Annotated in this window: 41 protein-coding genes, 1 CRISPR repeat array and 1 riboswitch (1 of these 43 running past the window's edge); of the genes, 16 read left to right on the top strand and 25 right to left on the bottom strand. The window is 41.3% G+C overall.

What is annotated here, in order from left to right:
* Window positions 1-375 precede the first annotated feature (375 nt).
* A complete protein-coding gene (locus tag ABF638_RS08370; protein WP_435021885.1) occupies window positions 376-1,047 on the bottom strand; it encodes a Coq4 family protein in 672 nt (223 codons plus the stop codon).
* Window positions 1,048-1,202: 155 nt separating this feature from the next.
* On the opposite strand from ABF638_RS08370, the gene ABF638_RS08375 reads away from it, so the two are divergent.
* A complete protein-coding gene (locus ABF638_RS08375) occupies window positions 1,203-1,787 on the top strand; it encodes a hypothetical protein (protein ID WP_435021887.1) in 585 nt (194 codons plus the stop codon).
* Window positions 1,788-1,869: 82 nt separating this feature from the next.
* On the opposite strand, the gene ABF638_RS08380 is transcribed toward ABF638_RS08375, so the two are convergent.
* Both ABF638_RS08380 and ABF638_RS08385 read right to left on the bottom strand, forming a co-directional pair.
* Window positions 1,870-3,453: an alpha-amylase family glycosyl hydrolase gene (locus ABF638_RS08380; RefSeq protein WP_435021889.1), complete on the bottom strand. Its 1,584-nt coding sequence runs from the start codon at window positions 3,451-3,453 to the stop codon at window positions 1,870-1,872.
* A gap of 241 nt (window positions 3,454-3,694) precedes the next feature.
* Window positions 3,695-5,536, bottom strand: coding sequence for an adenylate/guanylate cyclase domain-containing protein (locus tag ABF638_RS08385; protein WP_435021891.1), 1,842 nt, complete (start codon window positions 5,534-5,536; stop codon window positions 3,695-3,697).
* 119 nt (window positions 5,537-5,655) lie between these two features.
* On the opposite strand from ABF638_RS08385, the gene ABF638_RS08390 reads away from it, so the two are divergent.
* The gene (locus ABF638_RS08390) at window positions 5,656-9,354 is read left to right on the top strand and encodes an NB-ARC domain-containing protein (protein ID WP_435021893.1); all 3,699 of its coding nucleotides are present in this window, start codon (window positions 5,656-5,658) and stop codon (window positions 9,352-9,354) included.
* A gap of 562 nt (window positions 9,355-9,916) precedes the next feature.
* A complete protein-coding gene (locus tag ABF638_RS08395; RefSeq protein WP_435021895.1) occupies window positions 9,917-13,618 on the top strand; it encodes a PAS domain S-box protein in 3,702 nt (1,233 codons plus the stop codon).
* A gap of 473 nt (window positions 13,619-14,091) precedes the next feature.
* Here the strand turns inward: ABF638_RS08395 and ABF638_RS08400 are convergent, their stop codons facing one another.
* Window positions 14,092-14,340 carry a hypothetical protein gene (locus ABF638_RS08400; protein WP_435021897.1) on the bottom strand — a complete coding sequence of 83 codons (249 nt, stop codon included), beginning with the start codon at window positions 14,338-14,340 and terminating at the stop codon, window positions 14,092-14,094.
* Between the two features lie 189 nt (window positions 14,341-14,529).
* Between ABF638_RS08400 and ABF638_RS08405 the strand changes: the two genes are divergently transcribed.
* A complete protein-coding gene (locus ABF638_RS08405; RefSeq protein ID WP_435021899.1) occupies window positions 14,530-17,508 on the top strand; it encodes a beta strand repeat-containing protein in 2,979 nt (992 codons plus the stop codon).
* A 164-nt stretch (window positions 17,509-17,672) separates the two neighbouring features.
* On the opposite strand, the gene hypB is transcribed toward ABF638_RS08405, so the two are convergent.
* From hypB to ABF638_RS08460, 11 genes are all read right to left on the bottom strand, one after another.
* Window positions 17,673-18,494, bottom strand: coding sequence for a hydrogenase nickel incorporation protein HypB (gene hypB, locus ABF638_RS08410; protein ID WP_435021901.1), 822 nt, complete (start codon window positions 18,492-18,494; stop codon window positions 17,673-17,675).
* Window positions 18,485-18,826: a hydrogenase maturation nickel metallochaperone HypA gene (locus ABF638_RS08415; protein ID WP_435021903.1), complete on the bottom strand. Its 342-nt coding sequence runs from the start codon at window positions 18,824-18,826 to the stop codon at window positions 18,485-18,487. The genes hypB and ABF638_RS08415 overlap by 10 nt, the downstream gene beginning before the upstream one ends.
* A 20-nt stretch (window positions 18,827-18,846) precedes the next feature.
* Window positions 18,847-19,950: a hydrogenase expression/formation protein HypE gene (gene hypE, locus ABF638_RS08420; RefSeq protein WP_435021905.1), complete on the bottom strand. Its 1,104-nt coding sequence runs from the start codon at window positions 19,948-19,950 to the stop codon at window positions 18,847-18,849.
* A gap of 58 nt (window positions 19,951-20,008) precedes the next feature.
* On the bottom strand, window positions 20,009-21,187 hold the full coding sequence (hypD, locus tag ABF638_RS08425; protein WP_435021907.1) for a hydrogenase formation protein HypD: 1,179 nt from the start codon (window positions 21,185-21,187) through the stop codon (window positions 20,009-20,011).
* Between the two features lie 121 nt (window positions 21,188-21,308).
* Window positions 21,309-21,569 carry a HypC/HybG/HupF family hydrogenase formation chaperone gene (locus ABF638_RS08430; RefSeq protein ID WP_335025714.1) on the bottom strand — a complete coding sequence of 87 codons (261 nt, stop codon included), beginning with the start codon at window positions 21,567-21,569 and terminating at the stop codon, window positions 21,309-21,311.
* Window positions 21,570-21,645: 76 nt separating this feature from the next.
* Window positions 21,646-24,051 (bottom strand): carbamoyltransferase HypF, encoded by a 2,406-nt coding sequence (gene hypF / locus ABF638_RS08435; protein ID WP_435021909.1) that lies wholly within the window; start codon window positions 24,049-24,051, stop codon window positions 21,646-21,648.
* A gap of 27 nt (window positions 24,052-24,078) precedes the next feature.
* Window positions 24,079-25,293 (bottom strand): hypothetical protein, encoded by a 1,215-nt coding sequence (locus tag ABF638_RS08440; protein WP_435021911.1) that lies wholly within the window; start codon window positions 25,291-25,293, stop codon window positions 24,079-24,081.
* A 456-nt stretch (window positions 25,294-25,749) separates the two neighbouring features.
* Entirely contained in the window at window positions 25,750-26,595 is an 846-nt protein-coding gene (locus ABF638_RS08445) for a NifU family protein (protein ID WP_435021913.1), read from the bottom strand.
* A 70-nt stretch (window positions 26,596-26,665) separates the two neighbouring features.
* Window positions 26,666-26,890, bottom strand: coding sequence for a hypothetical protein (locus ABF638_RS08450; protein WP_069068808.1), 225 nt, complete (start codon window positions 26,888-26,890; stop codon window positions 26,666-26,668).
* A gap of 8 nt (window positions 26,891-26,898) precedes the next feature.
* Window positions 26,899-27,165 (bottom strand): hypothetical protein, encoded by a 267-nt coding sequence (locus ABF638_RS08455; RefSeq protein WP_435021915.1) that lies wholly within the window; start codon window positions 27,163-27,165, stop codon window positions 26,899-26,901.
* A gap of 69 nt (window positions 27,166-27,234) precedes the next feature.
* Window positions 27,235-28,209, bottom strand: coding sequence for a hypothetical protein (locus tag ABF638_RS08460; protein WP_435021917.1), 975 nt, complete (start codon window positions 28,207-28,209; stop codon window positions 27,235-27,237).
* A gap of 660 nt (window positions 28,210-28,869) precedes the next feature.
* On the opposite strand from ABF638_RS08460, the gene ABF638_RS08465 reads away from it, so the two are divergent.
* From ABF638_RS08465 to ABF638_RS08480, 4 genes are all read left to right on the top strand, one after another.
* The gene (locus tag ABF638_RS08465; RefSeq protein ID WP_435021919.1) at window positions 28,870-29,673 is read left to right on the top strand and encodes an Rpn family recombination-promoting nuclease/putative transposase; all 804 of its coding nucleotides are present in this window, start codon (window positions 28,870-28,872) and stop codon (window positions 29,671-29,673) included.
* A gap of 393 nt (window positions 29,674-30,066) precedes the next feature.
* Window positions 30,067-31,437, top strand: a complete 1,371-nt coding sequence (locus ABF638_RS08470) for a protein kinase domain-containing protein (RefSeq protein ID WP_435021921.1) — start codon at window positions 30,067-30,069, stop codon at window positions 31,435-31,437.
* Window positions 31,438-31,509: 72 nt separating this feature from the next.
* Complete coding sequence (locus ABF638_RS08475; protein ID WP_435021924.1) at window positions 31,510-32,970, top strand: ABC transporter substrate-binding protein; 1,461 nt, start codon at window positions 31,510-31,512, stop codon at window positions 32,968-32,970.
* 274 nt (window positions 32,971-33,244) lie between these two features.
* Entirely contained in the window at window positions 33,245-34,297 is a 1,053-nt protein-coding gene (locus ABF638_RS08480) for a hemerythrin domain-containing protein (protein ID WP_435021926.1), read from the top strand.
* Window positions 34,298-34,377: 80 nt separating this feature from the next.
* On the opposite strand, the gene ABF638_RS08485 is transcribed toward ABF638_RS08480, so the two are convergent.
* The 6 genes from ABF638_RS08485 to ABF638_RS08510 all read right to left on the bottom strand — a co-directional run bounded on the left by ABF638_RS08485 (window position 34,378) and on the right by ABF638_RS08510 (window position 41,596).
* Entirely contained in the window at window positions 34,378-35,562 is a 1,185-nt protein-coding gene (locus tag ABF638_RS08485) for a M20 family metallopeptidase (RefSeq protein ID WP_435021966.1), read from the bottom strand.
* A 186-nt stretch (window positions 35,563-35,748) separates the two neighbouring features.
* Window positions 35,749-36,312 carry a pentapeptide repeat-containing protein gene (locus tag ABF638_RS08490; RefSeq protein ID WP_435021928.1) on the bottom strand — a complete coding sequence of 188 codons (564 nt, stop codon included), beginning with the start codon at window positions 36,310-36,312 and terminating at the stop codon, window positions 35,749-35,751.
* A gap of 371 nt (window positions 36,313-36,683) precedes the next feature.
* Complete coding sequence (locus ABF638_RS08495) at window positions 36,684-38,444, bottom strand: serine/threonine protein kinase (protein WP_435021930.1); 1,761 nt, start codon at window positions 38,442-38,444, stop codon at window positions 36,684-36,686.
* Between the two features lie 223 nt (window positions 38,445-38,667).
* Window positions 38,668-38,856 (bottom strand): 30S ribosomal protein S21, encoded by a 189-nt coding sequence (gene rpsU, locus ABF638_RS08500; protein WP_012407716.1) that lies wholly within the window; start codon window positions 38,854-38,856, stop codon window positions 38,668-38,670.
* A gap of 210 nt (window positions 38,857-39,066) precedes the next feature.
* The gene (locus tag ABF638_RS08505; protein WP_069068229.1) at window positions 39,067-39,387 is read right to left on the bottom strand and encodes an RNA recognition motif domain-containing protein; all 321 of its coding nucleotides are present in this window, start codon (window positions 39,385-39,387) and stop codon (window positions 39,067-39,069) included.
* Window positions 39,388-39,964: 577 nt separating this feature from the next.
* The gene (locus tag ABF638_RS08510) at window positions 39,965-41,596 is read right to left on the bottom strand and encodes a tetratricopeptide repeat protein (RefSeq protein ID WP_435021933.1); all 1,632 of its coding nucleotides are present in this window, start codon (window positions 41,594-41,596) and stop codon (window positions 39,965-39,967) included.
* 969 nt (window positions 41,597-42,565) lie between these two features.
* Here ABF638_RS08510 and ABF638_RS08515 point away from each other — a divergent pair.
* Window positions 42,566-42,748 (top strand): CsbD family protein, encoded by a 183-nt coding sequence (locus tag ABF638_RS08515; protein WP_435021935.1) that lies wholly within the window; start codon window positions 42,566-42,568, stop codon window positions 42,746-42,748.
* Window positions 42,749-42,898: 150 nt separating this feature from the next.
* Here ABF638_RS08515 and nifJ read toward each other — a convergent pair whose 3' ends face one another.
* Window positions 42,899-46,546 (bottom strand): pyruvate:ferredoxin (flavodoxin) oxidoreductase, encoded by a 3,648-nt coding sequence (nifJ, locus tag ABF638_RS08520; protein WP_435021937.1) that lies wholly within the window; start codon window positions 46,544-46,546, stop codon window positions 42,899-42,901.
* Between the two features lie 388 nt (window positions 46,547-46,934).
* A CRISPR array of direct repeats spans window positions 46,935-47,624; the repeat unit is 36 nt; unit sequence GTTTACATCCCCGTTAGGGGAAGTGGTTATGTAAAG.
* Window positions 47,625-48,896: 1,272 nt separating this feature from the next.
* Window positions 48,897-49,036, top strand: a riboswitch (cobalamin riboswitch).
* A gap of 26 nt (window positions 49,037-49,062) precedes the next feature.
* Here nifJ and ABF638_RS08525 point away from each other — a divergent pair.
* The 4 genes from ABF638_RS08525 to ABF638_RS08540 are packed head-to-tail and all read left to right on the top strand — an operon-like array spanning window position 49,063 to window position 51,745.
* A complete protein-coding gene (locus ABF638_RS08525; RefSeq protein WP_181930267.1) occupies window positions 49,063-49,839 on the top strand; it encodes an energy-coupling factor ABC transporter permease in 777 nt (258 codons plus the stop codon).
* Entirely contained in the window at window positions 49,826-50,128 is a 303-nt protein-coding gene (locus tag ABF638_RS08530; RefSeq protein ID WP_181930268.1) for an energy-coupling factor ABC transporter substrate-binding protein, read from the top strand. The genes ABF638_RS08525 and ABF638_RS08530 overlap by 14 nt, the downstream gene beginning before the upstream one ends.
* Entirely contained in the window at window positions 50,125-50,931 is an 807-nt protein-coding gene (cbiQ, locus tag ABF638_RS08535; protein WP_435021940.1) for a cobalt ECF transporter T component CbiQ, read from the top strand. Before ABF638_RS08530 ends, cbiQ begins: the two co-directional genes overlap by 4 nt.
* Window positions 50,912-51,745, top strand: a complete 834-nt coding sequence (locus ABF638_RS08540; RefSeq protein ID WP_435021942.1) for an energy-coupling factor ABC transporter ATP-binding protein — start codon at window positions 50,912-50,914, stop codon at window positions 51,743-51,745. Before cbiQ ends, ABF638_RS08540 begins: the two co-directional genes overlap by 20 nt.
* Before the next feature lie 111 nt (window positions 51,746-51,856).
* Here the strand turns inward: ABF638_RS08540 and ABF638_RS08545 are convergent, their stop codons facing one another.
* Complete coding sequence (locus tag ABF638_RS08545) at window positions 51,857-52,402, bottom strand: NADPH-dependent FMN reductase (protein WP_181930271.1); 546 nt, start codon at window positions 52,400-52,402, stop codon at window positions 51,857-51,859.
* A gap of 338 nt (window positions 52,403-52,740) precedes the next feature.
* Here ABF638_RS08545 and ftsH point away from each other — a divergent pair, with 338 nt between their 5' ends.
* The 3 genes from ftsH to ABF638_RS08560 all read left to right on the top strand — a co-directional run bounded on the left by ftsH (window position 52,741) and on the right by ABF638_RS08560 (window position 56,065).
* Window positions 52,741-54,651, top strand: a complete 1,911-nt coding sequence (gene ftsH, locus ABF638_RS08550) for an ATP-dependent zinc metalloprotease FtsH (protein ID WP_435021944.1) — start codon at window positions 52,741-52,743, stop codon at window positions 54,649-54,651.
* A gap of 314 nt (window positions 54,652-54,965) precedes the next feature.
* A complete protein-coding gene (locus ABF638_RS08555) occupies window positions 54,966-55,880 on the top strand; it encodes a DUF928 domain-containing protein (protein ID WP_435021947.1) in 915 nt (304 codons plus the stop codon).
* A 53-nt stretch (window positions 55,881-55,933) separates the two neighbouring features.
* Window positions 55,934-56,065, top strand: a complete 132-nt coding sequence (locus tag ABF638_RS08560; RefSeq protein WP_435021949.1) for a hypothetical protein — start codon at window positions 55,934-55,936, stop codon at window positions 56,063-56,065.
* Between the two features lie 79 nt (window positions 56,066-56,144).
* On the opposite strand, the gene ABF638_RS08565 is transcribed toward ABF638_RS08560, so the two are convergent.
* Together ABF638_RS08565 and ABF638_RS08570 are read right to left on the bottom strand one after the other, a co-directional pair.
* On the bottom strand, window positions 56,145-56,999 hold the full coding sequence (locus tag ABF638_RS08565) for a DUF4435 domain-containing protein (RefSeq protein WP_435021951.1): 855 nt from the start codon (window positions 56,997-56,999) through the stop codon (window positions 56,145-56,147).
* Window positions 56,996-57,671, bottom strand: the 3' portion of a protein-coding gene (locus ABF638_RS08570) for an AAA family ATPase (protein ID WP_435021953.1). 671 nt of this gene lie beyond the right edge of the window; 676 of the gene's 1,347 nt are visible here — the last part of the coding sequence; its start codon lies beyond the right edge, outside the window; its stop codon occupies window positions 56,996-56,998. The genes ABF638_RS08565 and ABF638_RS08570 overlap by 4 nt, the downstream gene beginning before the upstream one ends.

Consider the following 57,671-nt stretch of genomic DNA (forward strand, 5'->3'; position numbering starts at 1 on the left):
TTAGAGTTAGTGTAACTAGATATGTAAAGTTTTGTATTAGGATTCAACATTTCTGCCGTTATTTATATCTATTTTCTGTTTTGTCACACTAGCAAGGACTAGCATTTACCTACTCGTTCCTGTTAGCTTTTTTCATAGTTTGAGCATAACATCTATACTTCAACATGTAAAAGTTGTTTCTTGACAGGCTCTAAGCTGCTCTTAAATTAACATGAATTCGACGGCTCATATAGTATCTGCCTAATTAGCTGAATAAAAAGACCTCTCCCTGGTTTTACTACGCAAAACCGTCCCTCTCTGACTCGGAGAGGGACAGACTTGAACTTTAGTTCAAGGCAGGGAGAGGTTTGTCGAACCCGCGTCCAAATAGCCGTTTTACGGAGTAGAATATACTCCCAGATGCTCACGAATTTCACTCACTGGTACATCCCAAAGTTGATCCCATTTTTGCCCGATAAACTTGCCTGGAGTATGAGAACCCACCTTGTAGCCACGAGATATTTCTGTCATTAAATCCTTAAATTTAGTCGGTTGATAAAGGCTAATTATTACCATACTCAAACTTAAAAGCATGACGCTGATAGGTATTGGAGTCTGAGCTAAGAAAAAAGCTTGTAGACCAATTTCACCAACTAGATCGGTGTCAAATCCAGCAACTACATGATATATGTCATGAGTGGATCTCCAAAGCATTTTGAGATAGGAAATGTCATCAACAACAGGAACTTTTTTGTAAAAATAGGGATCGAATCCTCTGGCTTTCATTCCTCTGGCATAAACATTACCTAAAGTCCCTTCTGGGAGTTTGGCTAAATCATCTAAATTGAAAGGGGCCGGTAGCCAGCGTTCTGTAAATAATGCCTTGACTTCAGGGATTTTTTTTAGTTCATCAACAGCTAGCTGTGCCATTTGTGTTTGGTCGAGTGCGTCCTCGAAGTCAAATACTCTATCAGTATTACCATCTCCAATTTTTTGGGCACTAGATGCTAGAAATTGAATGTAAGCAAGGAGGCCTTTATCGTTGTTGTAAGTAATTATATTGTCCATAGCGATTATCTACTTGGAGATATAATTTGGCTAATTTAAATCTGAGTCTTCAATTTTGGAATATAGTTATCCCGTTTTTCATGAATCTTTAGAGGTATTTAGTGAAAGTTTTTGCTAGAAATATGTTTAAGTAAAAACACTATCTCAAAGAAGAGATGAATGATCAAAAAATGGAGCAGCACACTAAGCTAAAAATCAAGAGCTTCCTGTTAGCTGCCATTACACTATCTCTAGGTATGTGGGATCTCAGCTTTAATTTGGGTGCTTTTAAAGTTATTTTCTCTGAGAAAATCTTCTTGATTTGGGTAGCTTCATCAGCAACTCTCCTAGCGTGCCTTTTACTTCCACGCAACCGTTCACCAATTAGATGGCCAGGATTACTGCTGATGAGTATCCCTACATTGTGGTTTATCCTGCCTTTTGTGCCTTTCCATGACATTTCTACGACGGGTGCTTTGCGAAAAATAGTTAGTCTCGGCTTAGGAATTGTTGTTTATCTGATTTGCCTACCCTATACTCTCTACATGGTTTTTGCGATTATTAATGAAGATATTGTTCAGCTTTCTCAAAATCTGATTATAAAATTGATTGCGGTCACTTTAATTATTGGCTGTATCGGATATTTCGTTGGTAGTCATAACTATCTTTTTTTATCATGTTTTGACTTTAAAGTGAGTGGCAATGATTTGCCAACAAATTGTCTACAAGAAGGACATAAACCATTACGAAAATTTCGATGAAAATTAGAATGTAGATATTTTGTAATTCCAGGGGCAAAGCATTTTGGTAAAACCAAAGCTTTGCCCAAATGCTGGTGTTAGCTTACGCCAAAATCACCATTCCCGAAGGAGGTAAATCAATTCGCACAGTTGCGCGACGGTCATTATGATGCTGTACAGCTATAGTTTGGTCGCGGGGTGGGTGACGTAAATATGAATCGCTCCAATCGCTTTTGTATAAAAAGGTCATAGTCGATTCTGGAGGATGCATGTAAGTATCTACTGTCACTTCTGCACCGCGATTTTCTAAGCCGTTGGTATTCAGCACCATCAACACTTCTGTGTCAAATAAAGTCTGTGACCAAGCAACTAATTCGCCTTGTCCGGGAATTGAGAACGGGGAATTACAAAAGGATGTTTCGCGTAGGTAGTGATGTCCACGGCGCAATGCTTTGCCAATTTTATCGTGACTGTTGCGGATACGTGCGATCGCAGCTATCCGCAAATAGGTAGGATGGTCGATATCGAAAAAATGACAGTCTGCTGTTTGAAATGCGCCAAAAGCACCGCCAAACATTGCTTCTTTGATGTATCTATCTTCCGCAACCCTACCACCTTCTATGCTGGAATCGTGATAGCCTTCATTCCCATCAAAAGCCTGTTCTGTCCCATAATAAATAGCAGGAATTCCTGGCATAGTTAATTGCACACCGACAGCATGAGCAACTTGCTCATAAAGATGAGGCACATTACTGTTTGCAGCAAATCGCTGCTTGTTAGTCCGGGATGACATCTCATCGTCATCCAAAATAGAGACATGATATGTGCCAATTTGGCGGTATTCTCCAGCAAGATTGTTTTCGCTATACAAATCGAAAAATTGCTTGGGATGTACTAACCCTTTTGCAAATGCAGCCAATTCATTAGGGGTCTGTGCGATGTCTAATACAGCACTAAGGTTGCGAGCAATAATGTCTATGTACGCACCAGCCATGCTACCGGAGGTTATTTCCCCAGTTAGTAAAAAGTTGTCTTTACCGATAGATTCGGCGTACTCACGGATAGCAGTGCAGAATTTACGAGAATCTTCTGGAGAAACGTGCTTGAGGGAATCTATCCGTAAGCCATCGCAATCAGAAAGAGCAATCCAATATTGATAAACTCTGGCTAAAGCTGCAATTACCTCATCTCTGTTGAACCAGTTATCAGCACTCTGGTTGTATGTTACATCTAAGATGACATACATCCTGCGATCGTGGGCAGCATCGATTAAATCTCTTAAATCTTGACGAGTGCCAAAGTGGGGGTCAACATCTAAAAATTCTTGAATGCGATCGCTGTGGTAAGCTTCTAAATCAGAATGTTGTCGCCAAGGTGGATTAATCCACAGCGTTGTTACTCCCAATCGTTGCAAGTAGTCTAATTTACTCTTAACTCCCCTAAGAGTACCACCAACAAACTTTGTCCCTGCTGCCATCCAGCCAGCTTTATCCTTAACCTGGAATTTTAAAGGATTGGTGTGGTCAAAAAGTTTCCTTTGATTTTCATTGTCGTCACTGAATCTATCTAATAGCAATTGGTACAAAAACTGGTCGCGCCAACTGATAGGACTTGGATAAACTCTCCCTCGTGGTTTCAGGTCTGTTTCGGAGAGTTGCTGGGGTGTCAATTCTTCAACTTTAGCCATGAGGATTTACGCACAGATAGGAAAATGGAAGTATGCATTTTAAATGTTATAAAAAGTACCTACAGTTTTCATGAACCCACAGAGGTATTTTGTAACTCAATTTTTTAATGATAGGTTTTAGTTTAAACGCCAAGAAAAGCGCAAATAGATGCAAAGTTTTTCCTATAAAGCGGACTGTCTATTTGTTAAAATTAGGCAAAATTATACAAGAATTTTCTAGTTGATATTCTGTTGAATTAATTTATTGAGAAATTATCTGGTAGAGATTATTAAACTGAGTTAATAGTGTAGGAGGAACAGCCGTAAAATGAATATAAAAGCTTCCTCTACCTGCCAGTTTTTCTAAAACTTTGGCATAGATATCTTCACTCACTTGGGTTGAATTTTTAGACGTGAAAAGATTAATTTTAATGTTAGTTAATTTAGGTGGTATTACATTGGGAATATCTACCTGTAATTCGGCTCCTTTTGTTGATAGTTTGACTAAACGCCCGGAAAAGACCGGATTCCCCATTTGCTTGTCATGCAAAATAGTGTATAAAAGCGGAATTTCTTGAGGAACAGGAAAAAATAGTTCTTCTTCTTTGGGCAAATAAAGATTGTATCGTCCACCCACACCATATACTTCATAAATGGTAATTTCTTGGCTCACACCTTTCGGCTGAACTTGCTTTTGTCCAATAATTCTGACGCTTGAACCGACTTCTTTAAAAGTCTGCTCGGAAATGAGAATTTGACCACCACTAGTATAGGATTCAATTCGATAGGTGAGATTTACTTGACTGCCGACAATTCCATATTTAGTCCGCTTCTCAGAACCAATATTGCCGACTATAACTTCACCTGTGTTAATCCCAATCCCCATTTCTAATGGTGGCCAACCGAGGGTTTTCATTTTTTCATTAACGCCACCCATTGCTAACTGCATGGCACAGGCACAGGTAACTGCTCTGAGGGCATCATCTTCTTTAGCGATCGGGGCACCAAATAAGACTAAAATACCATCTCCCATAAACTCATCAATTGTGCCTTGATAATGATTAATCACATCCGCCATGTATTCTAAATAGAGGTTAAGAATGTGAATAACTTCTTCTGGAGGAAAGCGTTCTGAGAGAGATGTGAAGCCTCGTAAGTCAGAGGTGAGGATAGTGATTTTGCGTCGTTCACCACCGAGTTTTAATCTTTCAGGGCTTTCTAACAAGTTAGCGACAACTGTATCGCTCAAATATCGTCCGAAAACTTGGCGAATTAATTCGTTTCTTTTTTCTAATTCCGTGTTGGCTTCTGCTAAATCTGTGGTTCGTTCTCTGACTCGATGCTCTAAACTTCTCGTGTTTTCTCGGAGTTTCCCAACAACAAGTGTCAATCCTGAGAGTCCTAAAACTGACATACCGCCTAACATGGCGAAGGTTCCTTGGAGACTTTGGTTGGTTTTGGTTACTAAATTATCGAGAGATTGAGAAATCTCCCAGGCTCCAGCAACATCTCCTACTTCCCAGTTTTTCTTTGGACTATTGATGTCTGTGTTATGACAAGTTACGCAACTTGGTTTCATAAGACTGGCTTGTGCATAGCGCAAAGTGGTGTTTCCATTTTGCTTCTCAAGACGATAGAATTTTTGACGAGGATTCTCTCTCAAGAAGTTGAGGGCATCGCGCTCAAATTCGTCTTTTGCTCCCCCTGTCGTGCGCCAAGGATATGGATAGTTACTGTACAGTCGTACAGACATTTCGGTATTTTTTTCACTAATTTGCTCGCCAAGCTCGATCGCAAAAGTTGAGGGTAAGGGGATTGCACCCTTGGTATTGAGGTAAGCGTGGGTAACGGTAACTCCAGGCACGAGTTTAGCTCGATCTGCGGCGGCGGCGCTATAGAGGTCAAAAGCTTGAGTCAATGATTGGACATTTAAGGCAGCATTTTGAACTGCTTGGGATTCAATCAAGCTCGATGAAAGCGCAGACATATTAGAAATTGCGATCGCGATCGCAGCACATAACATCAGCGTGAGTACAAGAGTAATTCTCTGTAATAGTAAGCGTAAAAGTGATTCCCAAATTCGACTAATTAATGACTGAACCATAAGCTTTATGTAAAGAAGTTGTAAAATAGTGCATATTATTTTTGCTATTATCTGATAAATAAATTATGACATTCTACTTATAGAATTTAAAGTTAATTTAACTTTTGCCGATCGCAGCAATGGATATTGATCAAGCACTCGCATTTACAGACTCTCTCGTTTTCGCCAAGTCAAGAATTCATTTGAGCGATCTGCAACAAGCTATGTTGCGTGAGTCTTGGTCTTTGGAACGCCAAAGTTACGATCGCATTGCCGATATTTATGGCTATTCCCCAACTTACTTAAAACATGATGTTGGCCCCAAGCTATGGAAACTCCTTTCAGAGGTGTTAGCAGAAAAAGTTAATAAAACAAGTTTTAGAACAGCAATTGAGCGGCGATTTCAAATAGAGAATGCGACGGCACAATCAATTCCAGACAAAGAGAATATATTTGATAATCTTGAAGGAAAAACGCGACAAAAATTCACTGAGAATCTGCTGATTACGGAAGTGAAAGCTTCGCATCAAGATTGGGGAGATGCAATCGATGTTGATTTTTTCTACGGAAGACAAGCAGAACTAGCTCAGTTACAACAGTGGATTTTGGTTGACCAGTGTCGGCTTGTGGCTTTGTTAGGAATGGGTGGAATGGGAAAGACTTCCTTATCTATCAAGCTGGCGCAACAATTACAGAGCGATTTTAAATGGGTTATTTGGCGAAGTCTGCGAAATGCGCCACCTGTACAAGAGATATTAACCGAGTTATTGAAATTATTATCCAATCAACAAGAAATTGATTATCCAGAAACCGTTGATGGCAAAATTTCGCGGCTGTTGCATTATTTGCGATCGCAGCGTTGTTTAGTAATTTTTGATAATGTTGAAACCATCTTACAACACAACGATAAATCTAAATCATCTTACATCGAAGGCTATGAAGCTTATGGCGAAATATTTAGACAAATTGGAGAAATTCGCCATCAAAGCTGTTTACTACTAACAAGTCGAGATCAGCCCCCAGAAGTTCGCCTCCTAGAAGGAGCAAGCTTACCCGTTAGGGCTTTTCATTTGGGTGGATTGCAGAAAACAGAAGCACAAGAACTTTTGCAGTTAAAGGGGAATTTCCAAGGTTCAAAAGAAGAATGGAATCGGCTAGTTGAAGGTTATGCAGGAAATCCTTTAGCATTGAAAATTATTGCGACTACGATTCAAAACTTGTTTGATGGCAGTCTTTCTGATTTTCTTAATCAGCAAACATTTGTTTTTGGAAATATTCGCAATCTAATTGAGCAGCAATTTGAGCGGCTTTCTGAATCTGAGAAAGCAGTGATTTATTGGTTGGCTATCTATCGTGATTCTGCTTCATTTTCAGAACTGCGATCGGATATTTTTCCCCCGATATCGCCACAGAAATTAATTGACGTTCTAGAATCGTTAGAGCAGCGCTCTCTAATTGAGAAAAACAAGCTGACACTGATTGCAAAACATCCGGCACAGTTTTCACTTCAGCCGATGGTGATGGAATATGTCATCGAGAAATTAGTTACTCAAGTTTGTCAAGAAATCCTGGCAGGTTTAGAAGCAAATGCTGAACAAAAAAATCTGCTGTTCAAAACTCATGCGTTACTCAGAGCTACTGCAAAAGATTATGTGCGAGAAACGCAAGTTCGTTTCATCCTGAAGCCGATTCTGGAACGCTTATTACTCGATCGCTTATTAATAGAAGTCAGCGAACAACTCGCAATTGAAAACCTACTTACTCAATGTTTAGCCAAACTACGAGGTACATCGTCACTTAAAAGTGGATATGCAGGCGGTAATATTTTAAATTTACTTTGTCAATTACAATCAACTTTAACTAACTACAATTTTTCAAATTTAACGATTTGGCAAGCCTATTTACAAAATGTAAATTTGCATAACGTTAATTTTGAAGATTCTGATTTGAGTCAGTGTGTTTTTGTTGAAACCTTTGGTATGGTGTTTGCTGGCATTGCTTTTAGCCCAGATGGAACATTGTTAGTGACGGGTGATGCAGAAGGTGGGCTTCGGATCTGGGAAGTTGCAACTGGGCAACTGGTTGTCAATTTTGCCGGACATCTGGGTTGGGTTTGGTCAGTTGCTTTTAGTCCAGATGGGCAATTATTAGCAAGTTGCAGTAGTGACAAAACGATTCGGCTGTGGGATGTCAACACTGGTAAATGTCTGAGAACATTGTCAGGACACACAAGTTCAATTTGGTCAGTTGCCTTTAGTGCCGATGGTCAAATCCTCGCTAGTGGAGGCGATGAACCAACAATCAGATTATGGAATGTCAACACTGGAGACTGTCATAAAATTTTGTCAGGTCATACTGATCGAATTCTCTCGGTTTCCTTTAGTCCAGATGGTCAAACCCTAGCAAGTGGTAGTGCAGATTTCACAATTCGACTTTGGAAAATTAGTGGAGAATGCGATCGCATTTTAGAAGGACATAGCGATCGCATTTGGTCACTTTCCTTTACTCCAGATGGGCAAACCTTAGCCAGTGGCAGTGCCGATTTCACGATTCGACTTTGGGAAGTTAGTACTGGAAACTGCTTCAATATATTACAAGAACATAGCGATCGCGTCCGCTCAGTAGCCTTTAGCCCCAATGCCCAAATGCTGGTCAGCGCCAGCGACGATAAAACAGTCAGAATTTGGGAAACTAGTACAGGGCAATGCCTGAATATCTTACCAGGACACACCAATTCGATATTTTCAGTTGCTTTTAACGCAGATTGTCGAACCATTGCCAGTGGTAGCACAGACCAAAGTGTAAAGCTATGGGATGTCAGTACAGGTAGATGCTTTAAAACCTTAAAAGGCTATAGTAATTCGGTATTTTCAGTTGCTTTTAATGTAGATGGTAAAACTCTCGCCAGTGGCAGCACAGACCAAACCGTGAGACTATGGGATGTCACTACAGGGACTTGCCTGAAAAAATTCACCGGGCATAGTGGCTGGGTAACTTCCGTAGCGTTTCACCCAGATGGAGATTTGCTAGCCAGTAGCAGCGCCGATCGCACCGTTCGCTTATGGTCAGTTAGCACAGGGCAATGTCTGCAAATTTTGAAAGGTCATGTAAATTGGGTGCAATCAGTTGCCTTTAGTCCCGATAGACAAATTTTAGCAAGCGGCAGTGACGACCGAACTATTCGCTTATGGTCTATCAGTACAGGAAAATGCCTCAATATATTGCAAGGTCATTCCAGTTGGATTTGGTGTGTTACCTTTAGCCCCAATGGTGAAATACTTGCTAGCAGTAGTGAAGACCAAACCATTCGCCTGTGGTCTATTTCCACTGGTGAATGTCTCCAAGTCTTAGAAGGACACAGTAGTAGAGTCCAGGCGATCGCTTTTAGTCCAGATGGGAAAATCCTCAGTAGCGCTAGTGAAGATGAAACAGTTCGCCTGTGGTCGGTTGATACAGGTGAATGTCTGAATATATTTCAGGGACATAGTAATAGTGTTTGGTCAGTCGCCTTTAGTCCAGAAGGTGATATTTTGGCAAGTAGCAGCTTAGATCAAACAGTGAGAATTTGGGATAGACATACAGGGGTTTGTCTGAAAGTGCTGCCTGTCATGCCTCATGCAATGCGATCGGCGATCGCATTTGGCAAATCTACAGAACATTATGCGATCGCTAGCGGCAGCCAAAACGGAACTATTCAGATTTGGGATGTCCAAACGGGTAAATGCTTGAAAATACTGAATCCTGACAGACCTTATCAAGGAACTAATATTACAGGCGTAACAGGAATCACGATAGCTCAAAAAGATGTTCTAAAAGCGTTAGGTGCCTTCGAGATTTAATTCAGGACTTACGCAAACAATAGTCATAACGGGGGACAATTCATTAATTGCCCCGTTTTGCTTGCCTGTAATGTTGTGAGGATTTGCTTTGGGGAATAAGGTATTGATATTGAGACGATTTTTAGTATCATTACTCAAAAATTACCCAAATCAATTCATGTAGTCACGAGCAAAGGTTTTATGCTTAACTTCAGAGCTTTTATCTTTGCTTTTACCTTATATAGGCACTTTTGTAATTAACAAGTTAGGTTATATAATCAATCTAATACATTTTACAAGTAAGTTATCAACACTACAGAAAACTATTTAAGTACATTAGGAGTCGTGCAAAGATAACTTCCCTTTTGAAAAAAATTAACCTTGATTACTAAGGGTTCAGCGATTAAAAAAGTAACTTTTTCTGTGGGGTTCCTTAGCAAAAATTTAAAATCATAACTTTGATTAAACCAGAAAGCTAAATTTTGTCAAAATGGCTTAAAGATTGATAAATTTTAAGCTTATTTTGTCATTCTCTGATTTTTGAAATCAATTCTTTAATTGCTTTAACCAACAGACTAAACTAATGCGCTCACTTTCTCCTGTGGATTTACCTACTTTAGAGCAGATAGTTGAATGTTCTCCTTTAACTGTATTACCTGATACCCCACTTATTGATGTTATTGCTCTAATGAATAGGGTAAACAGCAGTATAGTAGAGTCTAAGTTTGATTTTAGTAGTTGTGTTTTAGTAGTTGAAGAAACAACCTTAATCGGTATATTAACTCTACGGGATGTAATCCGCCTGACTGGGATGGGCAAAGATTTATCCAGTGTCAAAATCTCAGAGGTGATGACACAACCAGTCATCAGCCTGGGGTTGGCTCAGGCTCAAAATGCCCTCACAGCTTTATCTTTCATGCGTCAACATTGTATTCGCCATCTACCTGTAGTAAATGATCTTGGACAATTGGTAGGCTTAATTACCCAAGACAGAATTCGTCAGGTTATCCAACCACTTCACCTGTTGAAATTGCGATGTGTGACGGAAGTAATGGTAACTGAAGTTATTCATGCTCTCCCGACTACATCTGTGCTGGAATTGTCTCAAATCATGAGCGATCGCCAGATCAGTTGTGTGGTAATTGTCGCCGAACAGAAGACGAAATTGATCCCGGTAGGGATCATCACTGAAAAAGATATTATTAAATTCCATTTACAGGGGCTAGATATAGCCCAAACCCAGGCGCAAGATGTGATGAGTGCCCCTGTATTAAGCATCACTCCCACTGAATCTTTATGGACTGTTCACCAGTTGATGCAAGAGCGAAAGGTGCGGCGATTAACCGTAGTTGGAGAACAAAGCGAATTGCAAGGACTGGTGACACAAACTAATCTCCTGCAAGTGCTTGATCCCCTAGAAATAGACAGGGTAATTCAAGTTTTGCAAGCAAAAGTTGAGGAACAAACAGTTAAACTTAGGCAATGCAACCAGCAGTTAGAACAGGAAGTTAAACAACGCCGCCAAGCTCAACAAGAATTAGAGTTACGAGTGGCAGAGCGTACAGCTGAACTACTGCAAGCAAATGTACGTTTGAAACGGGAAATTGAGGAGCGCAAACAGACTGAAATAGCACTCCAGCAGCGTGAACATCAGTGGAAAGCTCTTTTTGATCATGCTCTTGATGCGATCGCTATTGCCGATGACCAGGGGCGCTATATAGAGGTCAATCCAGCAGCCTGTAAGCTGTTTGGTGTATCCAAGGAAGAACTGTTAGGTTCCACAATCGCGGATTTTGCAGCCCCCGAATTTGATTTTACCCAAGCTTGGCAAGAGTTCTACGAACAAGGACAAATGTTGGGTGAGTTTAACTTATATTGTCCCGATGGCACAGTGCGAGAAACTGAATTTGCGGCGGTTGCCAATTTTATACCACATCGTCATCTTGCAATACTGCGGGATGTGAGCGATCGCCAAGCCGCGCTACACGATCATAAACAAGCTGAGGAAACCCTCAGAGAAAGCGAGCAACGGTTACAACTGGCGCTTAGTGTTGGTAACATTGGCACTTGGGAATGGAATCTGAAAACCAATCAGGTTATCTGGTCTGAGAGTTTGTTTACTTTATTTGGTCTAACTCCTGATACCTTTGATGTCAGCTATGAAAATTTTTTAAATCTCATTGTCCATCCTGAAGACCGCGAATTGCTGCGTCAATCAGTTTTGCGAGCAATTGACCAGCAAGTACCCCATAATCTCGAATTCCGGTTTATTTACCCAGATGGCACAGTTGGTTGGTCAGTATGCAAGGGTCAAGTATTGTGTGATGACACCACCAATGAGCCACTCCAGATGATTGGGGTGAATATAGATATCACCGAGCGCAAACAAGCGGAACTTGAAATCCGTAAATTTGTTTCTCTGACCGATAACAGCACAGAATTTATCGGTATGTGCGATATGAATTTTGTGCCATTCTATTTGAACCCGGCGGGTATGCAACTAGTCGGGCTGAATGACACTCAGCAATATAGAGAAACGCCAGTCAGGGAATTTTTCTTTCCCGAAGATCAGGACTTTATCATCAATGAATTTTTACCGCGTGTTTTGCGTGAGGGACGGGCGGAAGTAGAAATTCGTTTCCGTCATTTCCAGACGGGAGAAGCATTATGGATGGTTTACAGCGTTTCTTGCGTCAAAGACATCAACGACCAGCTAATTGGTCTGGCAGCCGTCAGCCGCAATATTAGCGATCGCAAGCTGGCCGAACAAAAAATTGCTGAACAAGCGGCCTTAATTGATATTGCTACCGATGCCATTTTTGTCCGCGATTTAGAAAACCGTATTCTGTTCTGGAGTCGAGGTGCTGAAAACTTATACGGTTGGACAGCAGAAGAAAGCATAGGGAAATTAGCCCATGAACTTTTCCAGGTAGAATCCTTATCTCAAATGGAAGTTGGTGTAAAAACCACTCTCGAACAAGGTTCTTGGCAAGGGGAGTTAGAAAAAACCACCAAAACAGGGAGAAAAATTATCGTTGCTAGTCGGTGGACACTGGTACACAATCAATTCGGACAAAGCCAATCTATCCTATCAGTCAACACCGACATCACCGAGAAAAAACAACTAGAGCAACAATTTTACCGCGCTCAACGCTTGGAGAGTGTAGGAATTCTAGCCAGTGGCATTGCTCACGACCTCAACAACGTCTTTGCTCCCATAATCATGATTGCCCAATTGCTGCCTTTGAGATGCAAAAATGTGGATGCGCGGACTCAAGAACTGTTCAAAACACTAGAAAATAGCTCGCAGCGTGGAGCGAACTTAGTTAAACAAATTCTCGCCTTTACCCGTGGTACAGAAGGGAAGCGCATCTTGTTGCAACCTGGGCATTTGCTCCAAGAATTGGTCAAAGTCATCAAACAGACATTTCCTAAATCTATTGAAATTGTTAATGACATTCCCATAAACACATTATGGATGGTGCAAGCCGATCCCACCCAACTAGAACAGGTATTTATGAACTTGGCAGTTAATGCCCGTGACGCTATGCCCAATGACGGTATGCTCACAATTAATGCCGAAAACCGGATGATTGACGAAACAAACGCCCGAATGCACCTCGACGCGAAAGCCGGAGGCTACATCGTTGTTACCGTCTCAGATACAGGGACGGGAATCCCTCCAGAATTCTTAGAGCGCATATTTGATCCCTTTTTTACAACTAAAGAAGTTGGTAAAGGTACAGGGCTAGGACTGTCAACAGTTTTAGGTATCGTCAAAAACCACGGTGGTTTTGTGGAAGTATTAACTCAGGTAGGTAAAGGGACACAATTTCAGGTATTTTTGCCCAGAGGAGAAGGCAAAGCAACCGAGACAATAACAAAGGCAGAATTACCTGAAGGTAATGGCGAATTGATTTTAGTTGTTGATGATGAAGAGTTAGTAAAACAAACCAATCAGGAAACTTTAGAAGATTATAACTACAAAACCCTTGTAGCTAACGATGGCATCGAGGCGATCGCTTTGTATGCCCAGTATAAGGAACGAATTAGTGCAGTTTTGCTAGATATGTCCATGCCCAACATGGACGGATTAACAACTATTTCCATCCTGCGATCGCTCAACCCCAATATTAAGATTATTGCCACCAGTGGTTTACCCGCTAACGAGCAAAAGGCTATTGCCGTTGGTGCTGAGAAGTTTCTTTCTAAGCCTTACACCGCGACAGATTTATTGACTACTTTATCTGCTGTAATCGGGCATCCTGGGGAGCCTCAATCATAGGCAGATTACACTCAATTCTGACCACTGAATTTCGATTTACGCTGCCACTAATTCCGCTTTTTCCAGCAGCCATTGCAGTTCATCACCAATTAGCTGCTCTAATAGTTTCTCTAAAAATAATTTCGGATCAGCGCTGTTAATAAAATTAACGTGAATTCGACGGCTTATATAGTATCTGCCTAATTAGCTCAATCAAAAGACCACTAAGAGGTTCTACTACGCAAAACCGTCCCTCTCCGACTCGGAGAGGGACAGACTTGAACTTTAGTTCAAGACAGGGAGAGGTTCGTCGAACTCCCGTTAAAATTACTGGAATTTTGGCGTTGCTGAATCAAAGTAAGCTAATCGTCATTCATTTTTCCAGAATGATTCGCTTGTAGTAAGGGCTTCAGCCCTGCTTTTATGCAACTTAAATGAAGCTTGCGGGTACTGTGCGCCGGCAGCGCATCTGCACCATACCCAATAAATTGTCATTACAAGCGTAGCGAAGTAATCGCATAATCCCGTAGTTTTAGCGATTGCTTGTCTGCGACACGCACTTGCGTTCGTCGTTCCTCCTCTCTATGAGACGCATTCGCGAACGCAATGAAAGGCTTCCAGAGCGATCCAACTAGACGACGAAACCAAGTGTGAGGTGTAATTTCAAGACTTGTGTGTACACCGTAGCCTTTTAGGAGAGAGGTTTTCCAGATTCCGTGAAAAGGCATTAATTTTTTAGACAAATTCGACTTAATTATCTCCTTAATTTTCCATAACTTATCCTCATCGACGCGATCGAACTACAAACCTAAAGTAAAGGAGTCCTGAAAAACGAAAGGGTAAAGCACCCAAAAACAGGACATTTTCCAACTTAAAACGAGGCTTATCGCCTCATCGAAAACATTATTTTCAAGAATTAAGGAGAAACTCAAATGGGAACATACACTGGTGATAATTCTAACAACACTTTCATAGCTGACGATGACGGACAACCTTGGTTGCTCTCTGGAAAAGGAGGCGATGACTACCTAGCTGGTAAATCTCAGAACGACAGAATTTATGGTGATGAAGGTAATGACAACCTACTTGGTGGATCTGGTAACGACATCCTAGATGGTGGAACTGGCAACGATAACTTGTATGGTGGAACCGGCTTCGATAGCCTATATGGTGGAGATGGCAATGACGTAATAAGTGATACAGATGGTATCGTTGATGGTGGTGCTGGCACTGATACTCTAGTAGCCGATTACAGCCAATTGAGCAATGGGGCTGGAATTGATGTGGCATACCAAGGTCAAAATGCCATCTTCAGCCGCTTTACCGGGAATCCTGTACTCAACTACAGCAATATTGAGCGATTTGAAATTACAGGCACAAAATACGCAGATGTACTGCGTGGTGCTGCTGGTAATGACATCTTCAATGGTGGCGCTGGTGACGACGCGCTGACTGGCGGTGCTGGCTATGATACCCTCAACGGTGGCGACGGCAATGACAGAATCACTGACACAGATGGTATTGTTGATGGTGGTGCTGGCACTGATACTCTCGTTGCAGACTACAGCCAGTTGAACAATGGGGCTGGAATTGATGTGGCATACCTGGGTCAAAATGCCATCTTCAGCCGCTTTACCGGGAATCCTGTACTCAACTACAGCAATATTGAGCGATTTGAAATTACAGGCACACAATACACCGATATACTGCGTGGTACTGCTGGCAATGACATCCTCAATGGTGGCGCTGGTGATGACGTGCTGATTGGTGGTGCTGGCAATGATACCCTCAACGGTGGCGATGGCAATGACAGAATCACTGACACAGATGGTATTGTTAATGGTGGCGCTGGCACTGATACTTTAGTTGCAGACTACAGCCAGTTAAACAATGGTGCTGGTGTCGATGCCGGACTTAATGGGCAGAATGGCATCTTCAGTCGTCTAAATAATAGTAGTTTACTCAATTTCAGTAATATTGAGCGATTTGAACTTACTGGTTCACAATACGCCGATGTACTGCGTGGTGCTGCTGGCAATGACATTCTCAATGGTGGCGCTGGCGATGACGCGCTGACTGGCGGTGCCGGCTATGACACCCTCAACGGTGGCGATGGCAATGACAGAATCACTGATACAGATGGTATTGTTAATGGTGGTACTGGCACTGATACCCTAGTTGCAGACTACAGCCAGTTCAACAATGGGGCTGGTGTTGAAGTGGCATACCTGAATCAAAATGCCATCTTTAGCCGCTTTACTGGGAATCCCGTACTCAACTACAGCAATATTGAGCGATTTGAAATTACAGGCACACAATACACCGATGTATTGCGTGGTAATGCTGGCAATGATATCCTCAATGGCGGCGCTGGTGATGACGTGCTGATTGGCAGTGCTGGCTATGATACCCTCAACGGTGGCGATGGCAATGACAGAATCACTGACACAGATGGTATTGTTAATGGTGGCGCTGGCACTGATACTCTCGTTGCAGACTACAGCCAGTTGAACAATGGTGCTGGTGTCGATGCCGGACTTAATGGACAGAATGGCATCTTCAGTCGTCTAAATAATAGTAGTTTACTCAATTTCAGTAATATTGAGCGATTTGAACTCACTGGTTCACAATACGCCGATGTACTGCGTGGTGCTGCTGGCAATGACATTCTCAATGGTGGCGCTGGCGATGACGTGCTGATTGGCAGTGCTGGCTATGATACCCTCAACGGTGGCGATGGCAATGACAGAATCACTGACACAGATGGTATTGTTAATGGTGGCGCTGGCACTGATACTCTCGTTGCAGACTACAGCCAGTTGAACAATGGTGCTGGTGTCGAAGTTGCATACCTGAATCAAAATGCCATCTTCAGCCGCTTTACTGGAAATCCCGTACTCAACTACAGCAATATTGAGCGATTTGAAATTACAGGCACACAATACACCGATGTACTGCGTGGTAATGCTGGCAATGACATCCTCAATGGCGGCGCTGGTGATGACGTGCTGATTGGTGCTGCTGGCTATGATACCCTCAACGGTGGCGATGGCAATGACAGAATCACCGAAACAGATGGGATTGTTAATGGTGGTGCTGGCACTGATACTCTCGTTGCAGACTACAGCCAGTTGAACAATGGTACTCCTGTTGATGTGGGATACCTGGGTCAAAATGCGATCTTCAGCCGCTTCAGTGGCAATTCTGTACTCAGCTACAGCAATATTGAGCGATTTGAAATTACTGGTTCACAATACGCCGATGTACTGCGTGGTGCTGCTGGTAATGACATCTTCAATGGTGGCGCTGGCGATGACGCGTTGATTGGCGGTGCTGGCTATGATACCCTCAACGGTGGCGATGGCAATGACAGAATCACTGATACAGATGGTATTGTTAATGGTGGCGCTGGCACTGATACTCTAGTTGCAGACTACAGCCAGTTTAACAACGGTGCTGGTGTTGATGTAGCATACCAAGGTCAAAATGCCATCTTCAGCCGCTTTACTGGGAATCCCGTACTCAACTACAGCAATATTGAGCGATTTGAAATTACAGGCACACAATATGCCGATGTACTGCGTGGTACAACTGGCAATGACATCCTCAATGGCGGCGCTGGCAATGACATCCTTGTTGGCGGAGTTGGCAATGATATTCTCACTGGTGGTATTGGCGCAGACCAGTTTGTTTTCAATTCTAAGCTTGAAGGACTTGACGTTATCAAGGACTTCAGTCGAGTGGAAGGTGACAAGATTCAGATTTCTAAAATTGGATTTGGTATTACTGACTTCAGTGCTTTCAGCTACAATGACGCGACTGGTGCGTTGTTATTCCAAGGAACTCAATTTGCGACTCTTGAGAATAAGCCTAGTAATTTCGCGGTTAGTTTGGACATCCAGCTTATCTAGAATTTTGGAGAAATTAGTCTGACAAGTTCATAATTTAAAGCCGACAAACTTACACCCGGAACTGAAAATAATTTCCGGGTGTAATTTTTTCATTGTCAAGTCACTCATAACTGTAGGGTAAGTATGGTGCGATCGTTATTAGTTAAACATGATAATCAAGTTAATTAATCTACTACTTTTTCAGTTACCCATTTATACCAATTATCTAACCCTACACCAGTAGTTGCAGAAACCTGAAAAATCTGAATTTGGGGATTCACCTGCACAGCATATTCTATGCATCTTTGCACATCAAAATTTACATAAGGCAACAAATCAATTTTCGTGAGAATCATTACATCACTAGCACGAAATATATGCGGGTATTTTATCGGCTTATCTTCTCCTTCTGTGACGGAGAGAATCACAACTTTTGCCTGTTCTCCTAAATCAAATAAGGCTGGACAAACCAAATTTCCGACATTTTCAATCATCACAACTGAATTTAGTGGCGGATTCAGTTGTTGTAAACCTCTGTCTATCATGGATGCATCTAAATGACAGCCTGTTCCAGTATTGATTTGGATGACTTTAGAACCTGTTTCTTTAATTTTTTTGGCATCATTAGCAGTTTCTTGGTCGCCTTCAATGACACTAATAGATAATTGATGCTTTAAATCATTGATAGTGCGAGTTAAAAGAGTTGTTTTCCCAGCACCGGGAGAACTCATTAAATTTAAAGCGAGAATATTTCGACCTTTAAACCATCCCCGATTTTGGGCAGCTAGCAGGTTATTTTTTGCTAATATATCTTGTTCTAAAGATATCGTTGTGTTATGTATTTTGGCGTGAATTTGAGGCGCTTCTATATGAGTATCGTGATTGTGAGAATGAGTGATGACAGTTCCATCTGGTAAAGTGTGAGTATGATTATGTTCCGCTTTATCCGTTTCTAAATTTGTAATTTTTATTTCGCCATCATCAGAACAGCCGCAAGTTACACACATAATTCCTCTATTTCTATTTCTTTAATTTTAAGTTCTTCACCAGTAATCAAATCTAATTGCACGCTTCCACAGCTACAGATACCAAACGGTTTATCTAAATAAATTTCTGCACCGCATTGGCGACATCGCCCTAAGCCGGAAATTTCCAAAATTTCTAATGTTGCCCCTTCTAAAACTGTGCCTTGGGTACAAATATCAAAACAAAATCGGATAGCATCGGGCATAATGGCTGAAAGTTTGCCGATTTCTAATAAAACTCGTTGAACTTTTGCGCCTTTGGCATTTTCAGTCACAATTGCCACAATATTTTGGGTAATTCCAAATTCGTGCATACTATAAAATCTATTAAAGATTAACAAATTCGTGGCAATTGGTCGCCTACTAACATATCAACAATTCTTTCAGCACCAAAAACTGTTTTTAACAATACGATACCTGGGGGTGAAGAAAGAACTTCGCCAATAATACAAGCATCTTTCCCTGCTGGGTGAGATTTCATAGCTGATAAAACGTTGTTAGCATTCTCTTTTGGAACCACTACAACTAACTTACCTTCATTAGCTAAATATAATGGGTCTAAACCGAGAATTTCGCAAACTCCATTTACTTCTTCACGCACTGGAATAGATTCTTCAAAAAGACGAATTCCCACATCGGAACTGAGGGCAAATTCATTTAATACTGTAGCTAAACCACCGCGTGTAGCATCTCGCATAGCATGAACTTGTGGACATACATGGAGAATAGTTTCTACTAAACTATGCAACGGCTGACAATCACTTTCAATATTAGTTTCTAAGGCTAATTCGCCACGGGCAATTAAAATTGCTGTCCCATGATTGCCTATTTCACCGTTAATTATTACGGCATCTCCAGGTTTAATATTGTGGGCGGAAATGTTAACTCCTCGCGGAATGATACCAATACCAGCAGTATTAATAAAGAGTTTATCGGCTACACCACGATGTACAACTTTTGTGTCACCAGTGACAATTTGAATACCAGCTTTTTCTGCGGCTGCTTTCATACTGGTTGCGACACGGCGTAAGATTTCTACAGGTAATCCTTCTTCTAAAATTACACTGCAAGTTAGGTATAAAGGTTTAGCACCACTGACAGCTAAATCATTAACTGTACCGTTTACGGCTAATTCTCCTATATCACTACCGGGGAAAAATAACGGGTCTACAACATAAGAATCTGTTGTAAATGCGAGTCTGTCTCCATGTTGGAGGAGAGGGATTAGGTTGAAGCTGGCTTGGTCTTCTAATTGTGAAAGAATTGGATTATCAAAGTTGCTGATAAAGATATCATCTATTAAATCGCGCATGGCTTTACCACCGCTACCATGTGCGAGAGTTATATGAGTATCTTGCACTTTTCCTTGGCGACGGCGGACTTGTTCTATTTTTTGGAATAGGGGATTTTGGATTGGGTTTGTGGGGGAAATATTCATATTAAATTTTTTTTAACGCAAAGGGACGCAGAGGGAAGCGCAGAGGTACGCAGAGTATTTAGTCTGAGGAGAAGCCGCAGGCGGGGAGAGGTTCTTGAGTTATTTTTGCTTTTTGGGTGATTGTTCTTTTGGCGATGGTGGAGAGTCGCCCGTATTTGTAATAGGCTGCACAAGCGCCTTCGGAAGATACCATACAAGTACCGATTGGTGTTTCTGGTGTGCAAGCTGTACCGAATACTTTGCACTCCCAAGGCTTTAAGACTCCTTTGAGGATTTCTCCACATTTACAGGCTTTATGGTCGGCGACTTTGAGATTAGGAATGGTAAATTTAAGTTCGGCATCAAATTGGGCATATTCAGGTTTAATTTTTAATCCTGAATAAGGAATGTCACCTAATCCGCGCCAATCAAAACTATCTCGCACCGCGAAAACTTTGTTTATGGCTTGTAGGGCTACTGTATTTCCAGATTTTTGGACAATTCGGTTATATTGATTTTCAACTTCACAACGATTTTCTGTTAGCTGTTGCAATAGCATCCAAATTGATTGCAGAATATCTAAGGGTTCAAATCCTGAGACGACAATTGGCTTATTATATTGTTGGGAAATAAATTGGTATGGGTCACTGCCGATTACCATACTGACATGACCAGGCCCAACAAATCCATCTAGTTGCAAGTCGGGATTATCTAATAGTGCTTTGAGGGCGGGAATCACGAGGACGTGATTGGAAAACATACTAAAGTTAGGAATTTTTTCGGCTGCTGCTTGCAGAATGGTGAAGGCGGTACTGGGGGCTGTGGTTTCAAAGCCTAATGCGAAGAAAACTACTTCTTTGTCGGGGTTATCTCTGGCAATTTGCAGGCTGTCTAAGGGAGAGTACACCATACGGATGTCTGCGCCTTGTGCCCTGGCTTGCAGTAAACTCGTTTTGGAACCGGGAACTCGCATCGCATCGCCAAAGGTGGCAAAAATGACGTTATGATTTTGGGAGATTGCGATCGCATCATCTAATCTCCCTTTTGGCATAACGCATACTGGACAACCAGGCCCATGAATTAGTTCAATGGTTTGGGGTAAAATTTCTTCGATACCATATTTAAATATAGAGTGGGTATGTCCGCCACATACTTCCATGATTTTGATGGGTTTTTCTAGCTGGTGGCTTAATTTGGTGATTTCGCGGAGTATGGCTTCAGCTTTTTCAGGTTCGCGGAATTCGTCAACATATTTCATAAGGATTGGGGAATAGTTAATTTCGCTTTATGTGGTAGGGAATTTTTTAACGAACCGCAAAGGACGCAAAGAGCGCGAAGGAAGGAAGAGAGGAAGAAAGAAAGATGTTTGAAACTATTATTTAAGTACTAATCCCTGCTTGTGCTGCTGCTAATTCTTCAAAGAGTTGTAATGTTTCTGCTGCTTCTTGTTCGTTAATTCGATTCATAGCAAAGCCAACATGAACCAACACCCAATCGCCAATACAAGCTTCGGGGGGATGTTGTTCATCTACGATACAAGCAATATTTACTTCGCGCTTCACACCACCAATGTTAACTAGTGCTAATTTATGGTTAACGTTGGTAATTTCTATAATTTGTCCGGGGATTCCTAAACACATTTTTTTATTTTGAAGATAAACTAACCGCAGAGGCGCGGAGAACACAGAGAGAATTATTTGTGAGTTTTTTCAAAAATCAAGACTCATGTATTAATTGGGCGGCTGTAATAACTGCTTGTCCTAAAGATAATCCGCCGTCATTAGCTGGAACTAAGCTATGAGTTAGTACTTTTATCCCCAATGTTTGTAAATGTTTGGTAACTTGCTGTAACAATATACAATTTTGAAATACTCCTCCTGTTAAAGCTACCTGATTAATCAGATTTTCTTCACAAAGATGCTTAACCATTTCCACAATCGCATTAGCTAAACCTTTGTGAAATTTGGCAGCTATAACTGCTTGGGGAATCTGCTGTTGCAAGTCATAAAGTAAGGCTTGCCACATTGGGCGTGAGTCTATACAGTAAATACTATCTGAAAAGCCAAAACTAAAAGGATATATTAGCGTTTCTTTATCATTATTTAAGCTGCTAACATCTACTATAGCTTCCATTGCGATCGCAGCTTGTCCTTCATAGCTACATTCATCTCTATAAATACCGATAGCCGCCGCCACTGCATCGAACAATCGCCCCACTGAGGAAGCTGGAGGAGAGTTAATTCCTTTCTCTATCAGTTGATTGAGTAGTTTGAGTGGTTTTTTTTTCAAAAATTGAACTATTTCTAAATCAGTATATTTTTGTTCGCAATCATCCCAAAGGTTAGCCGCTACTAATTGGGCGTAGGTATTACGCCAAGGCTGATAAATTGCTTGTTCACCACCAACCATTGCTACTGGTTTAAATGTTGCTAGGCGCTGAAATTTTCGATAATCTGCTAAAAGAAATTCTCCGCCCCAGAGTGTACCATCATCACCATAACCTAAACCATCTAAAGCAATGCCTAATACTGGCGGTGAATCTAAAGGAATCCCATTTTCTGCCATACAAGCAGCAATATGGGCGTGATGATGTTGGATTTGATGAATTTTGATTTTATTTGTTTCTGCAAGTTCTTTACCAAATTTGCTTGAGAGATATTCAGGATGTTTATCAATAGCGATTACTTCTGGTTTCTGCTCAAATAAATTTAAGTATAAATACAAAGTCTCTTGATAAGCATTGAAAGCCGCAGCATTTTCTAAATCTCCCAGATGTTGAGAGACAATTGCTTCTCCTTCCCGCAATAAGCAAAAGGTATTTTTCAACTCACTACCCATTGCTAAAATTTGCGGTACATTGTTAAATCCTGGTGGTAAACTAATTGCTGCTGGCGCATATCCTCTGGCACGGCGAATTGTTTGAACTTTATCACCGACAAGACGCACAACCGAATCATCTACCCGATTAATAATCTCTCGATTGTGAAAGAGAAAATAGTCAGCAATTGTCCCTAATTTTTCTCTTGCTTCATCATTATCAATACATTGTGGTTCATCGGCAAGATTGCCACTTGTTAAAATAATTGGGCGATTCATCCGCCGCAAAATTAAATGATGTAAGGGCGTATAAGGTAGCATGAAGCCAAGGGTATTTTGTCCTGCTGCTACCGATGGCGCAATATGAAGAGAGTTATGAGTTAAAAGTGAGGAGTTAGGAGTAAATAAACTCTCCTTATATCCGTCTCTCTCTTTTACCTGTAGTAAAACAATTGGTGCGGCAGAACTTCTCAATAATTCTTTTTCTTTAGCGTTGACAATACAATATTTTTCAATTATCTCAATATCTCGCGCCATTAAGGCAAAGGGTTTATGATAGCGCTTTTTACGCTGACGCAGTTTTTGTACAACGGTTTCCTGTGTTGCATCGCAAGCTAGATGAATACCACCTAACCCCTTAATTGCTACAATCTCTCCCTTTTGCAACAAGGTACAAACAGCATCGACATCATCCAACATGGAAAACATAGAAGCAGTAACCGATTTACCATCAGCGCGTTCTAACCAAGCTGTAGGGCCGCAAGCATAACAAGCTACAGGTTGGGCGTGAAAACGGCGGTTTTCGACATCGTGGTATTCCTTTGCACATTCGGGACACATAGCAAACGCAGACATACTGGTATTGCATCTGTCATAAGGAATGGCACGAATAATACTCAGGCGTGGGCCGCAATGAGTGCAGTTAGTAAATTGGTAGCGATAAAAGCGGCTAAAAGGGTCGAATATTTCTTGTTGACACTGTGGACAAGTCGCTGCATCAGGAACAACTTCTGTTTTAATTGCACTATTAACACTACTAGAAATCACAAAATTATTAAAGTTAAATTTACCTTCGTAAGGAGTTCTAATTAGCTGATTAATTTTTGCTAATGGTGGACACTCTGTTTGCAATCTGGCAACAAATTCTGTTAATGCTTCCTCACTACCAGATACCCGAATTAATACACCTTCACCATCATTACAAACATCTCCACACAAACCGCAGGCTTTAGCCAGACGATATACAGTAGGGCGAAATCCTACTCCCTGAACAGTACCGCGAACTCTAATTTCTTCATTCGCCATATAATTCTGACTTTCAAAAATTACGAATTACGAATTATTAATCTGCCACAGCAATATTCGATTATTTCCAGAATCAGCTATTACCGCCGTATTACCACAAATTTTTATCCCGTAACACCAATTTAAGCTATCTCGTTTCGGCAGCCCAAAATTCCGATTTTCACCTTTACTTTGAAAATTCATTTGTCCTGCCAACCCATCTGCCACTACACCTTGCAGTGATAAAATTGATTCTGGCTTTCTCCATCCTAACAACCGAGAATTAGCCGTATCTGCAACTACTAACCAATCTTCAGTTACCCCTACACCATAAGGCATACTCAAACTACTAGCACTTGGCAAATAAACTCCTTGATTCATTTCCACAAAATCAAAGCTTTTTTGTCCTAAAACCACTGCACAGGGGGCATTATTTTCTGTTGGTATTCCCTGCCAAATCATCACTCGGTGATTACCTGCATCGCTGATAACCAGATTCTCTCCCCAAAGGGTAATATCGTGACACCAACGCATACTCGCTGCGGTTGCAGAAGCACCGCCGTTTTCATTGCGAGATATCATATCTGGTTGTCCCAAAACTAAATCAGCAGGTTGACCATTTTCTGTTGGTAACTGATGCCAAATTAATACCCTTCGATTTCCTGTATCGGCAATAAATAGCTGTCCTTGATGATAAAAAACACCATAGGGCCAGTGCATTGTACTGGCAGATGCTTGTTGACTACCTCGATTTGGTTCATTATCAGTAAAATTAACTTGCCCTAACACCAAATCTGCTGGAACATTATTATCTTCTGGTAAGTTTTTCCAAATCAAAACCCGATGATTCCAAGCATCTGCTACAGCTAATCCTTCGCCACAAGCACAAATCCCAGTCGGTACACTTAAGGTTGCGCTTCCCGGTGTACCTTTAGCATTTTGTCCTTCATGATAAAAGTCAGGTTGTCCAATTACCCAATCAGCCGGTTGACTATCTCTTGTGGGTAAATTTCGCCATCCCAATAATCGATGATGTCCTGTATCTGATACCCACAAAGGGCCAGTTTCGGATAACAAACAAGCACCACGAGGCCCAAACATTTCTATAGAACTTGGTGCTACAGGTATAACTAATTGCTGCGGTTCAATAATGTTGCCTAAAATTACCTCTGCACCTTGAGATGATAGAGGTAAATCTTGATAAGTTTCTGTTGTTTCTGACGGTAATTTTGATATGGGATTAATTATGATTGGGATATCCATAAACCGCAGATAGACACTGTTAATTATTTAAAAACATTAATGTTTATTAGCATGTAACAACAGTAACAAATTTGCATTATGTTTTGATCAACAAATAAAATGCGTTCCCTGGCATAAAGCAACTTCCGCTCAGAATTCAGAATGAAAAATCAATATGTCTATTTGCTTGCGGAAAACACCGAAATGAGAAGGCAAGCTGCGGTTTACTTGCTAAATATACCGAAATGAGAAAGCAATATGTCTATTCAATACGGTTCGATTAAGGCAAGAGACGCGATAAACCGCCGTCTTTGCAATCTAGGGCGTGTCATCAAAAAACCTTATCCGAACCGGATTGTATGTCTATTTGCTTACACAAAACACTAAAATAAATGAGCAAATTCCTGAAATGATAAAGCAAAGTAACAGCAAATTCTAATCGCCATATATATTTGCTGAGATGCTACCTTCGTATGATCATTTTTGCAGTTTCACAAAAACCTTATTCTCCTTAAACTTTATCGGATATGACTGAAGCGAAATATCTGGTGCAGTTAAGCATTCACCTGTCTCTAATCTGTACTGAAATCCGTGGGAAGGACAGGTTATAATACCGTTTTCAATTTTACCCTCTTCTAAAGAGTATCCTAAATGAGCGCAAGCATTACGGTAACATTTTACTCTAGCACCTTGACGATGTAAAATGAGCGAAGTCCCAGCAATTTGTACCGCCAATATACCAAATTCAGGAACTTGCTCAATAGTTGCTACTTTTACCCAACTAGAAGTTATCTGTGGAGAAAATGGACTAGTTAAACCAGAATTTGTGGTGTTAATAGTAAGTTTATTATTAACTGCAACCACTTTGGTAATTTCAGGACAATGGTTTTTGATTGCCTGTTCTACTCCTTGAGATAAAGTCAAAGTAGAAGCCGGACAACTGCTACAAGTTCCTATGAGCATAATTTCCACTGTATCTGGTGGCTTAATTGCCACTAGTTCAATATCGCCATTATGGCTTTTTAAACCTGGGCGAACTTCTTCAAGGGCTGTTTGAATGCGCTGTGCTAATGGTGGTTTTGGTGGTTTTACTAGTTCATGATAAAGCAACACTGCGTATACTACTTCATCAGTAACAGCATGGCGTAAACCTGAAATTGATTCTTGTTTTAGGCTTTTAATCAAACTAGTCAATGCTGCTTTATGCAAGGCTTCAATTGCTCTTTTTAGACCCACCGCTACACAGCGTTGGCTTTCATCCCACTCAGATATAATTGCCTCAAAGCGGTTAATTTCCTGAACTAATTCTTCAAGGTTTGTCATTGGTCATTTGTCATTGGGCATAGGGCATAGGGCATGGGGCATTGGTTATTTATCAATGACAAATGATAAATCACTTCATTTTGAAATCTTTGAGAAGAAATGGCATAATCATGCCTGTCACTAAGCTAGACAATGTTATTGGTAGGCAAAAGGGAATGTCAGCTTGTGCAAATAACACTAGCAGTAATGAACCTACAACAGTAGCAATAGCAGTTCGCTGGATAAAATATATCGGGTCGCGTAGCAACTTTCCTTTGACAAACAACTTGGCTGAAAACCATCCAATTTCTAACATCTTTCCTCCTAATAATTTGTCAATAAATTTAGTATGGCAAGCCCTAGCAGGATGGCAGGAATTACACCAGCCGGAGCAAATAATGCACCAAGCATTGCTGAAAATCTATAGCCTATATCTTTCCCAGCTAATAGCATTCCACCAATAGCACCGCCAACCATAGACAAGGCTGTTGCGATGACTATCCACACTAATCCTGTTGCTATGTTTAAGTCACCATCTGCTAAACTTGTGAGAAAATCTCTTACAGTCGGGTTTGTAAAAACATCTCTCATGCTGTTTTGTTCTCCTTATTAGTAATTAGGGGAGTGGGGATGAAGGGGATGAGGAGAATAACCAATGCCCTATTTCCTATTTCCTATTTCTACTTCAATATCTTGTAGGGCTTGGGTTACTATCTCTGCTTGTTGAATTTGTTGGTTTTGGGTAAAAATCTCTAACGCTTGTTGATAATACATACGTGCTTGCAACAGATTTTGAGGATTACCTGCTTCTGATTTTTCTGAGTCGTCAGGTAAGTTGAATAAGGCGTTGGCTTTGTTTGAAATTGTGTTAGCGTACTCTAGAGGTGTATCTTTAGAGTTACGAACTTTTAGCGCTTCATCGTAAGCTGCGATCGCACGCAAGTTATTTTCCACAGGATGGGAACTCACTAAGTATTGCAAAGCGTTACCCAAGTTGTTTTGCAACATCGCATATTCTCTGGGATGATCGATCAGATTAATATGCTTTAGTGCCACCTCAAATGACTGCACTGCTAACCCCTGACGCAAGTATTCCCGTTCTGATGCTAGGGGCATAGAAAGATAAGCGATCGCAATATTGTTATATAAAATCGCGTATTCCTGGGGGTGATCCTCCCAACTAAACACCCGCAACGCCTCATGATAAGCCTGGATGCTGTCAGTTATCCGCGCCAAATTAAATGGCACTAGCGACTGCAACACCAGCCCAAAATTCATCTGCGTCTCTGCCACTTCCTCTGATGAGGCTAATTGCTGTAAGATTGGCAACGCCTCTTCATAACCTGCTTTTGCTTGCAGCAGCAGTTGGTAATCAGCGTCCGGTATTGCCTGTAACGTCCCTGCCATGCCCACTTTAGCCCTGGCTTTCAGTAGGGGATATTCCTCACCACACATCTCATAGGCCCGGTAATATAACCCAACTGCATTCCGCAAGTCTTGGGCAGTTTTGGGCTTTTTTTGAAAGCCCTGCGCTATCTCAATCAGCATCTGGATTTTTTCCTCTGCTGAGGCTGACTCCGATGCAACAGCTGCGATCGCAGCTTTCACCGCTGAATCTGTAATGCTGGGGGTCATAACTCTGCCGTACTCTAGCCAATTGGGAATTGAGTCCAACGCCCACGAATGATCGAGACACAGTTTTGCATCTGATCATGGGCCATACTGATTTACGCAGGCTTCGAGTCCTTTAGGCGGAATTCCCCTTTTTGATCTGAGACTGGGAATTTAGTAACTGGTGATTGAGGGTTAGCGACTGAAGATTAAGGAATAGTTATCCCCAGTACCCAATCCCCAATACCTAGTCCCCAGTCTCTAAAATATAAAACACCCTATTTCTAAAATTCTAGGGGGTAATTGCTAATATTAATGTCAGCTTTAAACACCTAATATTTTTAAAATATTTTTTGTATCATCGCTGGACACAATCCAAATATTTTTTATTGAATTGTTGACATATATAGGAATCCGCTTTGATTTCTGAACTAATTTGCGTAGGCAGGCAATAGGGAATAGGCAACAGGCAACAGTCAAGAAGGCTTCTTAGTTGTACTGAGTTTTTTCAGAAATCAAATATGAGTCCTATATATAGGAATACGGTTTGAGTAATTTTTCTTAACTGAACCGTATTCCTATATTATATGCAGGAATTTACCAGCCAATTTTTGTATAATCCCAAGACTCACCACGGGATCATCGCAGTGTAAAATATGTTCATCAACTGTAAAACAAGCTCCCTTGAAAACAGACAGTATCTTTTATCGCATCTTTCAAAGTATCCCCAGCACGTTCTTTGAACTGATTAACGAACCGCCGCAACTAGCTAGTGCTTACCAATTTTCTTCAGTAGAAGTCAAGCAACTGTCCTTTAGAATCGATGGCGTCTTTCTCCCCAATGCAGCAGAACTACCCATCTATTTTGCAGAAGTGCAATTTCAACCAGACAAAAAGTTTTACTCACGCTTATTCACCGAAATCTTTAATTATCTCGACAAAACCGAATTGACTAACAATTGGCGTGGTGTTGTCATCTTCCCCAACCGCAGCGTTGATACTGGAGATACTGAAAGATATACAGAATTACTCAACTCACAACGAGTGACTCGCGTCTATCTTGACGAATTAAGCTCAATAGAGACATCATCAATCGGCATCGAGACAGTTAAACTAATTATCGAACCCGAATTAACTGCGACAACAAGAGCTATTGAAATAGTTAACACTGCCCAACAGCAAATTCTAGATGTCGCTACTATTAGGGAAATTATACAATTGATAGAGACGATATTAATCTACAAGTTGCCGAGATTAAGCCAGGAGGAAATAAGAAAAATGTTTGGATCAAATGAGTTAAGACAAACTAGATTTTACCAAGATGTTTTTGCAGAAGGGAAACAAGAAGGGAAACAAGAAGGGAAACAAGAAGGTAAGTTAGAAGTGATACCCCAGTTATTAGGATTGGGTTTAAGTATTGAGCAGATAGCTCAAGCATTAGGTTTAGACGAACAAGTTGTTAGGCAGGCTGCACAACCAAAATCTTAAAACAGTTGCTATATAGCTGAGGGGGTGCAAAATCTTGCTCCCCACCCCGATATTTTGCTGAATTTGACTCAGTTATTGCATTAAAAATTGACAGCTTAAAATACTCATCACCTCATCTAGATTAGCGATTGTTAACATTGGACTCCAGTCTTTAACATTTGCATAGCCAATCAGCTGCAAGTAGTGAATTGCACTGCTAAACACGGCTGGGGAATTTCAACCGCCCTATCCAGTACCATTGTGGCTCCAGTCCAATTCAAGTTAAAATTGGTGTGTAACCTCTTGACCATCCTGTTGTAGCTGTTGAGTGATATTTTAAAAGTAGTTACGAAAAACAACTAGAGTAAATGTAAGGTATATTCTAAAAATTAATAAAATGACAGCGATAATTATATGGTCTGCTGCCTAAATCCTAATTGCGAGAATCCCCAAAATCCTGACGGGGCAAATTTCTGCCTCAGTTGCGGTACACCATTGGTATCGCAACTGAGAAATCGTTACCGGATCATCTCACCATTAGGGAGAGGAGGGTTTGCACGCACATATATCGCAGAAGATATAGACAAGCTCAACGAACGATGTGTTGTCAAACAGCTAGTTCTAAGTCAATTTTATGGTATTCAGGGTAGTCAAGCACATCAAAAAGCGACTGAGTTGTTTGAACAAGAGGCTAAACGTCTTAAAGAGCTAGCGGAACATGTCCAAATTCCCAATTTGTATGCATATTTTAAGGAAGATGAATATCTTTATTTAGTGCAGCAGTTTATCGAAGGACAAAATCTGTTGCAAGAGTTAAAACAGCAGGGGGTTTTTGATGAAGCCAAAATTAGAGATTTTTTAAATGATTTATTATCTGTGCTAGTAGACATACATCAACAGCAGGTAATTCACCGAGATATTAAACCAGAAAATATTATTCGCCGTCAAAATGATGGGAAGTTAGTACTAATTGATTTTGGGGTAGCAAAGCAAAAAACAGAACCGACAAACACTGCCATTGGAACAATTATTGGTTCATTAGGTTATGCACCGATTGAGCAAATGCAAGTGGGTAAAGTTTTTCCATCTAGCGATATCTACAGTTTAGGAATAACTTGCTTTCATCTGCTAACTAATATTTCTCCTTCGACTTTGTGGATGAAACAAGGCTATGGTTGGACTTCTAGTTGGCGACAGCATTTAACACAACCCATAAGTCAGGAATTAGAAATGATTCTTGATAAGTTCCTACGAGAAAATCATGAACAACGTTATCAATCTGCACAAGCTGTCTTACAAGACTTGAATAATCTTCCACCGCTAAGATATACATTAGCTCCTACAGTTATTCCACCTACTCTGCCATCAGGTTCACAATCACAAAAACAACATAAATTAACTCGATATCTACCCCAATTTTCTAATAGCAAATTATTGTCTGGAGCAATAATTGCTGGCTCAGGTAGTTCGTTCTTAGCGATCGCACTTATAAGTTTTCTCGGAACTACTTGGATTAGCTCTGGATTGTGGTTGATAATTTTAGCAGTGTTAGTCTTTATTCAATCTCGCCCGCTTCTGGAAAAAACTTATTTAATTATTATTGCTATAATAGCAAATCTACTCGTTGTATTTACTTTCAGAAATCTACTAACCAATAATCTTCTGACATCTGGTGTAAATGGTCTGCTGCTCGTAGGGTTACTCGTTATTCTTGCAGGTTTATTTACACTGATTATTGTGGGTGTGACTGAAATAATAAACAAACTTCTTTCTAAATATTTTTAAATTATAGGTATGGCTAAATTTTCATAAATCTCTTGATTTCAGATAAATTTTGTAGAATTTGGGGAATTATTCATGACAAATAAAAAAGATAACTTGAGGCTGCTTATATCTTTAGGTCTAGCTGGAGTAATGGTAGCAGCTATTTTGTGGTTAATTAGCAAAGTTTCTTCGACTATTATAACACCATCAAACCCCATATCAGCTTCATCTTCATTGACCAATAAGCCTTCACTAATGAATTTGGGTACAAGGATTTTGGTGAAAGTGCAAACGTATCCTGAGAAAACAGATGGAGTTAAAGCTTTTGCTGAAAAAGATTTTACAACTGCTGTTAAAAAGTTTACCGCTTCTCTAAAAAATAATCCCAATGATCCAGAAACTTTAATTTATTTAAACAATGCCAAAATTGCACAAGATAATTCGAGCGCTCTGAAAGTTGCTGTCATCGCTCCAATTAACTTTGATCCGAGTTTATCAGAAGAAATTTTGCGTGGTGTAGCTCAAGCTCAAAATGAAGTTAATAACCAAGGAGGGATTAATGGTAAAAAGCTGCAAATTGTAATTGCAAGTGCTGAGAATAGAGAAGATTCTACACGGATAGATAATGAATTAGTTCAAGACAAGAGTATTGTGGCAGCAGTAGGTGTTAGACGTAACGCCGCAATTTATAGTGAGAATCGCTTGGTATTAGTTTTACCTGTCGAGCGACCAAATCAAGCCGAAAATCAAGAAAATTTAGAAAGCAATTCAATAAATAATCAACCTAATAGTTCCACAACTAACTACTTGTTTCATGTAAATCCACTTTATGATAATTTAGTAGATACTCATTCTCGCTACATTGCTCGACAAGCAAGAAATGTTGCTATTTGTGGCGATTATCGTAGTTCAAGAAGTAATTCAAGCTCCTCATCAAGTCAGATACTTGTAGAACAGTATACTCAAGCGATCAAAAAATATGGCGGCAACGTTATTAGTACACCTTGCAATTTGGCAGATAAGAATTTTGACCCTAGAGCTTTTGTAGATCAAGCCATAGAAACAGAAAATGCAAGTGGCTTTTTACTAATGCCCTCAATCAGAAATATATATTTTGCCACCAAAGTAGCACAAGAAGTTAAAGGCAGAAAACCACTGTTTGCTTCTGAAAGTATGTATAGTGCAACAACTTTACAAAATGGCAAGGATTTGGAAGGAATGGTATTACCTGTGTATTGGCATCGTGATGCTAATAAAGATAACCCCTTTGCAGAAAATGCTTTTCAGCTTTGGAATGCACAGGTAAATCAGAGAACAGCGGGAGCTTATGATGCACTCCAAGCAATTATTACTGGCTTGAAACAAGATAACACTCGCGAAGGATTACAAAAGGTACTGTCTAATCCCAATTTTTCAACTTCTGGAGCAACGGGAATGATTCAGTTTTCTCCCTCTGGTGAGCGTCAAGGAGAAGCAATGCTAGTCAAAATTGAGCGTTGTGAGTCTTGCTCTACTGGAACTGGTTACGATTTTGCCCTCTTGAATAAGAAGTAGTTTTTTTGAGGTTAATTGTCATTCTAAAGATATAGATTGCTGCCAAATAGCTAATCTGTTCAAATTGAATGTCATACTAAATCGATTTATCTGAATTGCAACCATTAATTGAAGCGATCGCTTCAATTTTTATTTCTATTCTGTAACGCTAAATTTGTCTTTTTCTACCCAGAGTTGTGAACGCGATCACTCAAAAGAAAGATGAAATATCCCTAACCTCTATGGCAAGGTTATATCAGTAAGAATTACGAATACTTTGCCGAGGAGAACACGGATGGTAGCTACATTAGATGATACGAAACGCAATGCTATTGCTGTAAAATTAGCAAGTCTTAAAGCACTCCAACAATTGGTCATCGAAAATGAGCGATTGCTTTTGACACAAGGGCTTGATGCCGAAATTGCCGATCGCATCCGTAATTTCCTAAACGATGACGAAAAAAATCTTGGGGTTCTAGAAACTGTAATAGGTCAGTATGGCATTCAGGCTGAACCCAAAAAAGTTGTTACAGAATTCATTGCAAAAGCTCGCGAATTGTTCAAGGGTTCTGAGTTGAGCCTGTATGAAAAAGTATCTCAGCATGAATTGCTGAAACATCAACTAGTAACCAGTGGCTTGATAATTCACAAGGCTGCTCAAAAAGTCGGTGCTGATGTGATGGTAGCGATCGCACCTTTGAATACCATTAACTTTGAGAATCGCGCTCACCAAGAGCAACTCAAAGGCATTCTGGAAATTCTGGGTGTCCGTGAACTTACCGGACAAGATGCAGATCAAGGAATTTGGGCACGTGTTCAAGACGCTTTGGCCGCAGTCAGTGGTGTTGTAGGTAGCGCTGTTACTCAAACCAGTGACAAAAAGGATCTAAATATCCAGGATGCTATCCGCCTCGATCACAACAAGGTAAATACCCTATTCACCGAACTACTACAAAGCAACGATCCACAAAAGATCCAAGAGTACTTCGGTCAAATTTACAAGGATCTAAGTGCCCACGCTGAAGCTGAAGAAGAGACAGTCTATCCAAGAGTACGTCCTTTCTACGGTCAAGATAACACCCAAGAACTGTTTGATGAACAAGCTGAGATGAAGCAGGTGTTAGAGCAAATTAAGGCTCTCAGCCCATCTTCACCCCAATTCAAAGATAGAGTCAAACAGCTGATGGATGCTGTTGGCGATCACATTCGTCAAGAAGAAACCACAATGTTTGCTGCTATTCGCAACAACTTAAGCACTGAGCAAAGTGAACAACTTGCTACTGAATTCAAGGCTGCTAAGACTCGAATTCAACAAAAACTGGGTGTTGTTACCGAATCAAATGTGTAGGATGCTTTCGGGCTTTCTATAACCGCTAAAAAAGTTAGCTAAATAAAAACTCCCAGCAGATCAACGCTGGGAGTTTTTGCTTACAAATTTTGCTGATAGTATTTATAAGCGGCGTATGCCATAGTTACAACCCCGGTGATAATAGCAGATTCATCAACTTCAAATAGGGGATGGTGTAATGGGTGGTTGATGATTCTTTCTTGGTAGCCTACACCCAAGCGAAACATAGAACCGGGGGCGTGTTCCAAATACATAGAAAAATCTTCAGCACCAAGGGAAGGTTCGGGTAAGACTTGAACGCGATCGCTACTCCAAGCTTCTTCTGCGGCTGATTGTAACAATTGCGTCAGGGTATAATCATTTTGAACGCTGGGTACGCCCTGGCGATAATTGACTTGATAGTTTGCTCCGTAGGTATGGCAAACATTAGATACAATATTTTCAATCCATTTCGGGAGATGGGCACGAGTTTCAGGATGAAGCGATCGCACAGTTCCCAATAACTGCACTTTATCCGCAATTATATTCGGCGCTCTGCCACCATTAATCTTCCCGATACTCAATACTACAGGACGCAAAGGATTTTGTGTCCGACTGATAGCTTGTTGCAGCGCAGCAATTACTTGGCAAGCAATCCAAATCGCATCAATCGCCTCATGGGGACGCGCCCCGTGTCCAGATTCTCCCATAATCAGAATTTCTAAATCATCAGCGGCGGCTGTCAATGCCCCATAACGCACGCCAATAGATCCTGCGGGTATAGAAGGGAAAACATGAACCCCTAATACAGCCGAGACATTTTCCATCGCTCCATCTTTCACCATCCAGCTTGCCCCTTGGGCAATTTCCTCCGCTGGCTGAAATAAAAACCGCACTTTCCCACCCAACTCCTCTGCTAGCTGGGACAGCACCATTGCCGTTCCTAACCCCACTGTGGTGTGGACATCGTGACCGCACGCGTGCATAATCCCATCTGCACGAGAGGCATATTCCAAATTAGTGCCTTCTTGAATTGGTAAGGCATCCATATCGGTGCGAATTGCTAACAAACGGTCATTTTGCTTAGTGCCTTGGAGTTCTCCAATAACGCCCGTTTTGCCAACTCCTTCTTCTACATGCAGACCGCTGGAAGACAAAACACCAGCTACGAAGGCTGCTGTTTGGTACTCCTGACCGCTGAGTTCTGGATGAGAGTGAATGTGGCGGCGAATTTCAATTAACCGGGGTGCTAGTTTTGCTGCTAAGTCTTTAATAGAGGTAAGCATTGATTCAATTAATCTATAGGCTTTTTTCCCATGATAAAGAACTGCTAACAAACAAAATGCTTTTGCTATACAAGCAGAGGGGCAGGGGAAGCATAGGAAGCAGAGGAAGCAGAGGAAGTAGAGGAAGAAAAACTATCGATTATTGCCCAGTCCCCAGTCCCCAGTCCCCAATCCCCAGTCCCCAATTTATTTTGAATAACAGGTTGTACCTCGAGTATCTTCGGGTTGAAACTCGTTACATTCTCTGAGATTTTGACGCTCTAACGACCAGCCATAAGGTTTATCAGATGTGACGACACCATTTGCTAGAGTTGTTAGTCGGAAGTTAGCCCCCCGAAAATTGGTAAAATCCAATTTCGCATCTTTTAAATTTGCTGCTTCTAAATTGGCACTGATGAAACCGGCAAAAGATAAATTGGCATTTTCCAGGGATGCTGATTTCAAATTTGCTCCTGTTAAGGAAGCACCACTGAGATTTGCTGAATTTAGAACCGCACCTTCTAAATTTGCACCAGTGAGATCGGCATTCGTGAGATTAACTTCAGATAATGTAGCGCCGCTCAAGTCAGCCCCTCGCAAATTTGCTCCAGTTAGATTTACTTGAGTTAGGTCAGCACCACTTAAATTACACCGAGGACAGGCACTTGTTGCCTTCAACTGATCCAAATCTAGTTGATTTAATGCGAGGGTCTGCTCTGCAAACCCGAAGCAAGCTAATAGGACGCCGGTAGCAACAATCTTAAATTTCATATTTTTTATAGATATCCACAAAAATGACAAGTTACGCACATTGCGTACTGTCATAGTTACATATACAGCATCCCTAAAGAACAGTGGGGATGAAGCATTCATTAAGAAGCTGTAAAAATACTATAAATTCTAGTGGTAAGACTACTCAAATTGAAATATAGGCTATAGAATCGATTCGTAAGGAACTATACCGAACCAATTATAGACTACCATATATGTGATCCCCCTAGCTCGATGAAAAAGACGACTAGGGGGATCTTGTTTTTGGGCATTGGGCATGGGGCATTACTTATTTCTCCCTCGTCTTCCTCGTCTCCCTTATCTCCCTTATCTCCCCCATCCTCCCCTGCTCCCCTGCTCCCCTGCCTTCTTCATCGCCATCCCAAAAAGCGCAATCCAGGGACAATTAGGTAGTAACTCACTCCTAACCAAAAGCTGATAAAGAAGCCCACAGAACCAAAAAAAATCAGAGGTAACTGTAACTCCGACCAGGCTGGTTGACTAGTAAATTGGAAGATTGAAGGTGCTAACCTCAAAAGAATCAAAACTGCGTATGCGATCGCACTGCCAAAGGCAGCAAACACAGCGTAAACTATATGGTGGCTGCGAAGTCCTAAGCTCAAGGTGAGTAGGGAAACTGCTACTAAAATCACTGCCACTAAGCCCTCGCCACTGTCTTTTGGGGTGATTAATTGCAAAATCAACCAGCCGAAGCCATAGCTAATCATGCCCATCAGCGACGCCACTAAAAACCGCCGTCGTTGACCAAAACACCCGGATACTGTCAGTCCCCAAGCAGTTCCCCAACCTGCTGCGACGAATACCAAAATATCTGCCCCGAAGACGGGTTGAGTATTTGGCACTAATTCGTTTAGCTGACTCCCAAGAAATTCCACAATCAAAGGCCCCAAGCTGGTGCGATATGCCAAAATAAAACCAGCGATCGCACCAAAACAAGCGCCAACATAAGCCAGGATCATCGCCCAAATCGTTGCCAAACAAGCTTGGAAAATTTTGATGATTGTCTGAGCGATGAAAACAAAGGTTTTGGTTACAGCTTGGCTAAAGTTAGCCAAAATCTGTTCAATAGCTTGTGTTAGCTGTGTAAATCTCTGGGAAGCTTGTGTTGAGGCTTGCTTAACGTTGTCTCGCAGTCGAGCAAATAATCCTGGTGGCGGTAATGGTTGAGAAATCTTCGCCAAACGTTTTTGAATTATAGCTGCATTTGCTGGACGCGATCGCACATCCTCATGCACCATTTCATCCAACAAATCGGCTAGTTGCGGGTTGACATTTACCGCAGTTCGCCAGCGCAATTTCCCCGTTTGCTGATCTTCCAACTCTAGCGGGTATTTGCCTGTTAGTAGTTCAATCACCGTTCGACCAAGGGCATAAAAATCGGCTCCTGTCCCGACAATACCTCCACTCACTTGTTCTGGTGGACTGTAGCCAGAAGAAAATAATCGCGTGGAACTAGACTGAGAACGCAGCTTAGAGGCGCTAAATTGTTTTGCCCCACCAAAATCAATTAGTACCAGGCGATCGCCCTCTATTTGCCCTTGAGGCGGGGTTATAGATGGCGAAGAAGTGCCCAGCATTAAATTAGAAGGTTTAATATCTCGGTGAAGAATCTGACGTTTGTGTAATTCCTGTAAAATTTGTAGAGCTTGGGCAAACCAGTTTAAAACCAAATCCTCTGGACACCCTTGGGGAAACTTTCTTAATATCTCCTCTAAAGTGCGCCCATTGATTTTTTCCATTACCAAACAAGGTAGTTGGTGCGATTTGGGATTAAACAGGTTTACATGAAAATATCCATCGACATCGACTGTGGGGACACCAGGATGCTGCAAGCTAGATAAAACTGCCGCCTCTTGGGTAAATAATTCCAGTGCCTTTGGCGACTCTTCCACCAACACTTTTAAGACTTTCTCAGTTTGAGTTTTTTCATCCCAAACCGTGTAGATTTGAGCAAATCCTCCCGATCCCAAAGGCTGAAGTGGAACATAGCGGTCTAGCAACTCTAGCGGTGCGCCACAGCTGTTACAAAATTTGTTTCCCCAAGGCTGAGGATAAGGACGTTGACAATCAGGATTTATGCAGTGAACCGCACTCTGAGTGATGTGGGACACAACCGCTACAATACAAAGGCTGACTTGATTTTAGCGTTTCTTGAGGTTTCCTGATTTTAAAATCGGCAAAAGGAAAACCCTCATAGATTGTATGAGGGCAATTCATCTATATTTACAGCGGATTTCAAGGAAGGTGAAGTACACAAGGATTCATCTCAAAGCAAGGTATAAAGCTTGTTTTCCTCCTGAATTCTGACTCCTGAATTCTGCTGTATATCAGTTCTTAGTTACGAAAACTTCTCTTACTCTGTCTGTGCTTGGCAACTTCTTTACGTTTGCGTTTTTCTAAGGGTGTTTCAAAATGACGATGCTTTCTCATGTCTGGAAAAATTCCAGCCTTGGAAACTTCTCGCTTAAATCGTCGTAAGGCTGATTCAATGTGTTCATTGTCACCGACAATTACTTGGGTCATTACATCTCCTACTAAGTTGACTCTATCAATGGCTAGGCAGGCATTTAGGGGTGGTGAGTGCTGAGTGATCCCATAGATAAATCTAGAGAATTGAAATAAGGACGAGTAATCGTTCTTGGACACTCAGCACTGCTTTGGTAAGATTACAAAAAAAAGACAGACTCCTTGTCTGACCTTAAGACTTTAGGCAAATTTTTTTGTTTCCAAGGTCTAGTAGCGGTTGCGTCCACCGCCGCCACCACCGTATCCTCCTCGGTTTCCACCAAAGGAACCTCTATCACCTCTGTCTTCTTTGGGTTTAGCCTTATTCACTTTCAGGTCACGACCCATCCATTCAGCACCGTCGAGAGCTTCAATAGCAGCTGTTTCTTCAGCTTCAGTTCCCATTTCCACAAAAGCAAAGCCTCGCGGACGACCTGTTTCACGGTCAGTAGGTACTTGAACTCGTTTTACAGTACCATATTCTGCAAAAATACCACTTAAATCTTCTTGTGTAACGTCATAAGAGAGGTTACCTACATAAATTGACATCGATTCTCTCCAAAATCATCACTGTGTAGAGATTTTAATTTCTCTGAGAAGTCTGTAAATACTAAAAGGAAAAAGCCTTTCAATACTAAAACCAAAGACATCACTGAATTAACTCTCCTAATCATAGGATGACATAGGAGCCAATTCTCTGCATCCACTAGATAGTTAACAGATAGTTAACCAGTGATGCGATCGCACCTAAGCGATCGCCCGCCCCCACCTACTCTAAATACTGCCCACCGCAAAAAAGGGTTGGAAATAGAAGAAGATAAATTTGTAGGGTGATATAAAAATCAGACATACGGGGGCGCATCTTCAGAATATCCGAATTGAACGTTTGACTGCATTAACCATGAAGCATTACTCCAAAATTTTAATATGAAAGCCAAAGTCAGGCAACAAATTTGAAGGAGGCAGGGTGGGGTAGTTCACTAACCCGCATTTCTCACAAGCTTCAGGCGTTTGATGGAGCAGAGGGGCAGAGGGGAAAACTTACTGCAATTTCTCCCCTGCTCCCCTGCTCCCTTGCTCCCCTGCACAAGCGCAGGCTTTGAGAGGTGTGGTGAGAAATCCGAGACTAAGTAACCCCAGTTGCTAGGACAAGTTGCTTTTCATCACCTTTCCAAGCGGTTTCCAATTCAGTTTTGACAAGTTTAGCAGCCTGATCTTTGCCGAGTGCCTGCAAACTTGCCTGCAAGCCAAATAGAGAACGCCCGTTATGGGGATACTTTTTGAGATCGGCACGAAAGACTTTCTCAGCCTCTCTATAGTCACCCTTAGCCAAAAGCACAGCGCCCAAAGACTCTCGCGTGGGGAAGTACCAATCTGGTGGTTCCACGTAATCGAGAGCATCTTCTGCTACTATTGCTTGTTCTAGTAATTGAATGGCAGATTCATAATCATGCTTTTCTCTGGCAATTTTGGCGTCTAAAACTTTTGAGGCAATGTCTAAAATGCGACTGGCAGGGCTAAATCCAATAGTTGCTTCGGCGGGAATTACTTGTTTGGCGGCCAGTAATGCACTGCTTTCATTTGCTGCATCTTCAAGTTTGCCTGTGGCTGCCGTTGCCATACCACGAGCAAAATGCCAAAGTGCTGTTGTAGTAGGTAGTTTAGCATCGGGAGCGGGAGTTTTTAAGATGGCATCCCAGTCATGAAAGCGTGACTGAATCAGCATTTTGCTGCCCAGGAATCCCTCAAGCATTGGTATATGTGGGCCAATAGCAGTAACGTTGGTGACTAATTTCTCTGCGGATTTAAGAGCATCTTCATACTTTCCTGCCATGCTGCTGGCTACCATGAGAAAATGTACGTTGTGGTTGTAGTACATCATGGGGTAAGTGCCCTGGACTTGATATTTGTTGATGTAAATATCATCTTGAGCGATCGCCTGTTGGTTAACCTGCATTGCCCCTTCATAATCTCCGACACGAAAATAAATATGGGAAGGCATGTGTACCAAGTGTCCCGCCGCTGGCGCTAAAGTTCCTAGTCGTTTGGCACTCATAAGGGCCCGTTCTGGGGAAGGCGAGGCTTCTACGGCATGGATATAGTAATGATTAGCTCCCGTATGATTTGGGTTTCGTTGGAGAACTGATTCTAAAACAGCTACAATTTCTTCTGTATCTGGCTGTGGCTTGCCGTCTTTAGTCCAGTGCTGCCAAGGATGCAGATCCATTAAGCTTTCAGCGTAAAGCGTCGCCGCATCCAAATCATCAGGATAGCGCTTGACTAGGGTTGCCATTGCTTTTGCGTAGTCTACCGCTAGTTGATACAAGTCTGCATCAGGAGATTGGGAGTAACGTTTTGCTAAGGCGGTAATGTAGTCTTGTTCTTGGGTAGATGCTTGAGTGGAAAGTGCCAAGGCTTGCTGTACTGCTTGGTAAGCAGCTAATTCTCGATTTGGGTCTATTGCTGAGTTAATATTAGGACCCAGAGCTAAAGCAATACCCCAATATGCGATCGCTAAATGCGGATCGAGTTTGGCCGCGTGTTGAAAAGAACGCATTGCCTCGTCATGGTTGAAAGCGTAAATTAAATTTAATCCCTGATCGAAAAACTCTTGTGCTTGGGGATTAGCAGTAGAAACTGGATGGTGGATTGTGCCAAGTCCAGATATTAAGGTGTAGGGCTGTTTTACTTCAGCAATTGCCGCACTAGGAGCGACTAAAGAGAGTATCAGTACCCAAACTATAAATAAGTACTTCATTGTCTATATTCTTTTTCTTCAAGCTCTTTTTTTCTTAATATTCAAATGCCACAGTTTCTCTAAAGAGGCAACTTGTTGGCAAAGAACAGTAGCACGCTGTTTCTTATAAATATTAAACCCTGCAAACACAATCATTGGAATCAAGATTGAACATCCGATGAAAATGTTAACAGATGCATCAGTTTGCATCCTAGAGTCTACATATTGGGAGTTGGGAGTTGGTTGAGTAGTAGAATGCGATCGCATAAATACCTTCATAAATATTAATAAGTAAGAAGCTAGAGATAAACGTGGATACTTGTTACTGCTGTCTTTAGTCAGAAATTAGTCACAAGTTCTACTAGTGCAGCATGGCAGAGCCAAACGCTTGCGACTTGATAACGCTGCGCTATCGATCACCAAATTTTTGATGATTGGAAGCCTCAGCACCCTGTAGGTACTTCAAAGCCATTGATTAGACCTTTCTGTGCTTTCTTGCACCAGCTAAATTACTCTTCAGTTAAAACTTGAAAAATTATGTTTCTTTCCGCGCAATATTTGTGACAAAAGCAAACAAAAGGAGGAAGCGGAGCGATCGCTCAGTCGAGCCGCAGGAGAATAACTTCCCCCTGCTTCAGTAGTTCTCAGGACTTAAGCAAACAATACTCAAAAAGAATGAATTGCCCCTACAGCCTATTATTCCTACCTTCTGGCTTCTTCAACATCATCGCTGTCTACCTGAAGTTATAAATATTTTTGTCTAAAGATAGAACAATAGAATGATACCTTTCCCTCTTTTGGATGTTACTTGAACTCTCCAAGATGAATTTAACTGTTAAATAACTATGTACAAAGAACACAAATATTCTTCATAAAAACATCGTCAGATAGAAGAATTAAAAGTTGTATAGAAGTAATCTATAAACATTGCAGCGCTTTTCGAGCAAGCAATAACAAATCAACACTTAAAATACTTTAGGAACAAAGAATATGAGTATCGAAGATAAAGCAAAAGCTGTTGCTAAAAACATCGAAGGTAAAGTACAAGAGGTTATTGGCGAAGTAACTGGCGATCCTAAAGATAAAGCTGAAGGTAAAGCTAAACAAGCTGAAGCCCAAGTCCGTCATACCGCCGAGAATATCAAAGATGAAGTTAAAAAGACTTTAGAATAAAATATCGCAATATTTATTCTAGGATGGGCGTCTCACCCGTCCTTATGAACTGGGCGGGCTTTCCTGCCCAGTTCATAATATTAGATAATTTATTTGTTGGAGTTCCCTAACAAAAATCGCGATTTTTGTTACCAAAAGCAGGGTAGATGTTTAAAGAGTGTCGCGCTTTGCCAGATATTGATACATCTGCCAACGTGCATCAACCTCAGCTTGCGCTTGTTCTAACAAGTTCTTGGCAACGTCGGGTTTGCTCTTAGTGAGCATTTTGAAGCGATTTTCTTGATACATGGAATGTTCTACAGATTGCGTAGGCGATCGCATATCCAATTGCAAAGGATTTTTACCCTGGTTAAGCAACTCTGGATTATGCCGATACAGCAACCAACGACCTGATTCTACCAGAGTTTTCTGATGATTCATCCCTGTAGTCATGTTGATACCGTGGGCGATGCAATGGCTGTAAGCAATAATCAGTGATGGGCCGTCATAAGCTTCTGCTTCCAAAAATGCTTTGAGAGTATGTTCATCTCTAGCGCCAAGGGCTACACTCGCTACGTAGACATTTCCGTAGGTCATGGCAATCATCCCTAAGTCTTTCTTCGGTGCAGGCTTACCACTGGCGGCATATTTAGCAACTGCGGCTTTTGGCGTAGCTTTGGAAGATTGACCGCCTGTGTTGGAATATACTTCTGTATCCATCACCAAGATGTTGACATTTCGACCACTAGCAATTACATGATCGATACCGCCAAAGTCAATATCATAAGCCCAACCGTCACCGCCAACAATCCAGACGCTTTTTCTCACCAAGTAGTCTGCAAGAGATTTTAGATTTTGGATTTTGGATTTTAGATTAGGATCGAGAGTTACGATTTCATCTAACCTCTGCTGCAACAGTTCTATTCTTTCGCGCTGTTCCCAAATATCAGCTTCAGATTTTTGTTCAGCTTTGAGGATGGAAGAAACAAGGTTTTCATCTATTTCACTCCCCAATTTTTGCAACAATTCCGCTGCAAACTCGGCTTGTTTGTCAAGGGAAAGGCGGAAGCCAAAACCGAATTCGGCGTTATCTTCAAATAAATTATTAGACCACGCTGGGCCGCGTCCTTGGGCGTTGGTTGTCCAAGGAGTGGTGGGGAGATTTCCGCCATAGATTGAGGAACAACCTGTAGCATTGGCGATGACAGCGCGATCGCCAAACAGTTGTGTTAATAATTTTAAATAAGGTGTTTCACCACAACCTGCACAAGCACCAGAGAATTCAAATAATGGTTCTTGCAGTTGTTGCTGGCGAATCTGGTTGACTTTTAGCGATCGCCTATCAGGATTAGGTAAACTCAAAAAGAAATCCCAGTTTTTTCGCTCTTGTTCCCGCAATGGCAACTGCTGCGCCATGTTAATTGCTTTCAGCGATGGCTCAGATTTATTTTTAGCAGGGCAAATATTTACACAAATTGTACATCCCGTACAATCTTCTGGTGCTACCTGAATGGTAAATTTTTGATTGGCAAAGTCTTTATCTTTTGCACCAGTTGATTTAAAGGTTCCTGGCGCATTGACTAACTCATCTACTTGATAAGCTTTTGCTCGGATGGCGCTATGGGGACAAACCATGACGCACTTACCACATTGTACGCACACATCCGGCTCCCACACTGGTATCTCTTCAGCAACGTTACGTTTTTCCCACTTGGCAGTACCTACGGGGAAAGTGCCATCAACTGGTAGTGTGCTAACAGGTAAATCATCACCTTCCCACACCATGATTTTGCCCAGAACTTCTTGCACAAATTCGGGAGCGGAGTCTAGCAATTTTGGATTTTGGATTTTGGATTTTAGATTGTTGATTGTTTGGGGGATATTTACTTTATGCAAGTTGTCTAGGGTGTTGTCTACAGCTTGCAAGTTCATGCGAACAACTTCTAAGCCTTTTTTACCGTAAGTCTTATCAATCGCTTGTTTGATTTTAGCGATCGCTTCTTCTTGAGGCAAGACACCCGCTAAGGCAAAGAAGCATACCTGCATAATCGTGTTAATTCTGCCACCCATGCCACTTTCACGGGCAACCTGGCTAGCATTAATTACGTATAACTTCAAATGCTTGTCGATAATTTGCTGCTGCACTTTTATCGGTAAATATTCCCAGACGGTATCTGCATTGTATGGACTGTTAAGCAGCAAAGTTGCCCCAGGAATAGCAGCCTTCAAAATATCTATGCGTTCTAGAAATCCCCAGTGATGACAACCAATAAAGTTGGCTTGGTCAATTAGATAGGTGGAGCGAATTGGCTCTTTCCCAAAACGGAGGTGAGAGACAGTCATCGAGCCAGATTTCTTGGAATCGTAGACAAAGTAGCCTTGGGCGTAATTGTCGGTTTCTTCACCAATAATCTTGATAGAGTTTTTGTTAGCCCCAACAGTACCATCTGCACCCAACCCATAGAACATTGCCCGAACAACATTATCCGATTCTGTAGAGAAGTTAGGGTCAAAGTTTAGAGAAGTATAAGTAACATCGTCATTAATCCCAATCGTAAAATGATTCTTCGGTTTAGCTTCGGCAAGGTTATCAAAAATCCCCTTTACCATCGCCGGCGTAAATTCCTTAGAAGAAAGACCATAACGCCCACCAATAACTTTAGGCAGAGGGGCAGAGGGGCGGAGGGGCAGAGGGGAATCTAATCCTAATTGTTCCTCTGCTCCTCTGCGCCCCTGCTCCCCTGCTCCCCTGCTCTCATCCCCCCATACTTCATGAATAGCAGCCACAACATCTAAATACAAAGGCTCCCCGGCACTACCTGCTTCTTTGGTGCGGTCGAGAACTGCGATCGCTTGTACACTGGTTGGTAATACTGCAACAAACCTTTGGACATCAAAGGGGCGGTAAAGTCGCACTTTGACTACACCAAGTTTTTCACCACGAGCGTTCAGGTAATCTACTGTTTCATGGACGGTTTCACAACCTGAACCCATAAGAACGATAACGCGATCAGCATCTTTAGCGCCGTAATATTCATAGATTTTATAATGCCTTCCCGTGCGTTCTCCAAATTCATCCATGATGCGTTGGACAATTTCTGGACAGGCGTTGTAATAAGGGTTTGCGCCTTCACGTCCTTGAAAGTAGACATCGGGGTTTTGAGCAGTACCGCGTAATACGGGACGGTCTGGGGTGAGTGCGCGGCTGCGGTGGGCAAGTATTAGGTTATCGTGAATTAGCGATCGCAAATCATCATCTGAAAGTAATTTAACTTTTTGCACTTCATGGGAGGTGCGGAAGCCGTCAAAGAAATGCATAAAGGAGACTCGCGTCTCTAGGGTAGCAGCATGAGCGATGAGAGCAAAATCTTGACTTTCCTGCACCGAAGCGGAACACAGCAGGGCAAAACCAGTTGCACGAGCTGCCATCACGTCGCTATGGTCGCCAAAAATAGATAAAGCGTGAGTAGCCAAAGAACGGGCTGCAACGTGAACCACGGCGCTAGTCAACTCACCAGCAATTTTGTAGAAGTTGGGTATCATCAACAATAATCCCTGAGATGCCGTGAAGGTGGTACTCAGGGAACCTGTTTGCAATGCCCCATGCACAGCACCAGCAGCTCCTCCTTCACTTTGCATCTGCACGACGCTGGGAATAGTCCCCCAGAGGTTAGGACGACTTTCGGCTGACCAAGCATCTGCCCATTCACCCATTGCTGAAGAGGGGGTGATGGGATAAATGGCAATCACTTCATTTAGTTTGTAAGCAACACGGGCGACAGCTTCATTCCCATCGATGGTTGCAAAGGTTTTGTTCATAACTTGATTTTTGTCCCCGTCTCTCAGTGTTAATAGTAAGAGCAGAATTCAGGAGTCAGAATGGGCTAAACGCCCCGCTATCGCTAACAGAATTCAGAATAGTCAAAGAATTAGGAAAAAAATTTATACATAAATGTACTAATAATGCTGTATTCCTTTTAAAATCTGAATTCTGACTTTTGGGTGCTGAATTATTACTAAGAATTTATCAATGAATTTCGGCTCTTTAGTTAACTTTAAATAAATACTTCATATATTAGTATCTCATCCGAAATACTGCGTCTATTAATATGTATTAATAATGTACTCAATAGCCAAAGCAGTTATTAGATAAGGCTTTCAGTTAATTGATTATTTTTTGTGGGGTATAGGGTCGGGCTTCTATCTCGTTTTTATCCCCGTTAGGGGAAGGAGTTATGTAAAGTGCCTGCTATCCTCAGCATTAGCCAAGATCCATTCATGTTTACATCCCCGTTAGGGGAAGTGGTTATGTAAAGGTTGTCAATGGCAACAAGCGAATGCGCGAACGTGAAGGGTTTACATCCCCGTTAGGGGAAGTGGTTATGTAAAGGCAAAATTGTTTGTAATGCAAATGATTACCTAAAGTTTACATCCCCGTTAGGGGAAGTGGTTATGTAAAGTTCATTTTCTTAAACTCTTACTCGTCCCCCGTTTTGTTTACATCCCCGTTAGGGGAAGTGGTTATGTAAAGTTTATGGCTTATAACTGTGATAAGTGCGGCGCAAGGTTTACATCCCCGTTAGGGGAAGTGGTTATGTAAAGTCGCGGTTTGGCTGTTGTTGTTTTTGGTGCTACTGGTTTACATCCCCGTTAGGGGAAGTGGTTATGTAAAGAAAACAAAGAGAAGCATATCTGGGACAAATTGCAAAGTTTACATCCCCGTTAGGGGAAGTGGTTATGTAAAGTTTTTGGAGGATTTTTAATTTGTTCAAGGCATTAGGATCGTTTACATCCCCGTTAGGGGAAGTGGTTATGTAAAGTTGCTTGCGACTTTGCAAAAAAATCCTACACCGGTAGGAAAGTTTACATTCCCGTTAGGGGAAGTGGTTATGTAAAGAGTTACCTTTTGGAAACCTTACCAGGAGCGGGTTTGGAACCCCCTAATCGACACACCTTTTTTCATTGTCAATAAAACGGTGCTTATTGATAAAAAAGTTGTGATTTTGTCGCCTGAAACCCTTGCTACAAGAGCAATCGACACACCTCAACGGAATTATGCGGTTTTCAAGGATCGGGCGAGGTGTGTAGATGAACTTCAACACACTCTATAAAGAGTAAAATATCTTACTTAAAATTGTCAAGCTGTTTTGCCTTAGTTTTCAATGTTTAGTTCATTGCTTCAAACCCTTGATGCTCAATGATATTCAATCCATGAGCAAGTAGAGACAGCAGTAAGCCGTTGCAAAATTCTTGCTGAATGAATCAAAGGCGATCGGCTCAACAATATACCAAAATGAATACGTGAATTACTGAAATGAGAAAGCAATCAAGCATTTTGAGAAAGCAATATGCCTTTTTGCTTGCTGAATCTACCGAAATGAGAAAGCATTTAAGCTTTTTGATTAAGCAAAATGCCTTTTTACTTGCTGAATCCACTGAAATGAAAAAGCATTTAAGCTTTTTGATTAAGCAATCAGGCATTTTGAGAAAGCAATTAGGTATTTTGCTGATTAAATTCGACTTTATCTTTACTTTTACTTTATAAATGACTTCTTATAGGATTACTATTTGATTTTTGAATAAAACTCAGTACACCTTTATTCCTTCTTCCCAGTCCCCATTGCCCCTAATCCCCAGAGGGGGCCCCGAGTTCCCCAATCCCCAGTCCCTTACCTCTACGAGTGATTCAGAAATCAAAGACGCTCGATGACTCGCTACCGCTTCGCTATCGGATTGCTATATACCAATTCAATTAATGATTGCAACACATCCTTGGGTAAAGACGCGATGAATCGCGTCTCTACAAATGGTTTATTTATCACATTCTTTTTTCAAATTGGTATTAGATGCTGCTATTAAGATCAACGTAATCAAGTGTTGATGTTTCTTAGAGGATGTTTTAAAAGTGGTTGGCTGTAATTTTAGGCACTTGTCGATCCCCCTAAATCCCCCTTAAAAAGGGGGACTTTGATTCTAGTTCCCCCCTTTTTAAGGGGGGTTAGGGGGGATCAGAACGATACGGGATAAGGTTATCAGACTTGTGTGTACACCGTAGCTCTTTTTAAGGGGGTTAGGGGGATCAAGAAGTGCCTAAAATTACAGCCGACCAGTTATAAACTACGCTTTGTGAATACCTGGTAAAAAATCGCTGCTCAAAATTGGTAATGGTGATATAGTTACTCAAATCGGTTCTGATGGGAAGCAGCCATCGGACGCAAGGGGGAAAGTCCGGTGTAAATCCGGCGCTGTCCCGCAACTGTGAACCAAAATTAGGTGAGTCAGGATGCCCGCCGGTTAGAATCAATTCGTTTACATAAATCTGCGAGGTACAGATTATGAAAAGAAAAAAACAGGCGTTAGTCAGTCTAACCCTGATGGGAGTTATCAGTTTTTATCTAGTCATTGGTTTGCCCAAACCCGCCTACGCCATGCACATCATGGAAGGTTTTTTGCCAGTGCAGTGGGCAATTTTTTGGTGGATTGTGGCATTACCATTTTTTCTATTAGGATTGCGTAGTCTGACTCGCATTACTCAAGCTAACCCGGAATTGAAACTACTCCTGGGCTTGGCTGGTGCTTTTACTTTTGTACTGTCAGCTTTGAAAATCCCTTCTGTCACCGGTAGCTGTTCTCACCCAACAGGGACAGGGTTAGGTGCGGTGCTGTTTGGCCCCCTTACTATGTCGGTTTTGGGTAGCTTAGTATTGTTGTTTCAAGCTTTGTTACTGGCGCATGGCGGCTTGACGACGCTGGGGGCAAATGCTTTTTCGATGGCGATCGCTGGCCCTTTCCTAGCTTACTGGATATATAATCTGACAATAAAGTTAGGTGGTAAACAACAAATCGCCATATTTTTAGCAGCTGCGATCGCAGATTTACTCACCTACATTATCACTTCCATCCAACTCGCCCTAGCTTTCCCCGCACCTGTTGGTGGGTTTATCGCTTCATTTACCAAGTTCGCCGGAATTTTTGCCATTACTCAAGTTCCCTTAGCAATTAGTGAAGGATTACTAACTGTGTTGGTGTGGAACTGGCTGCAATCTTATAATCCTCAAGAATTAGAATTGTTGAAATTAATCAAGCGAGGAAGTGGCAATGAGTCAATCTAAAAAAGGGTTGAGTAACTGGCTGTTGGTATTAGGAGTTATAGCTTTAGCAGTTGCACCGTTAATATTTGTGCGAGGTGGGGAGTTTTCCGGTGCTGATGGCAAAGCAGAAGAGGCTATTAATGAAATACAACCCGAATATAAACCCTGGTTTAAATCATTTTTTGAACCAGCTAGTGGGGAAATAGAAAGCTTATTATTTGCTTCTCAAGCGGCTTTGGGTGCGGGAGTAGTTGGTTATGCAATTGGATTGTATAAAGGACGTTCCCAACAACAAAAACCTAAAGAATGAGCCTACAACTAGACACTTTAGCTTATACCAATCGATTGCGAAGATTGCCACCAGAGCATAAACTAATTTTTGCATTTACTACTCTTGCTATTTCCCTGGCTAGCCATCCGCTAGTGCAAATATTGATGGCACTTTGGATGGGTATTTGGACAGTTATCTATGCAAGAATTCCCGCTGGTGTTTATTTTAAATTGTTAACATTTACCATAATTTTTTGTTTGACAAGTTTGCCAGCACTTATGGTGAATGGAGTTACGATTAATGATTTGCCAAACGTACAATTAGATTCGTGGTATGGATTAACTCTCGGACACTTCTATATTTATATCAGTCATCATGGCAGTATCCAAGCATTAGGAATTTTAACCAGAGCATTAGCCTCTGTTTCTTGCTTATATTTTCTCATGTTAACCGTCCCTTTCACGGAGATATTGCAAACTCTGCGTTACTTACGATTTCCAGTGCTTTTAACCGATTTGTTATTACTAATGTATCGGTTTATTTTCATCCTATTGAACACAGCCGAGGAATTATGGACGGCACAAAATTCCCGTGGTGGTTACCGTACTTGGCGTAGTGGAATGAAAAGTTTAGCACTACTAATCGGACAATTATTACAGCGAACCTTACAACGATATAGTCAGTTTTCTCTGGGATTGCAATCACGGGGTTTTGTGAGCGAATTTCGAGTTTGGCATCCCCGCCGCTATCGTCCCCAAGCGCGATATATCATCGAAGCAATTTGCGGCTGTGTAGGATTAATAGGATTAGAATTTTGGCGAAATGCAGGAATATTTACTTGAATTTGAGCAGGTATATTACACCTATCCAGGCACACAAGAATCAGCTTTGAATGGTCTAACACTGAAGATTCCATCTGGTAAAAGGTGTGCGTTAATTGGGCAGAATGGTTGTGGTAAAACGACGCTATTTTTATTAGCTAATGGTCTCTATAAACCTGATTCTGGTATTGTCCGTTGGCGTAGTGAACCGTTAAGTTATAATCGCAATGATCTTAGTAACTTACGCCAGAAAGTTGGACTAGTATTTCAAGATCCAGAACAACAATTAGTAGCTTCTACTGTTGAAGAAGATATATCTTACGGTTTGTGTAATTTGGGTTTGCCAGAGCCAGAAATTAAAGACCGAGTAGAGCAAGCATTAGTGGAATTTGAACTGACTGCTTTAGCAGAAAGACCAGTACATCATCTGAGTTTAGGACAAAAAAAGCGAGTTTCTATAGCAGATGTGATGGTATTACACCCGGAACTCTTGGTGTTGGATGAGCCAACTGCATATTTAGATGTAAAACATACTCGTAACTTGATAGCGACTTTGAAAAGGATTCATCGAGATGGAACCACTTTGTTGATGGCAACCCATGATTTGGATTTAGTTTATCGTTGGGCAGATTGGGTTTTTGTCATGGATAAAGGGCAGCTGATGCTAGAAGGTAAACCACAAGATGTATTTAGTCAACGTACACTTTTAGAAGAGCTAGAGTTAGGTGTACCATTGATATATGAGATGTTATTTGATGGGCTATCTACTGAAGAGGGAGTAATTATAGAAAGAGTCCGACAGCGAATATTACAGCTATTTCGTAATTTTTCCTGATTAACATAGGATTTACGTAAAACTAAACGCCAACCTACACAGTTTAAGGTTTTTGGCGTTAACCCAAGCGTATTGAAATATAGGGTGGACAAAAATTTGCCCACCATATAACTAATTTACACCTCGCAGCTTGCGAGTATTATCAACTAAACTCTGAGCAAATTGATCAAATCTTTGGGATAGCTTCTCATCTAGTAGCTTGCCTTCAGGACTGAACGCACCCCAAGCTTGTCCAATCGCAATTTGTTCAGGGATTGCCCAACAATGCACCCATCTGGTAATTAACCGTAGTTCGTTCAGAGCATTACTATTAGACTGTCCACCTAAAACACTAATAAATCCTGCCACTTTATCTGACAGTTGATCAAAACTCATCAAATCTAGAGCATTTTTGAGGACACCACTAACGCCACCATGATACTCAGGTGTCGCTAAAATTAATCCATCAGCCTGACTAACAGTATTTTGCAACCGCAGAACATCTGGGTACTCTGGATACTCCTTCGCGCCAGTGCAAAATGGTAGCTGCAACTGCCGTAAATCGAGAATTTCTACCTCTGCACCCAAGGCTTCTACCCTTTGCACTGCTACTTGCAAAGCAAGCTGGGTATAGGAGTTGGATCTTAAGCTACCGCCAATACCAATAATTCTCACCATAATTAACCTACAAAGTATTAACTAGCTCTTAAAAAGCGGAATCGTTATGACTATGTTTATTTTAGCGATTTGTGTCAGAATGTGTCAAATTAATATCTGCTGGGCATGGGGCATGGGGCATGGGGCATGGGGCATTGGGCATGGGTGACTCTTCCCCATTTTCCTGTGGATGGAGTTTTTCATGGAGGAAGGAATAGCCTGAAGAAACTTGGGAATGGTTTTGTGTGGAAGTTAGACTAGATAAGAAAAGTGTAATTTCCAGTTATTACAATTTTTAATAGAAGAATAGGCATAAAACCAGCGCTCAAACTTGTGCCAGCAGACAAAGGGTAACTATTATGACAAATTTGGGAAAAAAAGCATTGATAAAAAGTCAGTCGTCAAAGCGCGTTTCTTGGGTTGGTGCGTTGGCAAAACCCGCCGTAGGCATCGCAGCTAGTTTAATTATGTTGCCAGTAATTTTCGGTAGTACTCCTGTCATGGCACAAAAAGCAGAGAGCACCCCTCTAAATTATGGCCAGTTGATCAAGAAAGTGAAGGCGGGAGAAGTTGAAAGAGTAGAGCTTGACGAAACTGAACAGCTAGCAAAGGTTTATCTCAAGGGACAAAAGGAGAATACACCACCGCAACAGGTGAGACTTTTGGCGCAAAATGCAGAGTTAATTAACATTCTTAAAGAGAGGAATGTTGATTTTGGTGAAGTTTCCTCTGCTAATAGTCGAGCTGCTGTTGGGCTGTTAATTAATTTGATGTGGATTTTGCCACTGGTGGCTTTAATGCTGTTGTTCCTCCGGCGCTCTACAAATGCTTCTAGCCAAGCGATGAATTTCGGCAAATCCAAAGCTCGCTTTCAAATGGAAGCCAAAACTGGAGTCAAATTTGAAGATGTCGCCGGGGTTGAAGAAGCTAAAGAAGACCTTGAAGAAGTTGTTACTTTCTTAAAACAGCCTGAAAGATTTACGGCTGTAGGCGCACGTATTCCCAAAGGAGTGCTGTTAATTGGCCCCCCTGGTACTGGTAAAACTTTACTGGCAAAAGCGATCGCAGGTGAAGCAGGTGTACCATTCTTCAGTATTTCCGGTTCGGAATTCGTGGAAATGTTCGTAGGTGTGGGTGCATCTCGCGTGCGCGACCTCTTCAAAAAAGCCAAAGAGAATGCTCCTTGCCTAATATTTATCGATGAAATTGACGCAGTAGGTAGACAACGGGGGACTGGTATTGGTGGCGGTAACGATGAGCGCGAACAAACCCTCAACCAACTGCTCACTGAAATGGATGGTTTTGAAGGAAATACAGGCATCATTATTATTGCTGCCACTAACCGCCCAGATGTTTTAGATGCAGCGCTACTCAGACCAGGACGCTTTGACAGACAAGTGATGGTAGATGCACCGGATCTCAAAGGGCGACTGGAAATTTTGAAAGTCCACGCTCGGAATAAGAAAATTGATCCTAGCGTATCATTAGAAGCGATCGCTCGTCGCACACCTGGTTTTACTGGCGCAGACTTAGCCAACTTACTCAACGAAGCTGCCATTCTCACCGCTAGAAGGCGCAAAGAAGCTGTTACCCTTTTAGAAATTGATGCTGCTGTAGACCGAGTTGTTGCAGGTATGGAAGGTACTGCCTTAGTAGACAGCAAGAGTAAGCGCCTGATTGCCTATCATGAAGTTGGACACGCTTTAGTGGGTACATTGCTCAAAGACCATGACCCTGTACAGAAAGTTACATTAATTCCACGGGGACAAGCACTGGGATTAACTTGGTTTACTCCCAACGAAGAACAGGGGTTAATTTCCCGTTCCCAACTCAAAGCTAGGATTACTGCTACTTTGGGTGGTCGCGCCGCCGAGGAAATCGTTTTTGGTAAGCCAGAAGTGACCACAGGTGCAAGCAATGACTTGCAACATGTGACAGGGATGGCGCGGCAGATGGTGACACGCTTCGGGATGTCAGAATTAGGCCCATTGTCCTTGGAAAATCAGAGTGGAGAGGTATTTTTAGGACGCGACTGGATGAATAAATCAGACTATTCTGAGGAAATTGCCGCCAAAATTGATTCTCAGGTGCGCGAAATTGTTAACAATTCCTACATCAAGTCCAAAGAACTTTTGGAAGAAAACCGTGTAGTTTTGGAACGTTTAGTAGATTTGCTAGTAGAACAGGAGACAATTGAAGGCGATTTATTCCGCACAATTGTTGCTGATAATGCTCAGGTAGCCGATGCAAAGTTGGCTGTACCTCATTAGAAAGATGAGTGAACAATAATGTAGAGACGTAGCAGTGCTACGTCTTTACAAGGGTTCTGGATAATGCATCTTTAATTTCACCAGATGTCTATTAAGGAATAGGGAAAAGCTAATAGTCTATCAAATTTAGACTACTCAAAATCCAAATGCTAAGATTCCCGACTTATTAAAAAAGTTGGGATTTTGTTTTAAAAAAATTACAATACCACATCAGCCTTACCAGAAAGTAGCACACATAAAGTCTTGTCACTGCAAAGCTTAGACTATTGTATTATATATACCCAAACAATGTACTACAAGTGGACATAAACATCATGAAACATAGATTTTGGGCAAGCTATCTGCTTGCTGCTTTAGCATTTCTCCCCTTCGAGTCTGTAAGCACTACTCAGGTTTTGGCAACAGAGTCAGCTTACCAACTGGCACAAGCCAAATCTGCTTACACCCAATATATGCAACTTGGTTATAATGAAACCAAACGGAGAAACTATAGAAAAGCTTTAGGATATTTTCAGCAAGCAGAGCGGCTACGTCCTGGAGATAGATATGCTACTTCTGCAATTAGAAATGTTACGGGTTACATTCAACGCGGTAGAAATCGTATCGCTTTTGTTCCAGGTAGACCTGGTAGGGTAAGATCGGCTGGAACACGGGGAAATTGTTTTCCAATTGGACAATATATTATTCCCCTGACACCAACAGATAAGGAAGCTCAACGAACCACAGCAGAGCGTCCCACATTCTTTTTTTACATTCCTCAAACTTCGATAAGAGTAGAAGCACTAGAATTTGTTTTGCGGGATGATGATAGCATTGACCCATTGTATAAGGGAACTTTCAAACCTGTTGGGCAGAATGGGATTGTGAGTGTAAATGTACCTATTGATCAGCCATCTCTACAAATCGGTAAAGAGTATAATTGGACTTTTTCGATGATTTGTGATCCTAATAACCGCGATAAAGACTCGTATGTAGAAGGTACAATTGTGCGATCGCAAGATGAAAACCTATCTCTTCAGCTAAATCAACCAAATACAGACTTGGATCGTGCAGTTTTATTTGCAACAGCCGGATTTTGGGAAGATGCTTTGAGAACTTTAGCTAATTTACGCAGTCAGCGTCCTAATGATCCCGAAGTTCAAAAATATTGGGAAGAGTTTTTGAATTCAGTAGACATAAAAGAAGTTGTAAATAAGCCTTTATTGCCCTGTTGTACTGCTCAGAAATAAATTAACAATTACTTAAAAACCCGGTTTTGATAGAGAAGCTGGGTTTTTTATCCTTGAATTTAAGATTCAGCGATGTCTACGACGGGCTACGCCTACGCAAATACTTATGGCGTGGACGGTATCAATTCTCGCTAATTACTGCTGTAAGTCAACCTGGTAGAGAAATAGGAGGTGCGATCGCCTGATTTTCTACCGATACTAACACTCTTCAAACGCTGGGTGTCAAAAATAACAATGTTGTACAATAGTTTCCGAATTTGGTATTTATGTGCCATTCCGCAAAACCCTAAATGGCTGATTATTGCTTTCCCATATACGAATGTCCAAGTAGAGTTGTGTCTGGTGAAAGTAAATTTCTTCATAAGCAAGCCGCAAACTACGCTCAAGACTGTTCGGTTCAACATCAGCAGCTTTGTTAGAGCCAAGTGCTTTGCGTAAACCAAGCGACAGAATTTCCACCAAATGATGACCACAGCAGATTTGCCAAGGATCGTGATTATTGCTTTTTTGACTCTTTAACCGTTCTTGCAAATTTTTATCACTCAAAGAGAAAGCTTGGGATTTCTTCTTAATCTCCTGAATCAGCTTGAGTTCATCAATTTGCAGAGTTTGCTCATCAATGAACTTGCTAAATGTAATTCCCTCAAAGGTTAGATTTAATCCGTCACATTTAGAGATCCAAAGCAAATAACCTACCGACATCCCATTTTCAACTACTACTGATTTTATGTCTCGATTAAACTGAGCAATTTTCTCTTCAGAACCAAATTCAGCGAGTACTTTGTTAAATGCTGGTGAGTTAATCAGTATAGTTTCAAGGTCATGGCTGTCAGTGTAAAGAAGATTAGGACTGGTGTATAACAAAGTTTCAAGGCGATCAAAATCTGCATCAACAATCGCTAAAACTCCCTGAAAATTTGATTGTTCCAAAATTTTTAAAATTTCAATAGCACGCTGTTTTCCTGATGTTTCGACTAACTCACAAATTAATTGGTCAACAAACTGCTTATAAAAAGTTTTGTCAGAACTTCCTTCCACTAATAAAAAAGTTCCATTATATGTGCTTCGTCGTAATCGAATTTGGTTAGCAACACGGTCAACTGTAAGAAAATCTCTCACTTGTGTGGCCCTTTAAGTTCAACCGTCAAATCCCAACGGTCTTGAATAATATCTGGCGAATGAGTAGCCATTAGTATATTTAAATCTGCAAGCTGTGTGATGTCTTGTAAATCCTTTAAAAACTGAACCTGCCATCCTACATGAAGAGATAATTCCGGCTCATCAATTAAAACTAGAGAGTTAGGTTGAACTTTAAATAGTAGTTCATAGAGAAGAACTAACTCATGTTGCTCTCCAGATGATAAATCTGTTGGCAAAAGAGTTTTTGAATTAGATAATGAGGAACCATAACTTGTTGTGACAACGAATCCCTTTTCTTTACTAAAGTTTATCTCTTTGTAAGAATAGGCAAACTTATTATTAATAATTTTCCTTAATAAATCAATTTTAGTTGCTATTTCAGCAAAAACACTCAGCTTCTTTCCCACATCTTCAACATATACCGATAAAGCATTTTTGGTGCTTTCATCTATATCTTGAGGCTGAATTTGAAATTCTGCATCTTCATCTTTATCCAAAAGACCTACTTCTATGAGACGAGAGCGAGTCGCTTCAAGTTCGTATAGTTGATAACGAAGTTGTTCATCTGTTAAATCTGTGGATGGCTGTTGCTTAACTACTCTAACTGGAAAAGTTCTGTCAAGAGATTGAGATGTTGTACCGTATTCCTTA

The sequence above is a fragment of the Nostoc sp. CALU 1950 genome (assembly GCF_051172895.1).
Taxonomy (GTDB): Bacteria; Cyanobacteriota; Cyanobacteriia; order Cyanobacteriales; family Nostocaceae; genus Nostoc; species Nostoc edaphicum_A.

Coding starts and splice junctions, on each gene's coding strand:
- ABF638_RS08370 (WP_435021885.1), bottom strand. CDS start 1,047: ATGGACAATATAATTACTTACAACAACGATAAAGGCCTCCTTGCTTAC.
- ABF638_RS08375 (WP_435021887.1), top strand. CDS start 1,203: ATGAATGATCAAAAAATGGAGCAGCACACTAAGCTAAAAATCAAGAGC.
- ABF638_RS08380 (WP_435021889.1), bottom strand. CDS start 3,453: ATGGCTAAAGTTGAAGAATTGACACCCCAGCAACTCTCCGAAACAGAC.
- ABF638_RS08385 (WP_435021891.1), bottom strand. CDS start 5,536: ATGGTTCAGTCATTAATTAGTCGAATTTGGGAATCACTTTTACGCTTA.
- ABF638_RS08390 (WP_435021893.1), top strand. CDS start 5,656: ATGGATATTGATCAAGCACTCGCATTTACAGACTCTCTCGTTTTCGCC.
- ABF638_RS08395 (WP_435021895.1), top strand. CDS start 9,917: ATGCGCTCACTTTCTCCTGTGGATTTACCTACTTTAGAGCAGATAGTT.
- ABF638_RS08405 (WP_435021899.1), top strand. CDS start 14,530: ATGGGAACATACACTGGTGATAATTCTAACAACACTTTCATAGCTGAC.
- hypB (WP_435021901.1), bottom strand. CDS start 18,494: ATGTGTGTAACTTGCGGCTGTTCTGATGATGGCGAAATAAAAATTACA.
- ABF638_RS08415 (WP_435021903.1), bottom strand. CDS start 18,826: ATGCACGAATTTGGAATTACCCAAAATATTGTGGCAATTGTGACTGAA.
- hypE (WP_435021905.1), bottom strand. CDS start 19,950: ATGAATATTTCCCCCACAAACCCAATCCAAAATCCCCTATTCCAAAAA.
- hypD (WP_435021907.1), bottom strand. CDS start 21,187: ATGAAATATGTTGACGAATTCCGCGAACCTGAAAAAGCTGAAGCCATA.
- ABF638_RS08430 (WP_335025714.1), bottom strand. CDS start 21,569: ATGTGTTTAGGAATCCCCGGACAAATTATAGAAATTACCAACGTTAAC.
- hypF (WP_435021909.1), bottom strand. CDS start 24,051: ATGGCGAATGAAGAAATTAGAGTTCGCGGTACTGTTCAGGGAGTAGGA.
- ABF638_RS08440 (WP_435021911.1), bottom strand. CDS start 25,293: ATGGATATCCCAATCATAATTAATCCCATATCAAAATTACCGTCAGAA.
- ABF638_RS08445 (WP_435021913.1), bottom strand. CDS start 26,595: ATGACAAACCTTGAAGAATTAGTTCAGGAAATTAACCGCTTTGAGGCA.
- ABF638_RS08450 (WP_069068808.1), bottom strand. CDS start 26,890: ATGTTAGAAATTGGATGGTTTTCAGCCAAGTTGTTTGTCAAAGGAAAG.
- ABF638_RS08455 (WP_435021915.1), bottom strand. CDS start 27,165: ATGAGAGATGTTTTTACAAACCCGACTGTAAGAGATTTTCTCACAAGT.
- ABF638_RS08460 (WP_435021917.1), bottom strand. CDS start 28,209: ATGACCCCCAGCATTACAGATTCAGCGGTGAAAGCTGCGATCGCAGCT.
- ABF638_RS08470 (WP_435021921.1), top strand. CDS start 30,067: ATGGTCTGCTGCCTAAATCCTAATTGCGAGAATCCCCAAAATCCTGAC.
- ABF638_RS08475 (WP_435021924.1), top strand. CDS start 31,510: ATGACAAATAAAAAAGATAACTTGAGGCTGCTTATATCTTTAGGTCTA.
- ABF638_RS08480 (WP_435021926.1), top strand. CDS start 33,245: ATGGTAGCTACATTAGATGATACGAAACGCAATGCTATTGCTGTAAAA.
- ABF638_RS08485 (WP_435021966.1), bottom strand. CDS start 35,562: ATGCTTACCTCTATTAAAGACTTAGCAGCAAAACTAGCACCCCGGTTA.
- ABF638_RS08490 (WP_435021928.1), bottom strand. CDS start 36,312: ATGAAATTTAAGATTGTTGCTACCGGCGTCCTATTAGCTTGCTTCGGG.
- rpsU (WP_012407716.1), bottom strand. CDS start 38,856: ATGACCCAAGTAATTGTCGGTGACAATGAACACATTGAATCAGCCTTA.
- ABF638_RS08505 (WP_069068229.1), bottom strand. CDS start 39,387: ATGTCAATTTATGTAGGTAACCTCTCTTATGACGTTACACAAGAAGAT.
- ABF638_RS08510 (WP_435021933.1), bottom strand. CDS start 41,596: ATGAAGTACTTATTTATAGTTTGGGTACTGATACTCTCTTTAGTCGCT.
- ABF638_RS08515 (WP_435021935.1), top strand. CDS start 42,566: ATGAGTATCGAAGATAAAGCAAAAGCTGTTGCTAAAAACATCGAAGGT.
- nifJ (WP_435021937.1), bottom strand. CDS start 46,546: ATGAACAAAACCTTTGCAACCATCGATGGGAATGAAGCTGTCGCCCGT.
- ABF638_RS08525 (WP_181930267.1), top strand. CDS start 49,063: ATGAAAAGAAAAAAACAGGCGTTAGTCAGTCTAACCCTGATGGGAGTT.
- ABF638_RS08530 (WP_181930268.1), top strand. CDS start 49,826: ATGAGTCAATCTAAAAAAGGGTTGAGTAACTGGCTGTTGGTATTAGGA.
- cbiQ (WP_435021940.1), top strand. CDS start 50,125: ATGAGCCTACAACTAGACACTTTAGCTTATACCAATCGATTGCGAAGA.
- ABF638_RS08540 (WP_435021942.1), top strand. CDS start 50,912: ATGCAGGAATATTTACTTGAATTTGAGCAGGTATATTACACCTATCCA.
- ABF638_RS08545 (WP_181930271.1), bottom strand. CDS start 52,402: ATGGTGAGAATTATTGGTATTGGCGGTAGCTTAAGATCCAACTCCTAT.
- ftsH (WP_435021944.1), top strand. CDS start 52,741: ATGACAAATTTGGGAAAAAAAGCATTGATAAAAAGTCAGTCGTCAAAG.
- ABF638_RS08555 (WP_435021947.1), top strand. CDS start 54,966: ATGAAACATAGATTTTGGGCAAGCTATCTGCTTGCTGCTTTAGCATTT.